50 protein-coding genes and 4 pseudogenes (2 of these 54 running past the window's edge) are annotated in these 56803 nt (G+C 64.6%); 42 read left to right on the plus strand and 12 right to left on the minus strand.

Going from position 1 to position 56803, the window contains the following annotated elements; translation table 11 throughout:
* Positions 1-460 carry the 5' end (the start) of a phosphoserine phosphatase SerB gene (serB, locus tag ACTGJ9_RS15685; RefSeq protein ID WP_456677783.1) on the minus strand. It extends 482 nt beyond the left edge of the window, so only the first 460 of its 942 coding nucleotides appear in the window; the start codon lies at positions 458-460; the stop codon falls past the left edge of the window.
* A gap of 11 nt (positions 461-471) precedes the next feature.
* Between serB and miaA the strand changes: the two genes are divergently transcribed.
* The 13 genes from miaA to ACTGJ9_RS15750 all read left to right on the plus strand — a co-directional run bounded on the left by miaA (position 472) and on the right by ACTGJ9_RS15750 (position 14392).
* Positions 472-1413: a tRNA (adenosine(37)-N6)-dimethylallyltransferase MiaA gene (gene miaA, locus ACTGJ9_RS15690; RefSeq protein WP_456677784.1), complete on the plus strand. Its 942-nt coding sequence runs from the start codon at positions 472-474 to the stop codon at positions 1411-1413.
* Between the two features lie 330 nt (positions 1414-1743).
* A complete protein-coding gene (locus ACTGJ9_RS15695; RefSeq protein ID WP_456677785.1) occupies positions 1744-3519 on the plus strand; it encodes an acetolactate synthase 3 large subunit in 1776 nt (591 codons plus the stop codon).
* 28 nt (positions 3520-3547) lie between these two features.
* Positions 3548-4090, plus strand: coding sequence for an acetolactate synthase small subunit (gene ilvN / locus ACTGJ9_RS15700; protein ID WP_456677786.1), 543 nt, complete (start codon positions 3548-3550; stop codon positions 4088-4090).
* Positions 4091-4093: 3 nt separating this feature from the next.
* Positions 4094-4789 carry a class I SAM-dependent methyltransferase gene (locus ACTGJ9_RS15705; RefSeq protein WP_456677787.1) on the plus strand — a complete coding sequence of 232 codons (696 nt, stop codon included), beginning with the start codon at positions 4094-4096 and terminating at the stop codon, positions 4787-4789.
* A 45-nt stretch (positions 4790-4834) separates the two neighbouring features.
* On the plus strand, positions 4835-5710 hold the full coding sequence (locus ACTGJ9_RS15710; protein WP_456677788.1) for an EamA family transporter: 876 nt from the start codon (positions 4835-4837) through the stop codon (positions 5708-5710).
* A gap of 7 nt (positions 5711-5717) precedes the next feature.
* Positions 5718-6320, plus strand: a complete 603-nt coding sequence (locus ACTGJ9_RS15715; RefSeq protein WP_456677789.1) for a LysE family translocator — start codon at positions 5718-5720, stop codon at positions 6318-6320.
* Between the two features lie 131 nt (positions 6321-6451).
* On the plus strand, positions 6452-7471 hold the full coding sequence (gene ilvC, locus ACTGJ9_RS15720) for a ketol-acid reductoisomerase (RefSeq protein WP_456677790.1): 1020 nt from the start codon (positions 6452-6454) through the stop codon (positions 7469-7471).
* Positions 7472-8058: 587 nt separating this feature from the next.
* Entirely contained in the window at positions 8059-8910 is an 852-nt protein-coding gene (locus ACTGJ9_RS15725) for an SDR family oxidoreductase (RefSeq protein ID WP_456677791.1), read from the plus strand.
* A gap of 412 nt (positions 8911-9322) precedes the next feature.
* Complete coding sequence (locus tag ACTGJ9_RS15730; RefSeq protein ID WP_456677792.1) at positions 9323-11035, plus strand: sulfatase-like hydrolase/transferase; 1713 nt, start codon at positions 9323-9325, stop codon at positions 11033-11035.
* A gap of 256 nt (positions 11036-11291) precedes the next feature.
* Entirely contained in the window at positions 11292-11729 is a 438-nt protein-coding gene (locus tag ACTGJ9_RS15735; RefSeq protein ID WP_456677793.1) for a hypothetical protein, read from the plus strand.
* Positions 11726-12457 carry a COG1470 family protein gene (locus tag ACTGJ9_RS15740; protein ID WP_456677794.1) on the plus strand — a complete coding sequence of 244 codons (732 nt, stop codon included), beginning with the start codon at positions 11726-11728 and terminating at the stop codon, positions 12455-12457. The genes ACTGJ9_RS15735 and ACTGJ9_RS15740 overlap by 4 nt, the downstream gene beginning before the upstream one ends.
* The gene (locus ACTGJ9_RS15745) at positions 12454-13440 is read left to right on the plus strand and encodes an ABC transporter ATP-binding protein (protein ID WP_456677795.1); all 987 of its coding nucleotides are present in this window, start codon (positions 12454-12456) and stop codon (positions 13438-13440) included. Before ACTGJ9_RS15740 ends, ACTGJ9_RS15745 begins: the two co-directional genes overlap by 4 nt.
* Positions 13430-14392, plus strand: coding sequence for an ABC transporter permease (locus tag ACTGJ9_RS15750; protein WP_456677796.1), 963 nt, complete (start codon positions 13430-13432; stop codon positions 14390-14392). The genes ACTGJ9_RS15745 and ACTGJ9_RS15750 overlap by 11 nt, the downstream gene beginning before the upstream one ends.
* 86 nt (positions 14393-14478) lie before the next feature.
* Here ACTGJ9_RS15750 and ACTGJ9_RS15755 read toward each other — a convergent pair whose 3' ends face one another.
* Positions 14479-16038: a glycine betaine ABC transporter substrate-binding protein gene (locus ACTGJ9_RS15755; RefSeq protein ID WP_456677797.1), complete on the minus strand. Its 1560-nt coding sequence runs from the start codon at positions 16036-16038 to the stop codon at positions 14479-14481.
* On the minus strand, positions 16035-16817 hold the full coding sequence (locus ACTGJ9_RS15760) for an ATP-binding cassette domain-containing protein (RefSeq protein WP_456678536.1): 783 nt from the start codon (positions 16815-16817) through the stop codon (positions 16035-16037). The genes ACTGJ9_RS15755 and ACTGJ9_RS15760 overlap by 4 nt, the downstream gene beginning before the upstream one ends.
* A gap of 134 nt (positions 16818-16951) precedes the next feature.
* On the opposite strand from ACTGJ9_RS15760, the gene ACTGJ9_RS15765 reads away from it, so the two are divergent.
* Together ACTGJ9_RS15765 and ACTGJ9_RS15770 are read left to right on the plus strand one after the other, a co-directional pair.
* Positions 16952-17770 (plus strand): ABC transporter ATP-binding protein, encoded by an 819-nt coding sequence (locus ACTGJ9_RS15765; RefSeq protein ID WP_456677798.1) that lies wholly within the window; start codon positions 16952-16954, stop codon positions 17768-17770.
* Positions 17770-18555 (plus strand): ABC transporter permease, encoded by a 786-nt coding sequence (locus ACTGJ9_RS15770; protein WP_456677799.1) that lies wholly within the window; start codon positions 17770-17772, stop codon positions 18553-18555. The genes ACTGJ9_RS15765 and ACTGJ9_RS15770 overlap by 1 nt, the downstream gene beginning before the upstream one ends.
* Before the next feature lie 43 nt (positions 18556-18598).
* Here the strand turns inward: ACTGJ9_RS15770 and ACTGJ9_RS15775 are convergent, their stop codons facing one another.
* Positions 18599-19048, minus strand: a complete 450-nt coding sequence (locus ACTGJ9_RS15775; protein ID WP_456677800.1) for a cupin domain-containing protein — start codon at positions 19046-19048, stop codon at positions 18599-18601.
* A 138-nt stretch (positions 19049-19186) separates the two neighbouring features.
* On the opposite strand from ACTGJ9_RS15775, the gene ACTGJ9_RS15780 reads away from it, so the two are divergent.
* From ACTGJ9_RS15780 to ACTGJ9_RS15845, 14 genes and pseudogenes are all read left to right on the plus strand, one after another.
* A complete protein-coding gene (locus tag ACTGJ9_RS15780; RefSeq protein ID WP_456677801.1) occupies positions 19187-20212 on the plus strand; it encodes an ABC transporter substrate-binding protein in 1026 nt (341 codons plus the stop codon).
* Between the two features lie 29 nt (positions 20213-20241).
* The gene (locus tag ACTGJ9_RS15785) at positions 20242-20946 is read left to right on the plus strand and encodes an NUDIX hydrolase (protein WP_456677802.1); all 705 of its coding nucleotides are present in this window, start codon (positions 20242-20244) and stop codon (positions 20944-20946) included.
* Between the two features lie 133 nt (positions 20947-21079).
* The gene (locus tag ACTGJ9_RS15790) at positions 21080-21850 is read left to right on the plus strand and encodes an ABC transporter ATP-binding protein (protein ID WP_456677803.1); all 771 of its coding nucleotides are present in this window, start codon (positions 21080-21082) and stop codon (positions 21848-21850) included.
* Positions 21850-22554 (plus strand): ABC transporter ATP-binding protein, encoded by a 705-nt coding sequence (locus tag ACTGJ9_RS15795; protein ID WP_456678537.1) that lies wholly within the window; start codon positions 21850-21852, stop codon positions 22552-22554. Before ACTGJ9_RS15790 ends, ACTGJ9_RS15795 begins: the two co-directional genes overlap by 1 nt.
* Positions 22555-22559: 5 nt before the next feature.
* A complete protein-coding gene (locus ACTGJ9_RS15800; RefSeq protein ID WP_456677804.1) occupies positions 22560-23441 on the plus strand; it encodes a branched-chain amino acid ABC transporter permease in 882 nt (293 codons plus the stop codon).
* A complete protein-coding gene (locus ACTGJ9_RS15805) occupies positions 23438-24433 on the plus strand; it encodes a branched-chain amino acid ABC transporter permease (protein WP_456677805.1) in 996 nt (331 codons plus the stop codon). Before ACTGJ9_RS15800 ends, ACTGJ9_RS15805 begins: the two co-directional genes overlap by 4 nt.
* A 657-nt stretch (positions 24434-25090) precedes the next feature.
* Positions 25091-27426, plus strand: a pseudogene (locus ACTGJ9_RS15810) (mechanosensitive ion channel domain-containing protein).
* Positions 27427-27529: 103 nt separating this feature from the next.
* Complete coding sequence (locus tag ACTGJ9_RS15815; protein WP_456677806.1) at positions 27530-28528, plus strand: tripartite tricarboxylate transporter substrate-binding protein; 999 nt, start codon at positions 27530-27532, stop codon at positions 28526-28528.
* Between the two features lie 609 nt (positions 28529-29137).
* Positions 29138-30731 (plus strand): annotated as a pseudogene (locus ACTGJ9_RS15820) (NAD-dependent malic enzyme).
* Positions 30732-31103: 372 nt separating this feature from the next.
* Positions 31104-31496: a BlaI/MecI/CopY family transcriptional regulator gene (locus tag ACTGJ9_RS15825; protein WP_148753097.1), complete on the plus strand. Its 393-nt coding sequence runs from the start codon at positions 31104-31106 to the stop codon at positions 31494-31496.
* Positions 31493-34012 carry a M56 family metallopeptidase gene (locus ACTGJ9_RS15830; protein WP_456677807.1) on the plus strand — a complete coding sequence of 840 codons (2520 nt, stop codon included), beginning with the start codon at positions 31493-31495 and terminating at the stop codon, positions 34010-34012. Before ACTGJ9_RS15825 ends, ACTGJ9_RS15830 begins: the two co-directional genes overlap by 4 nt.
* 140 nt (positions 34013-34152) lie before the next feature.
* Positions 34153-34320, plus strand: a complete 168-nt coding sequence (locus ACTGJ9_RS15835) for a hypothetical protein (protein ID WP_456677808.1) — start codon at positions 34153-34155, stop codon at positions 34318-34320.
* 153 nt (positions 34321-34473) lie between these two features.
* Positions 34474-35010, plus strand: a complete 537-nt coding sequence (locus tag ACTGJ9_RS15840) for a septal ring lytic transglycosylase RlpA family protein (RefSeq protein ID WP_456677809.1) — start codon at positions 34474-34476, stop codon at positions 35008-35010.
* Between the two features lie 102 nt (positions 35011-35112).
* Positions 35113-35265, plus strand: a complete 153-nt coding sequence (locus ACTGJ9_RS15845) for a hypothetical protein (protein ID WP_456677810.1) — start codon at positions 35113-35115, stop codon at positions 35263-35265.
* A 39-nt stretch (positions 35266-35304) separates the two neighbouring features.
* Here ACTGJ9_RS15845 and ACTGJ9_RS15850 read toward each other — a convergent pair whose 3' ends face one another.
* The 3 genes from ACTGJ9_RS15850 to ACTGJ9_RS15860 form a co-directional block, all read right to left on the minus strand.
* Complete coding sequence (locus tag ACTGJ9_RS15850) at positions 35305-35607, minus strand: hypothetical protein (RefSeq protein ID WP_456677811.1); 303 nt, start codon at positions 35605-35607, stop codon at positions 35305-35307.
* Between the two features lie 103 nt (positions 35608-35710).
* Positions 35711-35983 carry a hypothetical protein gene (locus ACTGJ9_RS15855; RefSeq protein ID WP_456678538.1) on the minus strand — a complete coding sequence of 91 codons (273 nt, stop codon included), beginning with the start codon at positions 35981-35983 and terminating at the stop codon, positions 35711-35713.
* 110 nt (positions 35984-36093) lie between these two features.
* On the minus strand, positions 36094-38784 hold the full coding sequence (locus ACTGJ9_RS15860; RefSeq protein ID WP_456677812.1) for a flavin-containing monooxygenase: 2691 nt from the start codon (positions 38782-38784) through the stop codon (positions 36094-36096).
* Between the two features lie 226 nt (positions 38785-39010).
* Here ACTGJ9_RS15860 and ACTGJ9_RS15865 point away from each other — a divergent pair, with 226 nt between their 5' ends.
* The gene (locus ACTGJ9_RS15865) at positions 39011-39220 is read left to right on the plus strand and encodes a hypothetical protein (protein WP_456677813.1); all 210 of its coding nucleotides are present in this window, start codon (positions 39011-39013) and stop codon (positions 39218-39220) included.
* 82 nt (positions 39221-39302) lie between these two features.
* Positions 39303-40772, plus strand: coding sequence for a carboxylesterase/lipase family protein (locus tag ACTGJ9_RS15870; RefSeq protein WP_456677814.1), 1470 nt, complete (start codon positions 39303-39305; stop codon positions 40770-40772).
* A gap of 7 nt (positions 40773-40779) precedes the next feature.
* Here ACTGJ9_RS15870 and ACTGJ9_RS15875 read toward each other — a convergent pair whose 3' ends face one another.
* The gene (locus ACTGJ9_RS15875; protein ID WP_456677815.1) at positions 40780-40959 is read right to left on the minus strand and encodes a hypothetical protein; all 180 of its coding nucleotides are present in this window, start codon (positions 40957-40959) and stop codon (positions 40780-40782) included.
* 151 nt (positions 40960-41110) lie between these two features.
* On the opposite strand from ACTGJ9_RS15875, the gene ACTGJ9_RS15880 reads away from it, so the two are divergent.
* Complete coding sequence (locus tag ACTGJ9_RS15880; protein ID WP_456677816.1) at positions 41111-41905, plus strand: DODA-type extradiol aromatic ring-opening family dioxygenase; 795 nt, start codon at positions 41111-41113, stop codon at positions 41903-41905.
* Between the two features lie 7 nt (positions 41906-41912).
* Here the strand turns inward: ACTGJ9_RS15880 and glgA are convergent.
* The 3 genes and pseudogenes from glgA to ACTGJ9_RS15895 form a co-directional block, all read right to left on the minus strand.
* Positions 41913-43363, minus strand: a pseudogene (glgA, locus tag ACTGJ9_RS15885) (glycogen synthase GlgA).
* Positions 43360-44622, minus strand: coding sequence for a glucose-1-phosphate adenylyltransferase (gene glgC, locus ACTGJ9_RS15890; protein WP_456677817.1), 1263 nt, complete (start codon positions 44620-44622; stop codon positions 43360-43362). The pseudogene glgA and the gene glgC overlap by 4 nt, the downstream one beginning before the upstream one ends.
* 527 nt (positions 44623-45149) lie before the next feature.
* A complete protein-coding gene (locus tag ACTGJ9_RS15895) occupies positions 45150-46130 on the minus strand; it encodes an ABC transporter substrate-binding protein (RefSeq protein WP_456677818.1) in 981 nt (326 codons plus the stop codon).
* Between the two features lie 484 nt (positions 46131-46614).
* Between ACTGJ9_RS15895 and ACTGJ9_RS15900 the strand changes: the two genes are divergently transcribed.
* From ACTGJ9_RS15900 to ACTGJ9_RS15940, 9 genes are all read left to right on the plus strand, one after another.
* Positions 46615-47715: an ABC transporter substrate-binding protein gene (locus ACTGJ9_RS15900; protein ID WP_456677819.1), complete on the plus strand. Its 1101-nt coding sequence runs from the start codon at positions 46615-46617 to the stop codon at positions 47713-47715.
* Positions 47693-48715 carry an ABC transporter permease gene (locus ACTGJ9_RS15905; RefSeq protein WP_456677820.1) on the plus strand — a complete coding sequence of 341 codons (1023 nt, stop codon included), beginning with the start codon at positions 47693-47695 and terminating at the stop codon, positions 48713-48715. Before ACTGJ9_RS15900 ends, ACTGJ9_RS15905 begins: the two co-directional genes overlap by 23 nt.
* Positions 48709-49506: an ABC transporter ATP-binding protein gene (locus ACTGJ9_RS15910; protein WP_456677821.1), complete on the plus strand. Its 798-nt coding sequence runs from the start codon at positions 48709-48711 to the stop codon at positions 49504-49506. Before ACTGJ9_RS15905 ends, ACTGJ9_RS15910 begins: the two co-directional genes overlap by 7 nt.
* On the plus strand, positions 49500-50672 hold the full coding sequence (locus ACTGJ9_RS15915; protein ID WP_456677822.1) for an acyl-CoA dehydrogenase family protein: 1173 nt from the start codon (positions 49500-49502) through the stop codon (positions 50670-50672). The genes ACTGJ9_RS15910 and ACTGJ9_RS15915 overlap by 7 nt, the downstream gene beginning before the upstream one ends.
* A gap of 37 nt (positions 50673-50709) precedes the next feature.
* Positions 50710-51804: an LLM class flavin-dependent oxidoreductase gene (locus tag ACTGJ9_RS15920; protein ID WP_456677823.1), complete on the plus strand. Its 1095-nt coding sequence runs from the start codon at positions 50710-50712 to the stop codon at positions 51802-51804.
* Positions 51801-52070 carry a hypothetical protein gene (locus ACTGJ9_RS15925; protein WP_456677824.1) on the plus strand — a complete coding sequence of 90 codons (270 nt, stop codon included), beginning with the start codon at positions 51801-51803 and terminating at the stop codon, positions 52068-52070. The genes ACTGJ9_RS15920 and ACTGJ9_RS15925 overlap by 4 nt, the downstream gene beginning before the upstream one ends.
* A 93-nt stretch (positions 52071-52163) precedes the next feature.
* Positions 52164-53009, plus strand: coding sequence for a CmcJ/NvfI family oxidoreductase (locus ACTGJ9_RS15930; protein ID WP_456677825.1), 846 nt, complete (start codon positions 52164-52166; stop codon positions 53007-53009).
* A gap of 101 nt (positions 53010-53110) precedes the next feature.
* Positions 53111-53425, plus strand: a complete 315-nt coding sequence (locus ACTGJ9_RS15935) for a septal ring lytic transglycosylase RlpA family protein (RefSeq protein ID WP_456677826.1) — start codon at positions 53111-53113, stop codon at positions 53423-53425.
* 49 nt (positions 53426-53474) lie between these two features.
* Positions 53475-54644, plus strand: a complete 1170-nt coding sequence (locus tag ACTGJ9_RS15940; RefSeq protein WP_456677827.1) for a Gfo/Idh/MocA family protein — start codon at positions 53475-53477, stop codon at positions 54642-54644.
* 196 nt (positions 54645-54840) lie between these two features.
* On the opposite strand, the pseudogene ACTGJ9_RS15945 reads toward ACTGJ9_RS15940, so the two are convergent.
* Positions 54841-56149, minus strand: a pseudogene (locus tag ACTGJ9_RS15945) (ABC transporter substrate-binding protein).
* Positions 56150-56616: 467 nt separating this feature from the next.
* Between ACTGJ9_RS15945 and ACTGJ9_RS15950 the strand changes: the two are divergent.
* A protein-coding gene (locus tag ACTGJ9_RS15950; RefSeq protein WP_456677828.1) for a sugar ABC transporter substrate-binding protein crosses the window boundary here: on the plus strand, positions 56617-56803 show its 5' end (the start). 944 nt of this gene lie beyond the right edge of the window; 187 of the gene's 1131 nt are visible here — the first part of the coding sequence; the start codon lies at positions 56617-56619; its stop codon lies beyond the right edge, outside the window.

Consider the following 56803-nt stretch of genomic DNA (forward strand, 5'->3'; position numbering starts at 1 on the left):
CGGCCAGCACCTTGTCGACGACGCCGGCGGGGAGATCCTTCAGCAGCGCGACGCGCTCGCGCAGTGCCGGCTCGAATTCGATCTCGCCGCGCATCGCGCGTTCGGTGATGGCGGCCACGTGAGCCTTCATCCCGACGAGATCGGCGAGCTCGTCGATGCATTCCTGGCCGATCATGGTGGAATCCATGTCGGCGAGAAAAAGCTTCTTGCGCCGGACGCCGGCAGGCTGCACCACGATGTCGATGGGCAGGTCGCCGCGAAGCTCGCGCAACCGCTCTTCGATGGCGTGACGGTCGCCTTCGAGGTTACTGTCGGCGCCGAAGGGGATGTCGACCGCAACCCCGTCGAACAGCCAGTGCGCGGGTGCCGCTTGCAGCAGCACGGCGCGGGCGCCGTCGACGATGGTCGAGTCGAGGGCGGGATTGTTTGGGTTGCAGATCAGCGTGGCGACGAGGGACATTTGAGGTTTTCGTGAGCGAGAGGCATTCGAGCAAGGCCGTGCTTATCGCAGGCCCGACCGCCAGCGGCAAGTCGGCGCTGGCGCTGGAGCTTGCGCTTGCGACGGGCGGAATCGTCATCAATGCCGATTCCATGCAGGTCTATCGCGACCTCCGCGTCATCACTGCGCGTCCCACGCAGGACGAGGAGGCGCGCGTTCCCCATCATCTCTATGGCCATGTCGATGCAGCCGTGAATTTCTCGACGGGGGCCTGGGTGGCTGATGCCGCGAGGGCGCTGGACGAGGCAAGTGCCGAGGGCCGCCTGCCGATCTTCATCGGCGGTACCGGGCTGTATTTCAAGGCGCTGACGGCAGGTCTCTCGCTGGTGCCGCCGATCCCCGCCGAAGTGCGCGAAAACGTCCGCGCGCGGCTGGAGCGGAACGGCGTCGAGGCGTTGCACGCGGATCTCGCGCGCCGCGATCCGCGCGCCGCCGAGCGACTCAATCTGCGCGACCGGACGCGGATCGCGCGTGCGCTCGAGGTGATCGAGGCGACCGGCCGTTCGCTGCTCGACTGGCATCATGAGGGCCAGCCGCCGCTGCTGCCGAAGGACAGTTTTCGCGCGGTGTTTCTCGCGCCCGAGCGCGATGAGCTCTATGCCCGCATCGACGCCCGGTTCGAGGCCATGCTTGCCGCCGGTGCCCTGACCGAGGTCGAGCGGCTCGCAGCCCGCGGTCTCGACCCGCTGCTGCCAGCCATGAAGGCCCATGGCGTGCCGGCGCTGATCCGGCAACTGCGCGGTGAGCTCAGTCTCGAAGAGGCTGCCACCATCGGTCGGGCCGACACCCGCCACTATGCCAAGCGGCAATTTACCTGGTTCCGGCACCAGCTTCCCGAATTTGAATGGGTGAGGCCAGAGGAGGCGAGGGGATGGCTCGCGGGCGCCGCCAACGCAGCCCTGGCCTCCCGCTAAACGCGCTTTTGTGCTCGAGTTCCCGATTTTACCTCTCGCCGAACTCCGGGAACAAGGCTACATTGCCAAAATCGCGCAGGAATGGCCGCATTGCCTTGACATCCGGGCTTTGGCCGCTATGTTTCGCGCAACCTTTGGGAAGCTGAGCGCCTGCCATGCGTAACATTATTACCAAACTCCTTATCGCCGTCGTACCCAGGCACACCGCCGGGGGTGGCTAGCTGCCATCCACATGACAGGCGGTGTGCAGGGTCCCTCTTCGGGGCCTTTTTTATTTCCCGAACCCGACACGAACGAAGCCGCTGACAACAGCGCATCCGGAGCAAGCCAATGAGCGACAAGAGCCACGATCCGAACCAGATGACCGGCGCCGCGATGATCGTCCGCGCGCTCATCGATCACGGCGTGACCGACATTTTCGGCTATCCCGGCGGCGCGGTGCTCCCGATCTACGACGAGATCTTCCAGCAGAGCGAAGTCCAGCACATCCTGGTCCGCCACGAGCAGGGCGCAGGCCATGCCGCCGAGGGCTATGCGCGCTCGACCGGCAAGCCAGGCGTTGCACTGGTGACCTCCGGCCCCGGCGCCACCAACATGGTGACGCCGCTGACCGACGCGCTGATGGATTCGATCCCGCTGGTCTGCATCTCCGGCCAGGTGCCGACGCACCTGATCGGTAACGACGCGTTCCAGGAATGCGACACCGTCGGCATCACGCGCCCCTGCACCAAGCACAATTGGCTGGTGCGCGACGTCAACGATCTCGCAAAAGTGCTGCACGAGGCGTTCTACGTTGCGACCACGGGCCGTCCGGGCCCGGTGCTCGTCGACGTGCCCAAGGACGTGCAGTTCGCGACCGGCACCTATCATCCGCCGCGCAAGTCCGACGTGCACCGCTCCTATGCGCCGCGCGTGAAGGGCGATGCGACGCAGATACGCAAGGCCGTTTCACTGCTCGCGGGCGCCAAGCGTCCCGTGATCTACACCGGCGGCGGCGTGATCAATTCTGGTCCCGAGGCAACGAAGCTGCTGCGCGAGCTGGTCGAGGTCACGGGCTTCCCGATCACCTCGACGCTGATGGGCCTGGGTGCTTATCCGGCGTCGGGCAAGAACTGGCTCGGCATGCTCGGCATGCACGGCACCTACGAAGCCAACATGACCATGCATGATTGCGACGTCATGCTGTGCGTCGGCGCGCGCTTCGACGACCGCATCACCGGCCGTGTCGATGCGTTCTCGCCGAACTCGAAGAAGATCCACATCGACATCGATCCGTCCTCGATCAACAAGAACATCCGCGTCGACGTGCCGATCATCGGCGATTGCGGCAACATCCTCGGCGACGTCCTGCAGGTGTTCAAGGCCGAGGCGAAGAAGCCCGACATCAAGACCTGGTGGCAGCAGATCGCGCAGTGGCGCGCCCGCAACTCGCTCTATTACAAGAAGAGCAACGACGTCATCCTGCCGCAACACGCGATCCAGAGCCTGTTCGAGGCGACGCGCGGCAAGGACACCTACATCACGACCGAGGTCGGCCAGCACCAGATGTGGGCAGCGCAGTTCTTCGGCTTCGAGGAGCCGCATCGCTGGATGACGTCGGGCGGTCTCGGCACCATGGGCTACGGCCTGCCGGCCGCGGTCGGCGTGCAGGTCGCCCATCCCGACAGCCTCGTCATCGACATCGCGGGCGACGCTTCGGTGCAGATGACCATGCAGGAGATGTCGACGGCGGTTCAGTACGAGCTGCCGATCAAGATCTTCATCCTGAACAACCAGTACATGGGCATGGTGCGGCAGTGGCAGCAGTTGCTCCACGGCAACCGGCTGTCGCATTCCTACTCGGAGGCGTTGCCGGATTTTGTCAAGCTCGCGGAAGCCTATGGCGGCGTCGGTCTCCAGGTCACCAAGCCCGGCGATCTCGATGGCGCGATCCAGGAGATGATCTCGGTCAAGCGTCCGGTGCTGTTCGACTGCCGCGTCGCCGCGCTCGAAAACTGCTTCCCGATGATCCCCTCCGGCAAGGCACACAACGAGATGCTGCTGCCGGAGCAGGCTAACGACGAAGCCACAGCCAAGGCGTTCGCCGGCGGCAAGGCGCTGGTGTGAGCGCGAGAGACATTTGAGGGGAACGACCATGAACCAGCCCGCATCCGCCTACTTCATCGAGGAGCGTCACGATCCCGACGAGACGCACACGCTTGCAGTGCTCGTGCAGAACGAGCCCGGCGTGCTCGCCCGCGTCATCGGGCTGTTCTCGGGCCGCGGCTACAACATCGAGAGCCTCACGGTCTCGGAGACCGAGAGCCAGAAGCATCTGTCGCGCATCACCATCGTCACCACTGGCACGCCGATGGTGATCCAGCAGATCAAGCACCAGCTCGACCGCATGATCCCGGTCTACCAGGTCGTTGACATGACCCAGACCAAGCGCTCGATCGAACGAGAGCTGGCGATGGTGAAGGTGCGCGGGCAGGGCGAGCATCGCGTCGAGGCGCTGCGGCTGGCGGATGCCTTCCGCGCCCGCGTGATCGACGCCACCACCGAGAGCTTCGTGTTCGAGATCACAGGCAATACGGACAAGATCAACCAGTTTATCGACCTGATGCGCCCGCTCGGCCTTGTCGAGGTGTCGCGCACCGGCGTTGCCGCGATCGGCCGCGGGCCCGAGGGGATGTGAACCATGCTGGCGCGCGACTGGTACTACAACGAACGCAACCGGATGGGCATCGGGCCCGCGGTCGCCTCGATCTATGACAGTCACGATGACGCTGATCTGCGGGCGCGCGCCGCGCTGAAAATGCTCGGGGTCCAGCGCGGCTGGCGCATCGCCGATATCGGCTGCGGCAACGGCGTGCTGGCGACCGAAGCCGCGCTGATGGGAGCGGAGGTCGACGCCATCGACATCTCGCCGGCGATGCTGGCACTTGCCGAGATCTACGCGCGCGACCGCAAGGCGCCTGTGCGCACCCAGTCGGCCGGCCTGCTTTCCTTCGCCTACCGGCCGGAATCTTATGATTTGATCGTCAGCGAATTCACGCTGCATCATCTGCCGGATTTCTGGAAAGCGGTGGCGATGTCGCGGATCTTTCGTGCGCTCAAGCCCGGCGCGACCTTTTACCTGCGCGACATCGTTTACGCCTCGATGCCTGATGCCATCGAGCGCGATGTCGAGCAATGGGCCGATTTCCATATCAAGAACCACGATTTTTCGTGTGAGAGCGTGGTGACGCATATGCGCGACGAATATTCGACGTTCGGCTGGGTGATGGAGCGGATGCTGACCGATATCGGCTTCACGCTGGCCTCGGCCGACTACCACGCACCGATGCACGGCACTTATCTCCTGCGCAAACCGAAAGCCGGCGAGCAAAGCTAGAAACAAGAAGCAGGGCTGCACGACAGGGCAGAACCGGAAACAACAATGAAGCCGGCCGACATCCTCATCGCCCTCACGGTGGCGATCATCTGGGGGCTTGCCTTTGTGGCGAGCCGGATCGCGCTCGACGAGTTTTCGCCGGAGCTGATGACGGCGATGCGCTTTTCCATCGCCGCGGTGCCCTGCCTGTTCATACCCAGGCCGAAGGTCGCCTGGTCGCTGCTGATCGCGATCAGTTTTACGCTGTTTCTGGGGCAGTTCCTGAGCCAGGCCTACGGCATCGCCCATGGTGTGCCGGTGGGGCTGACCAGCGTCGTGGTGCAGAGCCAGGCGCTGTTCACGATCGGCTTCGCAGCGGTCGCCTTCGGCGAGCGGCCGACGCCGGTGCAGACGCTGGGAATTGTCATTGCGGCCATCGGACTGCTGATGATCTGCGGCACCGTCGGCTATGATTTCAGCGTCGGCGCCTTCGCGGTGCTGATGATCGCCCCAATCTGCTTTGCTGTCGGCAATCTCCTGCTGCGCGGTGCTCGCGGTGCGCCGATGTTCGATCTGTTCGCGTGGCTGTGCCTCACCGCGGCGGTGCCGCTGTTCGCACTCGCGCTCGTCGTGAACGGACCGGTGCCAACCTTCCAATCGCTGATCCACATGTCGCTGACTGGCCTCATCTGCCTGCTGGTGATCGGCGCTATCTCGACCAGCATTGCTTATTGGCTGTGGGGCCGGCTGCTGCGTGACTATCCGGCCGCGCAAGTGGTGCCGTTCGCGCTGCTGGTGCCGTTCGTCGGTTCGGCTGCATCCAGCATCGTGTTCGGCGAGCGGTTCGGGCCGCTACGCCTCGCCGGCATGCTGACCGTGATCGGCGGCATCGCGGTGATGGTGTTGGTCAAGCGGCCGCAGCCGCTTGCGAAGACCGCGTGAGGTGGATATGGCCAACTCGCTCTTTTACGCTTTCCTCGCCTTTATGGTGGTGATGTACTTCACCCCCGGGCCGAACAACATCATGCTGCTGGCCTCGGGCCTGACCTACGGCTTCCGGCGCACCATCCCCCACATCGCGGGCATCGTCATCGGCTTCGCCTTCATGGTCGGCGCCGTCGGCCTCGGGCTCGGCACCGTATTCCTGGCGTACCCGATCCTCGAGACAATCCTGAAATATGCCGGCGCCGCCTACCTAATTTACCTGGCCGCCGTGATCGCCATGTCCGGCCCGACCACGCCGGGCAGCGAGGACGGCCGCGGCCCGATGACGTTCTGGGGCGCCGCCATGTTCCAGTGGATCAATGCCAAGGGCTGGGTCATCGTGATCGGCACCATCACGGCCTACGCGGCCATCGCCCAGTTCCCGATCAACATCGCGATCCAGACCCTGATCAGCCTGCTGGTCGGCACGGTCTCGACGGTGGTCTGGGCTTTCTTCGGCACTGCACTAAGACCTGTGCTGACCTCGGAGCGGCTGGTCCGCGCCTTCAATATCCTGATGGCGCTCCTGCTGCTCGCCTCGCTCTATCCTGTCTTCATGGATGCATGATGCCGCAGATTTCCATGCAGAAACGGATTTCCCAGGGGCTGAAAATGCTTTAGACAGCCCCCGAAATCCGCAAATCTCACCGTCCGAGACCTGACCCACGGCCGATTCTGGCCATCTCTGAGGAAACGACTATGCGTGTTTATTACGATCGCGACGCCGACCTGAACCTGATCAAGGGCAAGAAGGTCGCCATCGTCGGCTATGGCAGCCAGGGCCACGCCCATGCGCTCAACCTCAAGGACTCCGGCGTCAAGGACGTCGCGATCGCGCTGCGCAAGGACTCGGGCTCGGTCAAGAAGGCGGAAGCCGCGGGCTTCAAGGTGATGGAAGTCGCCGAAGCCGCCAAATGGGCCGACCTTGTCATGATGCTGACCCCGGACGAGCTTCAGGGCGACATCTATCGCGAGCACCTGCACGACAATATGAAGAAGGGCGCTGCCCTCGTGTTCGCGCACGGCCTCAATGTCCACTTCAACCTGCTCGACCCGCGCGCCGACCTCGACGTGCTGATGATCGCGCCGAAGGGCCCCGGCCATACCGTGCGCTCGGAATATCAACGCGGCGGCGGCGTGCCCTGCCTGATCGCGATCGCCAAGGACGTCTCGGGCAACGCCCACGACCTTGGCCTGTCCTACGCCTCCGCTGTCGGCGGTGGCCGCGCCGGCATCATCGAGACCACCTTCAAGGAAGAGTGCGAGACCGATCTGTTCGGCGAGCAGGTCGTGCTCTGCGGCGGCCTGGTCGAGTTGATCAAGGGCGGCTACGAGACCCTCGTCGAAGCCGGCTATGCGCCCGAGATGGCCTATTTCGAGTGCCTGCACGAAGTGAAGCTGATCGTCGACCTGATCTATGAAGGCGGCATCGCCAACATGAACTACTCGATCTCCAACACCGCGGAGTACGGCGAGTACGTCACCGGTCCGCGCATCGTCACCGCGGAGACCAGGGCCGAGATGAAGCGCGTTCTCGCCGACATCCAGGGCGGCAAGTTCGCCCGCGACTGGATGCTCGAGAACAAGGTCAACCAGACCTCGTTCAAGGCCACCCGCGCCAAGCTCGCCCAGCACCCGATCGAGGAAGTCGGCGCCAAGCTGCGCGACATGATGCCCTGGATCAAGAAGGGCGCGCTGGTCGACAAGTCGAAGAACTAAGCTTTGCGTTCCCCGGACGCAGCGCATCTCGTCAGTGGTGCGCTGCAGAGCCAGCGGCTCCTGGGTCCCGGCTTTGCGGCGCGTCGCTTTCGCGTCACGCCTTGTCCGGGACACGTGCGAAAACAACAAGCTTCGTTCGTCAAACTAAATCTTAAATCTTCGCGATTATATCTGAGCGAGATTGCAAACAGCGGTCTCGCTCTTTTCTTCTCTTCTCGCGCGAAGCATTGCTGCTTCATCCAAATTCTTCGCGAGTTGATGTGCTCTCAGAATTCAAGAACTGACGCTTAAACCACATTCTTGAGATCGCGTCGTTCTTCAGAACTTTTCGGAAGTTGCGATCGCACAAAAGCGCTGTGTCCTCAAAGGCTAGGATTCGGCTCTTCATCCGCACTCTCAGCACGCAATCAATCGCAATTTGCGATGTTCGCGCACTGCTTCATCTTAAGAACCGACACCCGCCGCGCCCGCTTGCATCGTGGCGCGGCCTCGAAATAGATCATCGGTGCGCGGCTTGAGAACCTGACGGCATTGCGCTGGCGCAGCCTCCCCTACAATGATCGCGGGGCACTATAGGGGGAAGGACTATGCGATCTGTCGTCGTCACCGGCGCATCCACCGGCATCGGCTGGGCCATTGCGAAGTTTCTCATTGGGCGCGGCTATCGCGTCTTCGGCAGCGTCCGCAAGCAAACCGACGCCGACCGGCTCACGGGTGAGTTTGGCGCCAATTTCACGCCGCTGCTGTTCGACGTCACCGACGAGGCCGCCGTACTGGCGGCCGCGCGCCAGGTGCGCGAGGCGCTGGGCGGCGAGACGCTGGCAGGCCTCGTCAACAATGCCGGTGTTGCCGTCGCTGGCCCGGTGCTCGAATTGTCGGCGGATGATTTCCGCCGCCAGATGGACATCAACGTCCTCGGCCCTGTGATCGCGACGCAGGCGTTCGGGCCGCTGCTCGGCGCAGATCCATCGCTGAACGGGCCGAAAGGGCGGATCGTCATGATCAGCTCGGTCGCGGGCAAGAACGGCAATCCGCTGTCGGCGCCTTACTGCACCTCCAAGCATGCGCTCGAGGGCCTGTCGGAGAGCCTGCGCCGCGAACTGATGCTGTTCGGCATCGACGTCATCATCGTCGCTCCCGGCGCAGTGAAGACGCCGATCTGGAGCAAGGCCGAGCAGTTCGATATGTCGGTCTACCAGAACTCGCCCTATCTCCCCGCGCTCAACAAGGTCATGGCGTTCATGATGAAACTCGGCGAGACCGGGCTGCCGGCCGAACGTATCGCCGAGGTCGTCTTCGAGGCGCTCACGGCCGCGAGGCCCAAGGTTCGCTATCAGATCACACCGGACCGGATGCGGCACTTCATTGCAGCCACTCTGCCCAAGCGGACGGTCGACCGCATCATCGCCAAGCGGCTCGGGCTGCTGCCGCAGGGCTGAAGCGGCCGCTCAACCTGCCGCGGCCGTCCGTCCGCACGGATGGTCGGCCATCACGATGCCAGCAGCGGAATGACGAGCGCGGCATAGAGCGCCGTCGCCGAAAATGTAGGAGGCGGGCGAGGTCGCCTCCGCGAGCCGGTCGGGTCCATTTCCGCGAATGCGACGATCGCGACCGCACTGACGGACGCGCCGATGGCCGACCCGCCCGGGATTGCCAACCCTGGCGTGCTTCGCGTGCGGCCTTTCGCCCCCCGCTAACATTAAGCGAAGGTCGGATCGCCGCTCGCGTTGCTTGTCCGTGACCCTTCCATTACAGTTTTATGACACGGCGCAGGCTTCCGGCTGCGCCGAACCCCGCAGGCCGGCCAAACGGCCTGGCATCACCCGCCGGACCAGAAGTTGCGTGTCGTCGATGGCGTCCGCGCCCAATTCAGGTCCTTCCGCCACCACCTCCGTCCTGGCGGGCGTCGCCGCGCTCGGCATCTGGCGGCTGCTCGCGGTTGCGGCGCCACATCTTGCCGCCCTCGCTCTCATGTACGAGACCGAGACCGATTTCGGCTCGCGGCTTTCGTTCTTGCTCGCCTGGGGCATCCTCAACTTCTTCTGGATCACGCTGTTGCGCCGGCCGGCGCTGTCGGGCGCGCTGTCGCTGACCATGCTCGTGGTGCTGGTGCTGCTGTCGCGGCTCAAGCACGACGTCGTGCAGATGACGGTCAACTTCATCGACCTGATGATGATCGACCGCGACACGGTCGCGTTCCTGTTCACGATCTTCCCGAATTTGCGCTGGTCGGTGATCGGGGCCGGGCTGGTCACGCTGCCGCTGATGTACGCGCTGTGGTGGCTCGATCCGTTCCGCATTCGGCGCCTGCCGGCGTTCGCTGCCATGCTCGCCTGTCTGGCGGGGGTGGTCGGATATTCCGTCTATCATCCGGATGAAGCTTGGCGCGGCTATTACGACGACGGCTATCTCTCAAAGTTCTTCCGCTCCGGCGTGACCGCGGTCTCCGATTTCGTGCAGTACGGCTTTATGGAGTCGGGCGCCTCGACCAACGAGCGGCTGAACATCCCGCTGGTCGATTCCTGCCATCCGGCCGGCCGGCGGCCGAACATCATCATGATCCATGATGAATCGAGTTTTGACATCCGCGCCGCACGGGGCATCAAGGTGCCGCCGGGTTACGGCAGTCACTTCAAGTCCTGGGATGGCAAGGAGCGCACATTCCTGGCCGAGAGCAATGGCGGGCCGAGCTGGTTCACCGAGTACAATGTGCTTGCGGGTCTTTCCTCGCGCTCGTTCGGCCGCTTCGCCTATTTCGTGACCCGTATTGCGTCGGGCCGCGTCGAGCGCGGCCTGCCGCTGGCACTGCGCCGTTGCGGCTACGACACCATGTCGCTCTATCCCGCCTATGGCGGTTTCATGGGTGCGCGCAGCTTTCAGGTGACGACCGGCGTCGAGCGTTTCCTCGACTCCAGGGATCTCGGCGCCAAGGACGTCGAGCCTGACAGCTTCTTCTACGACAAAGCGTTGCAGCTGATGGGCGAGCGGACGCCCAACAAGCCGCTGTTCAGCTTCATCTATCTCGGCGCCAATCATTTCCCCTGGGAAACGCGCTTCCGCCCCGATCTCGTGCCGAACTGGCGCGCGCCGGGCAACGCACCGTCGATCGACGAATATCTGCGCCGGCAGGCGATGAGCGCCGAGCAATACAACGCCTTCATTGCGGGCTTGAAGAAGAATTTCCCGGGCGAGCCTTTCCTGATCGTGCGCTATGGCGATCACCAGCCCGAGTTCGCGCCGAACCTCCTCGAGCCCGGGCTCGACCAAGGCGCGATCGGCAAGAAGCTCGACGCTTATGATCCGCGTCTCTACGCGACCTACTACGCGATCGATGCCGTCAATTTCGAGCCGGTGAAAAGCGACACGGTGATGGACACGGTCGATGGTCCTTATCTGCCGCTGGTGATCCAGGAAGCCGCAGGCATTCCGCTCGACCCGTCCTTCGCCGAGCAGAAGGAGATCATGCTTCGCTGCAAGGGCATCTTCTACGACTGCAAGGACGGCGCCGAGGCGCGGCGGCTGAACCGGCTGCTCATCGACGCCGGGATGATCCGTGGGCTCTAGCGATTTTGAATCCGCTAGTCCGGACGTTTGCCCAGATATATCGTATTACGATATATTAATCTTCAGGCTTTTGGTGCGATTTTCAAACTAAAGTCTGAGCCGAAAACGCCCGAGATCACCAACTTGTAATTGGAGCGGCGTTCCGCTTCCCAAACTTTGTCACGATTACTCCCATCATCCGACACGCCGCCACCATCGTCTCTGAAGCGGCACGATGCCGATCTCTGGTCCACCCTTCCATGCAGGAGTATCGTCCATGCGAGCGCTTGATGTTGCGCGTCTTGCATTTGCCCTCACACTGGTCAGTCCCGTCGTCCATGCCGCTGAACCGTCGCATGAGATCAAGGGTCTCTATCTCATGACCGATTATCCGGCGATCACGGTGCGGCCCGGCACCACGACCAATGTTGGGCTGCGCTTGCAGGATTACGGCCTGTCGCCGGAGCGCTATCAGCTCTCGGTCGCAGGCGTTCCCAGCGGCTGGACGGCGACGCTGCTCGGCGGTGGACAGCCGGTGGGCGCGGCGATGCCGGGGCCCGATAGCAGCGTCGCGTTGCAGCTCAGGCTCGACGTTCCCGCCGGCAACGATCTCAGCGACACACGCTCACGGTCAAGGCCGAAGGGCAGGGCACCAATGCCGAGCTGCCGATCGCGGTATCTCTTGCCAGGGAGCTTCCCGCCAAGCTCAGCGTGAAGTCCAGCCTGCCGTCGCTGCGCGGCAGTCCGAAATCCAACTTCGACTATACGCTCTCGATCAAGAACGATTCGGGCCGCAATCTCGTCGCAAGCTTCGCTGCAGAAGCGCCGGCCAATTTCGAGACCTCGTTCACCGAAGCCTATGGCACGCAGGAGCTGTCCTCCATCCCGATCGACGCCGGCCAGTCCAAGGACGTCAAGCTGAAGGTGCGTCCTCCCAGCACGATCGGTGCCGGTCATTTCCCGGTCAAGGTCACGGTCAAGGCGGAGGACGCTTCGGCGTCCACCGAACTTGCGCTCGACGTGGTCGGCCAGCCGCAGCTCCAGATCTCCGGCCGCGACGGTCTGTTGAGCGCGCGTGCGGTGGCCGGGCAGCAAAGCTCGATCCCGGTCGTCGTGACCAACACCGGCACGGCGCCAGCCGAGAACATCGCACTCGCCGGGACCGCGCCGACTGGTTGGAAGGTGACGTTCGAGCCGGCAACGATCGAGCGCCTCGTGCCCGGCAAGGACGCCGAGGTCCAGGCACTGGTGACGCCGAGCGACAAGTCGCTGGCCGGCGATTACCAGGCCACGCTCCGCGCCACCTCTCGCGGTGAGAGCGCTTCGAGCCAGTTCCGCGTCACCGTCGGCACCTCGACGGTATGGGGCATGGCCGGCGCGGGCGTCATCGGGGTCGCGCTGCTGTTGATGCTGGGCGCAGTTGCGAGGTTTGGACGGCGATGAGCGATCAACAGAACGAAGCCCCAAGGACCGCCCCGGACCCAGTCATCACCGCGCGCGGGCTGACGAGGCGCTACGGCAATATTGAGGTCGTGGATGCCATCGACTTCGACATTGGGCGTGGTGAAGTGTTCGGCCTGCTCGGTCCGAACGGCGCCGGCAAGACCACGACCATCCTGATGATGCTCGGCTTGACCGAGATCTCGTCCGGCGAAGTCAGCGTGCTCGGTTTCAACCCGGCGCGCGAGCCGCTGAAGGTCAAGCGGCGCGTCGGCTATTTGCCGGACGCCGTCGGTTTCTACGATCAGCTCACCGCGATTGAAAACCTGGCCTATACCGCCAAGCTGATGGGTCTGGCGCGCGCCGAGCGCGCGTCGCGAATCGAGGCGGCCTTGGTGCGGGTCGGACTGGCCGACGTCGCCTCGCGCCGCGTCGCCACCTTCTCGCGCGGCATGCGCCAGAGGCTGGGCCTTGCCGAGATCATCGTCAAGCGCGCCGAGATCGCGATCCTCGATGAGCCGACCTCCGGGCTCGATCCGCAGGCGACCCAGGAATTCCTCGCATTGATCGGGGAGCTGAAGGCCGGGGGCGTCACGGTGCTGTTGTCCTCCCATATGCTCGACCAGGTTCAGCGCATCTGCGATCGCGTTGCGCTGTTCCAGGCCGGTCGCATCGTGCTGATGGGGGCGGTGCCGGAGTTGGCGGTCAAGGTGCTTGGCGCGGGCTTCGTCGTGGAAGTCGAGGCCGAGGGGCTCGGCATCGCGCGGCGGCTCGCGATGATCCCGGGCGTGACCCAGGTCGAGACGCTTGCCGCCGATCGCTTCCGCATGACGGCGGAACGCGACGTTCGGCCGGATGCGGCGCGCGCCGTCGTCGCGGTCGATGGATCGCTGCGAAAATTGTCGGTCGACGAGCCGAGCCTGGAGACGATCTATGCGCGGTATTTCCAGGCCCAGCCCACGGGAGACGTTCGTCATGCGGCGTGAGGGGTCACCGTTCCAGGGCCTGTCCACGGTCTTCGTCAAGGAGCTCGCGGATCACATCTCCAGCGTCCGCATGCTGATGCTGGAACTGCTGATCGTGTTCACTGCGCTCGCCGCGCTCTACGAGGCAATCAACAGCTTGCGGCAGAACACCGCCGAGGATCCATTCCTGCTCCTGCGCCTCTTCACCATCGACCAGGCGCCGTTGCCGTCGTTTGTCGCGATACTCGGATTCCTCATTCCGCTGATGGCAATCGGGCTTGGCTTCGACGCCGTCAACAGCGAGCATAATCGGCGGACGCTGTCTCGTATCCTGGCACAGCCGATCTATCGCGATGCGCTGCTGATGGGGAAATTTCTTGCCGCCCTCGCCACCATCGGCATTAGCCTCGCCGCCTTGTGGCTCCTGGTGATCGGCCTCGGCCTGATCTTCCTCGGCGTGCCGCCAGGCGGGGAAGAGATCGCGCGTTCGCTGGTGTTTCTGGTCGTAGCGATCTTCTATGCGGGCGTCTGGCTGTCGCTGGCGATGCTGCTCTCGATCGTGTTCCGCTCGCCTGCGACCGCCGCGCTGGTCTCGCTCGGCATCTGGCTGTTCCTGACCGTGCTCTGGCCGATGCTGGCCCCAGCCATCGCGCAGGCGATCGCGCCGGCCGATCCGCGCTATGCACTGCTCGGACTGAACGATCCCGCGACCGCGGTTTGGGCCCAGCAACTGCTGCGGCTGTCGCCCAATGACCTGTTCGGCGAGGCGATGCTCGCCGTACTGTCGCCGACCACGCGCGCGCTCGGTCCGGTCTTCCTCGACCAGCTCCGCGGCGCCGTCATGGGCGCGCCGCTTCCGTTCCGCGAAAGCGTCATGATCGCATGGCCGCAGACCGTTGGCCTGGTTGCGGGCACCATCGTGCTGTTCGCGTTCGGCTACGTGCTGTTCCAGCGGCAGGAGGTGCGGGCGTGAACTGATTGCGGTTTGCCCTCTCTTCCTCCAGAGACGGGCGAGAGGGGTGGTCGTAGCCTCCATCGCGGCCACCCCTCAATTTTGCTCTACCGTCGCCCGACCTTCGCCCACAGCCATTTCGCCACCGCATCCGGCGATGAATTCGCATCATTGCCGCTGGCGCGCAGATTGGCCTCGCGCATGGTGGCGATGTCGATCTTGCCGAGGAGCGGGCTCAGCGCCGCTGTGAGCCGCTCGTCACCGGCACGCTTCGGGGCCAGCAGCAGGATGGCATCGTAGGGCGGGATGGCGTGCCTGGGATCGTCAAGCGCCACCAGATCGTATTTCGCGATCAGCCCGTCGCTGGTGTAGCCGGCGATCACGTCTATCTCGCCGCTCGCCACCGCCGCATACATGAAATCCGGCTGCATCTGGCGCTGCGCGCTGAACTGAAGGCCGTAGGCCTTCTGCAGCGCCGCCCATTCGGGGCGCGAGAAGAATTCATAATCGCCGGCAATCGACATCGCTGAAGCGTGTGCGGCGAGATCGGCGATGGTGTGGATGCCGAGCGCGTCGGCGCGCTTCTTCGGCATCACCAGCGCATAGGCATTCTCGAAACCGAGTTCGCCGAGCAGCGTGATCTTGTCCTTCGCCAGCGCCATCTTCAAATCTGCCACCAGCTCCGCGCGCGGCTTGATGTCGGTGCGGTGCAGCTGGTTGGCCCAGAGTGTGCCGGAATAGTCGACATAGAGATCGATGTCGCCCGCCTTCAGCGCCCCAAAGATCACGCTCGAGCCGAGACCGGACCGCGCCGTGGCGGAAAGGCCGGCTGCCTGGAGGCGGTCCCTCAGCAGGGCCGAGAGCACATATTGCTCGGCGAAGGTCTTGGCACCGACCACATAGCCGGACGACGAACGTCCCATGGTCGGCACCAGCGTCGCCGCAAGCAGCGCCGCGATGCCGATCGCGCCGAGCCCGGCGCCCAGGCGGCTGCGATGGCGCAGCCCGCTCTCGATGAGGCCAAGCAGCTGATCGACGGCAAGCGCGAGCAGGGCCGAGGCCAAGCAGCCGAACAACACGAACACCCAGTTCTGGGTCTGTAGCCCCGCGAAAATGTAATTGCCGAGGCTGGTCTGACCGATCGGCGTCGACAGGGTCGCGGTGCCGATCACCCACACGGCGGCGGTGCGGATGCCGGCCATCATCACCGGCAACGCCAGCGGTAGCTCGACCATGACGAGCGACTGCCGCGCCGTCATGCCGACGCCTTTGGCGGCTTCGATCAGTGCGGGGTCGATGCCATTGAGCCCGGTGATGCCGTTGCGCAGCACCGGCAGCATCGAATAGAGCGCCAGCGCCAGCATCGCCGGCAGGAATCCGAATGCGGAGAAGGAGACGCCGAACCATTTCAGCGTCACGGACGCCGCGAGCAGCAGCAGCGGATAGAACAGCGCGAGCAGCGCCAGCCCCGGCACGGTCTGCACGATGCTGGCGAGCGCGAGCAGAATAGCGCGTGGCGCCGGGCGGTTACGTGTGAGGATCGCGAGCGGCAGGCTGACGATCAGGCCGAGCGCAAGCGCGGCGAGGCTCACCCGCACATGATTGCCGAGATAATCGGGCAAATGCGACAGTGCCTCGCCCCAGCGCGGATCATTGAGGAAGCTCATGCCGCACCGTCCTGTGGCAGCAGCGCGTTCAGGCGCTCGACCTGGCGCCGCGGCGTGCGCAGCAGCTCCAGCACATAGGCATCGCTGCTCGTCGAGAGCTCCGATGGCGTGCCCTGCGCGAGCAGCTTGCCGCCGCGCATGACCGCGATGCGGTCGGCGAGCAAAATCGCCTCCGTCATGTCGTGCGTGATCATCAGGGTCGTCAGGCCGAGCTTGCGGTGCAGCTCGCGAAAATCCTCGCCGAGCGCATCGCGGGTGAGGGGATCGAGCGCCCCGAACGGCTCGTCCATCAGCAAGATGCGAGGCTTTGCTGCCAGCGCCCGCGCTACGCCGACGCGCTGGCGCTGCCCGCCCGAGAGTGCCTCCGGCAGCCGGTTGCGATGCGCGGCACGGTCGAGCTGGACGAGCTCCAGCAACTCGTCGACGCGCGTCGCGATCGCCGCCGCCGGCTCGCCCAGCAGCTTTGGCGTGATCCCGACATTGTCGGAGACATTTAGATGCGGAAACAGCCCGCCGCTCTGGAAGACGTAACCGATCCGCCGCCGCAGCGCGACCGGATCGACGTTCCGCACATCCTCGCCCTCGACCGTGATCGTGCCGCCATCGGCCTCGATCAGCCGGTTGGCAAGCCGCAGCAACGTCGTTTTGCCCGAGCCCGAGCCGCCGACGATGGCCAGAAACTCACCCTCGGCGATGTCGAGCGACACATCGTCCACGGCCCTGAGGGAGCCGAAGATCTTGGTAACGCGGGCATAGCCAATCATCGGTCTAGACGGCATCGGGCGGGGGCTCACTTCGCTGACCCGCCCGTCGAGGGAGGGGATGACGAGGTCCATGCGTAGCACGCTTGGCGCATTGATTGAACTTGGTCGCACGAGCGGCTAAGGCATCAAGCCAAGTTCGGAGGAAACACATGACAAGGCCCACGGCAGTGGCGCTGGAAGATGCCAAGGTTGCGTTCCAGCTGGGGGATGGGCGGGTCTATACGGCGGTGGAGAAGGCTCATCTCGCGGTCGCGCAGGGCGAGTTCGTCGCCATTGTCGGCCCGACCGGCTGCGGAAAATCCACGCTGCTCAATGTCGCCGCCGGGCTGCTCAAGCCGGCCGCCGGCAGCGTCAGGATTTTTGATCGGCCGCTCGCCGGGCTGAACCGGGATGCCGGCTATCTGTTCCAGGCCGATGCGCTGTTCCCCTGGAAGACGGCGCTCGATAATGTCGCGATCGGGCTCGAGATCAGGGGTACGCCGCGCGCCGAGGCACTGCCGCTGGGGCAGAAATGGCTCACGTCGGTCGGCCTCGGTGCATTCGCCAACCGCTATCCGCACATGCTCTCCGGCGGCCAGCGTAAGCGCGTGGCCTTGGCGCAGGTCCTGATCCGCGCCCCGAAGATCCTGCTGATGGACGAGCCGTTCGGGCCGCTCGATGCGCAGACGCGCCAGGTGATGGGCAATCTTTTGCTCGACCTCTGGAACGCCGACCGCAAGGCCGTGCTGTTCGTAACCCACGATCTCGAAGAGGCGATTGCGCTTGCGGATCGCGTCGTGATCATGTCGGCGGGACCGTCCTCGCGCATTATCGGCGACTGGCGCGTGCAGCTCGCCCGCCCGCGCGACATCTTCGAGGTGCGGATGGACAAGGATTTCCATGCGCTGCATCGAGAAATCTGGAGTGTCCTCAAGGACGAGGTGATGAAGGGCTACGCGCAATCCACCCTTGCGGCGGAGACGGTCTGATGTCGCGCGTCACGCTGCTTGCATTGCAAGTCCTGGTCGCGATCGTCTGCATCGTGCTGTGGCAGTTGCTGTCGACCGTGCCGGTGTTCGGCAAGGTCCTGCTGCCGCCATTCTTCTTCTCCAACCCGGCCGACGTGTTCGAGCAGATCGTCAAATGGTTCGTCTCCGGCGTGATCTGGAAGCATCTCTGGATCACGCTGGTGGAATCAATCCTCGCCTTCGTGATCGGCTCGCTCGGCGGCGTGCTCATCGGCTTCTGGTTTGCGCGCCAGCCGCTGGTCGCCGCGGTGTTCGACCCCTACGTCAAAATGGTCAACGCGCTGCCGCGCGTGGTGCTGGCGCCGATCTTCGCGCTGTGGCTGGGGCTTGGCATCTGGTCCAAGGTCGCGCTCGGCGTGACGCTGGTGTTCTTCATCGTGTTCTTCAATGTCTACCAGGGCGTCAAGGAAGTCAGCCGCACCGTGCTCGACAATGGCCGCATGCTCGGCATGAGCGAGGGGCAGCTGATGCGGCACGTCTACTGGCCGTCGGCGCTGTCGTGGATGTTCTCGTCGCTGCACACCTCGGTCGGCTTCGCTGTGGTCGGCGCCGTCGTCGGCGAATATCTGGGATCGGCGGCAGGCCTCGGTTATCTGATCCAGCAGGCCGAAGGCGTGTTCGACGTCGCCGGCGTGTTCGCCGGCATGTTTGTGCTGTCGGCCTTCGTCATCCTGATCGATTTTGGCGTCACGCTGGTCGAGCGACGGTTACTGGTCTGGCGGCCCACCGTGGACGGTCGCGGCTAGCGGCAAAGGGCCCGCGCACCCGCGCGAGCCCTTTGGCAAATGCTCAATCCAGCAGCTTGACGTCGTCGGGGGCCTGCGGCGGCGTCTTGATCGCGATCGCCTTGACCTGGCCGCTGATCGGTTTGGTGCCGCCATGCGGCGTGCCCTTCGGGATGATGACGAGGTCGCCGGGCTTCACCGTCACTTCCTTGTCGCCGAGCCAGATCGTCCCGGTGCCATCCAGGATGTATTGGATCTCGTTGGTGTTGGGATGCAGGTGCTTTGGCACATTGCCGACCTGGATCGAGACGGTCGACCCATCAGCGGTCATGAATGTCTTCGAACGGTATCCGACTTGGTTGGCGGGGCCGAGTGCGTCGCCTTCCATTTCGCCGGTATGGATGATCTGCGCGGTGATATTTTCGGCGGCGAGCGCCGGCCCGAGCAGGTAGGTCGCGCCGCATCCGGCGACAAAGGCAGCGGAGATCGACAGCCCGGCAGCAAGGCGATTCATGGATGATCCTCCCCTCAAAGATTATTGTTGTGGGCGCATGCTATTGCGCCGAAAGGCCAATGGCCAGTGCCAGTTAAGCGGTGCTTCTCAAGCCAGTCCCGCTGCTCTATGGTGCCGCCAGCCGAACGGAGGAAACCAATGAAGAACACGATTGCCAGGCTCGCCGGCGCGCTACTCGCGCTGATGCTCACCACCGGTCTTGCCGCAGCGCAAAGCAAGGTGACGATCGCGATCGGTGGCGGCGCCTGCCTGTGCTATTTGCCGACGGTGCTGGCCAAGCAGCTCGGCGAATACGAGAAGGCCGGCCTCAATGTCGACCTTGTCGACCTCAAGGGCGGCTCGGACGCACTCAAGGCCGTGCTCGGCGGCAGCGCCGACGTGGTTTCCGGCTATTTCGACCATTGCGTCAACCTGGCGGCCAAAAAGCAGGAGCTGCAGGCGTTCGTGGTCTATGACCGCTATCCCGGCCTCGTGCTGGTCGTCGCACCGTCGCACACGGCTGACATCAAATCGGTCAAGGATCTGGCCGGCAAGAAGGTCGGTGTCAGCGCGCCCGGCTCCTCCACCGACTTCTTCCTGAAATATCTTCTGAAGAAGAACGGACTTGATCCGGCCGGCACCGCCGTGATCGGCGTCGGCCTCGGCGCCACCGCCGTCGCCGCGATGGAGCAGGGGCAGATCGATGCCGCCGTCATGCTCGATCCCTCCGTCACCGTGCTCCAGGGCACCCACAAGGACTTGCGCATTCTCAGCGACACCCGCACGCAAAAGGACACGCTCGAGACCTTCGGCGGCGAATACCCGGGCGGCGCGCTATACTCGACCGTGGCCTGGATCAATGGACACGAGAAGGAGACGCAGGCGCTGACCAACGCAATGCTGGCCACGATCGCCTGGATCCATTCGCATTCGCCCGAAGAGATCATGGCCAAGATGCCGGACGAGATGGTCGGCAAGAACAAGGACCTTTATCTCGCCGCGCTCAAGAACACGATCCCGATGTTCTCCGAGACGGGCAAGATGGATCCGAAGGGCGCCGACGCCGTGCTGGCGGTGTTCAGCGTCGGTTCGCCCGAGGTGGCCAACGCCAAAATCGACGTCAGCAAGACTTTTACCAACAAGTTCGTCGACCAGGCCAAGAAGACCTCGGGGAGCGCCAAATAGCTGACGCGACGGCTTGGCAATCAGGCGGCATGACGTCACTCATCATTCATCGCGTCTCGACGCTTGAGCTTGCCGTGCGCTCCGTCGCCTGGCCGTTCGCCGAGGAGCGGCGCGCGGCGATCGAGACGCATTTCGCCGAGCAGCAACGCGCGCGGCCGAAACTCTGGAACGGCCGGGTGCTGCTCGGGCGCGATGCCGTATTCACCGACGGCCATCTCGCCGCGACCTATTTCGAGACGGATTTCGCCAGCTTCCTGGCTTGGCGCGACTGGGGCTTTCCCGATGCGGCCGTGTTCAACGGGTTTGGCATGGGCGCGCTGCGCACCTCCGATGGCGCCTTCGTGATGGGCGAGATGGCACATCACACCGCCAATGCGGGACGCATCTATTTCGCGTCAGGCACGCCCGATCTCGATGATGTCAGGGACGGCACGCTCGACATTCCCGGCAGCGTCGTCCGCGAGCTCGAGGAGGAGACCGGCCTTTCGCCTGCCGATTATTCCGCCGAGGCGGACTGGCACTGTGTCGTCACCGGCCGCGCCCTTGCAATGATTCAGATTCTCAACCTGGATATGCCGGGTGAGGCCGCTCGGGCGCGGATCGAAGCCAATCTGGCTCGCCAGCACGAACCGGAGCTTTCGGCCATCCATCTCGTGCGCGGGATGGATGATCTCACGCCGACCATGCCGCGATTTGTCACGGCTTTCATGGCGCAGCAGTTCGCGTTGCGCTGATGCGCGAGGCTTGACATCGCCCGCCCCAGCCCGTGTGATGGGCGCAAAAGCAATACAAAAGATTGCGATGCACAATCGTCCAAGGAGGTTTAGATGCGCCTCCTACAGCAACCAGTAGCGGCGGAGCGGGGCGGTGCTGGAGGTCAGCGGGCTGGTGAAGCGGTTTGGCGGCTTCACTGCCGTCAACAGCGTGTCGTTTAGAGTCGAGCGGGGCGAGATCCTCGGTCTGATCGGCCCCAACGGCTCGGGCAAGAGCACGATCTTCAACATGCTCTCCGGCACGTTGGCGCCAAGCTCCGGGTCGATCCTGTTCGATGGTTCGGAGATCGCGGGGCTGGCGCCGCACCGGATCATCAACCGGGGTATCGGCCGCACCTTCCAGATTCCGCGACCGTTTCGCCGCCTCACCATTTTCGAGAACGTCGCGCTTGCCGGCTTCTATGGCCAGGGCCGCCATAGCCGCGCCAAGGCCGAGGAGGCGGCGGAGAGGTCACTCGCGATGGTCGGCTTGCCGACGGATCGCCACGCCAGCGTTGACGGCCTCGGCGCGGCGGGGCTGAAGAAGCTCGAACTCGCGAAAACGCTCGCCACCGCGCCAAAACTGCTGCTCGCGGATGAAAGCCTCGGCGGCCTCGACGAGGCCGAGATGGACCAGGCCGCCGACATGCTGCGCAACATCCGCGACGAGCTCGGCATCACCGTCATCTGGGTCGAGCACATCATGGGCGTCTTGATGCGCGTCGTCGACCGCGTCATGGTGCTCGACCACGGCGAAAAGATCTCGGAGGGCTTGCCGAGCGCGGTTGCCGGTGATCCGCGCGTCGTCGAGGTCTATCTCGGCACCGATGCCGAGACCACGCAGGCTGCGGCCGCAGAAGCGCGCCGCCGCGCGGGAGGCCAATGATGCTGGAGCTCCGCGGCGTCAGTGCCGGCTATGGCACGTTCCAGGCGCTGTTCGACGTCAATCTCGATGTGAAGGCCGGTGAGGCCGTGGGCGTGATCGGCCCGAACGGCGCGGGCAAGACCACGCTGATGCGGGTCATCTCCGGCCTGATCCGTCCCTCGCGCGGGTCGATCGCGATGGAGGGCGTCGATCTCATCGCGACGCCAGCGCACAGGATCGTCAGCCTCGGGATCGCGCATGTGCCGGAGAACCGGCGGCTGTTTCCGCAGCTCTCGGTCGACGATAATCTCAAGATGGGCGCCTTCATTAAGGAGGCGCGCGGTCACTATGCCGAGCGGCTGGACGTCGTGTTCGACCTGTTTCCGCGGCTGAAGGAGCGCCGTCATCAGATGGCCGGCACCATGTCCGGCGGCGAGCAGCAGATGTGCGCGATCGGCCGCGCGCTGATGTCGAACCCAAAGCTCCTGCTGCTCGACGAGCCGTCGGCCGGCCTGGCGCCGGTGGTGGTGCAGCAGGTGTTTGAGCTCGTAAAGCGGATTCGCGCGCGCGGACTGACGGTGCTGATCGTCGAGCAGAACGTGCAGCAGGTGCTGCGCGTGGTCGACCGGGCCTATCTGATCGAGGCCGGGACGATCCGGGCCTCAGGCACCTCGGCGGAGATGCTGGCGAGCGACACGGTCAAGGAAGCTTATCTCGGGGTGTGAGGGGCATGCAGGCGGTCCTGGACATTTTCGACATCTATCTGTTGGAGGCCGTGATCAACGGCATCCTGCTCGGCGGCGTGCTGGCGCTGCTCGCGCTCGGGCTGAACCTGATCTTCGGCGTCATCGACGTGACCTGGATCTGCTACGCCGAACTCGTGATGATCGGCATGTACGCGATGTACTTCATGGTGCAGTATTACGGCATCAGCTATTTCATCGCAGCGCCACTAACCATTCTGCTGATCGCGATCCTCGGCGCCTTGCTGCATTTTCTCGTGATCGCGCCGCTGTTGACGGCGCCGCCGATCAATCAGCTGCTCGCGACCGGCGGCGTGCTATTCGTGTTGCAGAGCTTTGCCACCGTCGCCTTCGGCATCGACTTCCGCAACCTCGGCATCCGCCTGCCGGTGCTCGCCTTCGGCGAAATGAACTTCAGCTACGCACGACTTCTGTCGTTTCTGGCGGCGCTGGTCGGCATGGTTGCGGTCTATCTGTTCATGACCCGCACCTTCACCGGCACGGCGATCCGCGCCATCTCGCAGGACCGCCAAATCATGGCGCTGATGGGTGTCGACACCAAACGCATCTATCTCATCACGTCGGCGATCGGCGGCGGGCTGGCCGGGCTCGCCGCCTGCCTCCTTGTGCTGCAATATGACGTGCATCCCTTCGTCGGCCTCTCGTTCGGGCCGATCACCTTTTTGATCTGCGTGCTCGGGGGCTTGGGCAATTTCATCGGCGGCTTCATTGCGGCGTTCGTGTTCGCCGAGATCATCTCGCTGGGCGGCCTGTTCTCCGATCTCGAATGGGGCTACGTGCTCGCCTTCGCCTTCTTCATCGTCATGATGTTCATCCGGCCCGCGGGCCTGCTTGCGAGGCGCCGATGATGGGGCGGGGCCGGCTTGTCGCATGGGGTGTAGGACTGGCCGCGCTGGTCGCGCTGCCTTTCGTTTATCGCGACCCCTATCACCTGCACATTCTGGTTCTGATCCTGATCTGGTCGTTCGCCTACACGTCGTGGTCGATGATGGGGCGGTTCGGCCTGGTCTCGCTCGGCCATGGCGGCTTCATGGGGATCGGCGCCTATGTCACCGCGCTACTGTGGAATCATCTCGGCCTGTCGCCGTGGATCGGCATTCCCGTCGGCATGGTCGCGGCCGGCGCGCTGGCCTTGATCGTCGGCTATCCCTGCTTCCGCTTCCGCATCACCGGGCATTACTTCGTGCTGGTGACGCTCGCGCTCTCCGGCATCGTGCTCCAGATCATCACGGCCACCCGCGACTATACCGGCGGCTCGCTTGGCTACACGCCGAACCGCGCCTCGGGCAACAAGCTGGTGGCGCTGCAATTCGACGACAAGACCACCTGGTATCTGATCGCGCTCGGGGTGTGGCTCGTCGGCATTGTCGTCTGGCACCTGATTGATCGCAGCATGAGCCGCTACGCGCTCGAGGCGATCTCGGAGGACGAGGACGCGGCTGCGGCGGCCGGTGTCGACGTCACCGCGGAGAAACTGAAGATCACCTTGATCAGCGCTGTGATGACGGCACTGTCGGGCGCGATCTATTGCCAGTACCAGATGTTCATCACGCCCGACACCGTCTCCGGCATCGCGGTGTCGCTCCAGATGGTGTTCGCGGCCATCGTCGGCGGCCTGTTCGTCTCGCTCGGTCCGACTGTCGGCGCCGTCATCACCATCCTGCTCGCGGAAACCCTGCGCATCGGCTTCGGCACCAGGGCGGTCGGCTGGGACAATCTCGTCTACGGCGTGCTGCTGGTGCTCTTCATCATATTCCTTCCGAAGGGTATCCTTGGGAGCCTGCTCGACCGGTTCAAGTCGCAACGCAAGCTCGAATGGGAGGGCAAGAAGCCAGGGTGACAACGGGCGGGAAAAGAGCCGCGCGCTCGCAGTCACCGCAAGAGTTCTCGAAAACAACCCCATGCACAGTAGCCGATGATCGTGAAATCAACGGCTTGGCCTTCGGGCGCAAATGGTATTCGGATTTTGAGAATTTCATTTGACCCGTCGGGCAAAACAGGCGCATGATGTCACCGTTGCGCTGCTGATCCTCAGTGTGCGGAACCCGCGTGCAAATGTGATTTCTCAGGCCATTGATCCTGCTTGACAGTTTTATGTCAGGGGAGGACCATGCCGATGGTCGCAAACAAGCGACGCGTAACGTCCACCTCATGAGCAAGGGGAGGTCTATGACTCCACCTCCGCAAATCCAGCCGCGTTAAGTGCGATGGAGCTCGTTCGGACTATCGCATAGCGGCAGAAACCGCGAACGGCACGCCGGGTAAAGGTTTAGTGGGCTGCAGTCAGTAAGGCATAGCCCCTACCTGCCCGGCGCTGTGCGTTTTGCGCATCAACTGCATCGCAGGAAATGCCAAAGGAAATGCCAAGAGATCGTCGCCTTCTCGGCAAAGTTCCGACACACGCTCGGGGCGAATAGCAGCACTCGACATGACGCATGCGCTGGGTGCGGTGACGATTCGACCGCTGCAAGCGCATTTCATTTTTCAAGGAATCCGCGTGTCGCATAAGCTCGCCTCGGCGCTTGTCGCTGTGTTCTTTCTCGCCCTCTCGTCTTTCTCCCCAGCCCACGCAGAGCCGCCTGCGCCGGCCGCCAACGGCACGGCCGCACTGTCGCCCGACGCGGCGAGGCGCGCGCTGGAGACGCTCCAGGATGACAAGAAGCGCGCGCAAATGATCGATACGCTGCGCGCGATCGCGAATGCGTCCGGTCCGCAGCAGCCGGCAGCCGCGCCCGAGCAGAAGTCACCGATCCCGCTATCGGCTGACGGCCTCGGCGCGCAGCTTTTGCTCACCGTGTCGGAGGAGATCGGCGAGATCTCGCGCGATGTCGCCGACATGGCGCGGACGCTCACGCATTTTCCGGCGTTCTATTACTGGATCGTGCGGACCGCGAATGATCCCGACGCCTATAACCTCCTGATCGAGATCGCCTGGAAGCTGGCGCCGGTGTTCGGCTGCGCGCTTGCCGCCGAATGGGTGATGGTCCGCCTGATCCGGCGTCCGGTCGCCTTTCTCGAAGCTCGCGTGCCGCAGACCGCGCGCCTGTCGGCGCAGGCGCTGCCCCTTGCCGATCCACCGTCATCGGTCGCCGACGTCACTCCCGAGCCGGAATTGCACAAGCGCAGGCACAGCCTCGCGCGGGTCTGGCAACTGCTGCTGCGGCTGCCCTTCGTGCTGGGGCGGCTGTTGCTCGAACTGCTGCCGGTGGTCATTTTCGTTGGCATCGCGACCGCACTGCTCGGAACGGAGATCGGCGAGCCCGCGACCGTCCGCCTCGTGATCCTTGCAGTCGTCAACGCCTATGCGTTCTCGCGCGTGCTCATTTGCGTCGTCCGTGCCTTGGCCGGCCCGTTCGGCCTGTTTCCGGTGCGTGCAGAGACGGCGGCCTATATCGAGATCTGGGCGCGCCGCATCGTCGGCGTTGGCGTAACCGGCATTGCGTTCGCCAACGTGGCGCTGTTGCTCGGCCTGCATCGCGCCGGCTATGCTGCGCTCATTCGCATGGTGATGCTGGTCGTGCATCTCTTCGTCGCCGTCATCATCCTGCAATGCCGCCGCCAGGTTGCCGACGCCATCCGCGCACCCGCGGACCGGCAGGGGATCGCCGCGCGCCTGCGCAACCGCATCGCCGGCGGCTGGCATTATCTGGCCATCGCGCTCGATCTGGCGCTGTGGGCGGTCTGGGCGCTGAACATCCGCAACGGCTATTCGCTGCTGCTGCAATATTTCGTCGGCACCGTCGCGGTGGTGCTGATCACGCGGGTCGCGATCGTGGTGACGCTAAGCCTGATCGATCGCGGCTTCCGCATCCAGCCGGAGATCCTGCAGCGCTTTCCGGGGCTGGAGATCCGCGCCAACCGCTATCTGCCGCTGCTGCGCCGGATCGTCTCCAGCGTGATCGCCTTCATCGGCTTCGTCGCCGTGCTCGAGGTCTGGGGCGTCGATGCCGTCGTCTGGTTCTATGGCGGCCAGATCGGCAGCCGGCTGCTCTCGGCGGTGGCGACGATCGGCATCGCCGTCATCATTGCCGCGGCGATCTGGGAAGCCAGCAATGCGCTGCTGGACCGGCAGATCAATACGCTGTCGCGCGACGGACATTATGCCCGCGCGGCACGGCTGCGCACCTTCCAGCCGATGCTGCGCACGGCGTTGCTGTGCCTGATCGCCACCATCGTCGGCCTCACGGCGCTGAGCGAAATCGGCGTCAACGTCGCGCCGCTGCTCGCGGGTGCCGGCATCGTCGGCATTGCGATCGGCTTCGGTTCGCAAAAGCTGGTGCAGGATCTCATCACCGGCCTGTTCCTGCTGCTGGAGAACACGGTCCAGGTCGGCGACACCGTCAGTGTGTCGGGGCTGTCGGGCGTGGTCGAGAACGTCTCGATCCGCACCATCCGCTTGCGCGCCGGCGACGGGGCCGTGCACATCGTGCCGTTCAGCGCGGTGACGACCATCACCAATGCCAGCCGCGGCGCCGGCAATGCCTCCGTCAGTGTCAATGTCGCCTACAAGGAAGACACCGACCGCGCCGGCCAGATTCTCAAGGACATCGTCGAGGAGATGCGCCGCGAGCAGGAATTCCGCGCGTTGATCCGCGGCGATCTCGAGCTCTGGGGCATCGACAAGGTCGATGGTGCCATGGTTTCAATTGTCGGTCAGATCCGCTGCACCGAGGCCGGCCGCTGGCCGGTCCAGCGCGAATTCAACCGGCGCATGAAACAGCGCTTCCAGCAGAACGGCATCGAGGTGGCATCCGCCACCCAGACGATCTGATGCAGATTGCGCCGCCGGCCGATGTCACCGCCAATCTGACGCCGCGACGGGCGGCCGGATAGCCGCTCGTCAGATTTTCCGGCTTGCCGCCGCTCACGCGGCAGCGTTCACTCGCCCTCCAGTCCGCTGATGACATGCGGGCCACAAGAAGTTTGGGAGAAGGTGATGCGGGGGCTGTGGGCCGGATTGCGCGGTCATGTGATCGTCATTTGTGCGTTGATCGGATATGCGGCGTGGAGCGCACCCGGCCACGCCCAACCGTTTCCGTCTCGTCCGATCACGCTCGTGGTCCCGTTCGCGGCCGGCGGGCCGACCGATACGCTGGCGCGGATCCTGTCGGAACGGATCGCGGCCGAGTTGCATGCGACCATCGTGGTCGAAAATGTCGCCGGCGCCTCGGGCAGCATCGCCGGTGCCCGCGTCGCGCGCGCGGCCGCTGACGGCACGACCATCACCATTGGCCATTGGGGCACGCATGTGCTCAACGGCGCGATCTTCAAGCTGCCTTATGACGTAGTCGCCGATTTCGAGCCGATCGCGCTGGTCGCGATGGGCACGCAGCTGATCGTCGGCCGAAAGTCGCTCGAGGCCAACAATCTCAAAGAGATGATCGCCTGGCTGAAGGCCAATCCCGGCAAGGCCACCGCGGGGACCGCCGGCGCCGGCACCGGCGCGCATGTCGCCGGTGTCTTCTTCAAGGAGAAGACCGGCACCGACTTCCAGTTCGTGCCCTATCGCGGTGCGGGGCCCGCCATGATCGATCTCGTCGCCGGACAGATCGACATCATGTTCGACCAGGCCTCGAACTCGCTGCCGCAATACAGAAACGGTGCGATCAAGGCGTTCGCGGTGACATCACCGACGCGGCTCGCGTCCGCGCCCGACATTCCGAGCGTCGACGAGGCGGGGCTGCCTGGCCTGTACATCTCCTATTGGCACGGCATCTGGGCACCGAAGAACACGCCGAAGGAAATCGTGGCAAAGCTCAACGCCGCCATTGTCGCGGCGCTCGCCGACGCTTCCGTCAAGCAGCGCTTTGCCGAACTGGGCCAGGAGATCCCGCCGGCGGACCAGCAATCACCCGCAGCCCTCGGCACCTTTCAGAAGGCCGAGACCGAGAAATGGTGGCCGATCGTGAAGGCGGCAGACATCAAGGCGGAATAGGCTTGCTGTCTCAGAGGCACTCCTCCTCATCCTGAGGGGCGCATTGGCGCCGTCTCGAAGGATGGCCGCAAGCGAGATCGGGGGCTATCGCGTGTGGGAGCATTCCCTGTGGCCGTCCTTCGAGACGCCCGCCGTTGGCGGGCCCTCAGGACGAGGTCCGAGTGTGCGGCAGCAGTTTCAACGGGCACGGATGCCGCTTAGCTTCATCCTGAGGAGACCGCGAAGCGGCCGTCTCGAAGGACGAGGCGCGCGTTCAGACTGCCGAAACTGCCATGTGCGATTGCCCTGCCCGCGGGGAGAGGGAGCTTAGTGCCGATGTCGCCGCAGGGATGCGCAACATCGTCCGGCGACGCGCGAAGACGTGCTCCTCACCATGAGGCGAGAGACCCTCGGCGCGGCACTGACCGTTGCGCCGCGTGCAACTGCGGTGTCTCGCGAAATTCTCGCTGCGGTGCGAGATCACAATCGCGGCCCGGAGGGTAACGTCCTTGATCTCGGTGGAACGCTGGCCGACAATGTTTGCCCTTCACTAAGAAACTCCCTGGGGGAATCGTGAATAGACCTGCTCGGGTCAGCGCCCATTCGACGTCGTCCGATTCCGCGCACGGCATGACGCTGCTGCGCGACCCCCTGCTCAACAAGGGCACCGCCTTCACGGAAATGGAGCGTGCCGCGCTCGGTCTGCGCGGCCTGCTGCCGCCTTGCGTGCTGACGATCGAGACGCAGATCGAGCGCGTGCTGACCAATCTGCGCGCGCTGCCGACCGATCTCGAGAAATATGTCGCCCTGAATGCGCTGCATGACCGCAACGAGGCGCTGTTCTTCCGCGTCGTGGTCGACAATATCGACGAGATCCAGCCGATCATCTACACGCCGACGGTCGGACTCGCCTGCCAGAAATACGGTCTGATCTTCCAGCGTCCGCGCGGGATGTTCATCTCCTCGCGCGATCGCGGCCAGATCGCCGAGATCCTGAAGAACTGGCCCTATCCGGCCAAGCTGATCGTCGTCACGGACGGCGAACGCATTTTGGGACTTGGCGATCTCGGCGCCAACGGAATGGGGATCCCCGTCGGCAAGCTCTCGCTCTACTCGGCATGTGCCGGCGTGCATCCCGAGCATTGCCTTCCGATCCTGCTCGACGTCGGCACCAACAACGAGGAGCTCCTGAGCGATCCCTATTATCTCGGTCTGCGCGAGCGTCGGCTTACCGGAGAGGCCTATGACAGCTTCGTTGACGAGTTCATGACGGCCGCGCGAAAGACGTTTCCCGATGTGCTGATCCAGTTCGAGGACTTCGCCAACCACTCGGCGTTCAAGCTGCTGCACAAATACCGGGACGAAACCTGCGTATTCAATGACGACATCCAGGGCACCGCTGCGGTCGCGCTCGCCGGCCTGTTCTCGGCGCTGCGGGTGAGCGGCGGCAAGTTGAGGATCAGCGCATTCTGTTCCTGGGCGCCGGCGAGGCGGCGACCGGCATCGCCGATCTCGTGGTCTCCGCGATGATGGCAGAGGGTGCAACGGAAGCCGATGCGCTCCGGCGCAACTGGCTGGTGGATTCCGCGGCCTCGTCGTCAGCGGACGTGACGGGCTGCACGGCCATAAACTGCGCTATGCCCACACCGATCAGGCGCCGATCGCCGACTTCCTCACCGCGATCAAGACGCTGAAGCCGACGGCGATCATCGGCGTCGCCGCAGTGGGTGGCGCCTTCACGCCCGAGGTGCTCAAGGCGATGGCCGAACTCAATGAGCAGCCGATCGTGTTCGCGCTGTCCAACCCGACCTCGAAGGCGGAGTGTTCGGCGGAGGATGCCTATCGCTACACCGCGGGCCGCGCGCTGTTCGCCTGCGGTAGCCCCTATGATCCGGTCAAGCTCAATGGCCGCACCTTCGTGCCGCGCCAGGGCAACAACTCCTACATCTTCCCCGGCGTCGGCCTCGGCGTCATCGCCAGCCGCTCGCGGCTCGTGACCGACGAGATGTTCATGGCGGCGGCCCACACGCTCGCCAATTGCGTCGGCAAGGAGGACCTGGATCAGGGCAGCCTCTATCCCGCGCTGCCCCGCATCCGCGAGGTCTCGGCCCGCATCGCGGTGGCCGTCGCTGATGTGGCCTATCAGCGCGGACTCGCCGACGGACCCGCGCCCAATGACGTCAAGGCCCTGGTCCAGTCGCAGATGTACGAGCCGAAGTATTGACGCTCACGATGCCGGGCGAATCCGCGGAGGCTGCCCCTCACCCCACCCTCTCCCCGTAAGAACGGGGCGAGGGAGTGAGGGAGTGGTGCGCGCCTTACTGGAAGAGCCTAATTGATGTGCTCAACCTCTCCCTGCTCTTTGCGGGGAGAGGTCGGATTGCCTCGGCGATGCGAAGCATCGTCCGGGGCGATCCGGGTGAGGGGCGAGGCACCCTGCCTCTCAGATCAAAAGCTATTCCGACTGGGAAGCACCTCTCCCCGCCGTCAGGTCAGCACGGCGAACCCGGCTCAGCCGGAATCGTCGTTGTCTGCCCGTGCCTTATGTGCGACGCTCCGTAGCGTTACAAGAATCTCAAGCTGTTAGGTAAGCCACATGGACGATCGTTTGCCCGACCTGGGCGATCTCGAGCACGAGGTCATGCAATTGGTATGGGCCCATGGACCGGTCACGGCCGAAATCGTGCGCGAGCGGCTATCGCGACGCCTGAAGGAATCGACGGTGCGGACGGTGCTGCGCCGGTTGGAAGAAAAGGGCTATGCTCGTCACACGGTGGACGGGCGCACCTACGTCTACCACGCCGCCGAAGAGCGAGCCCGCGTCGCGGCCAAGGCGGTGCAGCGCATCGTCGATTGGTTCTGCAACGGCTCGATGGAGGAGGTCCTCGTCGGCATGGTGGACAATGCGATGCTCGACCAGCAGCAATTGCGCGCGCTGGCCGACCAGGTGGCCAAGGCGAAGAAGGCGAGGGGAGTGAAAAAAGAATGATCGCAGTTCTGGCTGAGGCGGCGTTACGCTCCTTCGCGCTGGGAGGCGTCGTCTGGATCGGTCTCATCCTGTTTCGTGTGCGTAATCCGCACATCCACATGACGGCGTGGGTGGTTGTGCTGCTGGCGTCGCTGGCGATGCCGTTCGTGATGGATTGGCCGACGCTCACCATCGACCGGATGCCTTTGTCGGTTTCGGTGCCGGACGAAGCGTGGCCGGCCGACTTCTCGATGCTGGAGCGAGCGCAGCCCTCGCTGCCGATCGCGCCCGCTGCGGCGATCGCGCCGATGGTGACGCGAAGTGTCTCGATCGACTGGTGGATGGTCGCCACCACCGTCTATGCCTGCGTCGCCGGGCTGTTGCTGCTGCGGCTGGCCATCGGCCTCTGCCTGACCTGGCGTCTGGCGCGCGCGGCCAAGCCGGTGAAAAGCCGTGAGATGATCGATGCCGATCTGCGCGTCAGCCGCGACGTCGGCGGCCCCGTCACCTTCGGCTCGACCATCCTGGTGCCGCCGCAGTTTTTCGGCTGGGACGCGAAGAAGCGCCTCGCGGTGCTCGCGCACGAGGGCGCGCATGTCGCCAATGGCGATTTCTACGTCCTCTTGCTCGCCTCGCTCAACGGCGCGGTGTTCTGGTTCAGCCCGTTCTCGTGGTGGCAGCTGGCGCGGCTTGCCGAGCTTGCCGAGATCATCAGCGATGCCCGGGCGATCGAGATGATCGACGACCGGCTGTCCTATGCCCAAATCCTGCTCGACGTCGCGACCTCCGTGAAGCCGCGGCCGGTGGAGCTCGCGATGGCGCGGGCTTCGACCGTGCGCGCGCGGGTCGAACGCATTATCGCAGCCGCTGCCATGCCCGCAGCGGTCGGTTGGCGCAAGCGGCTGTGGATCGCCGGCGCGATCGTGCCTGTCGTGATAGTGTCGGCCGGCATGATCGCGTATCGCACGCCGGATCCGGTGCCCGCCGGCGCGGATCTCGGCGATGTGCCGGCTCAGCATTACCGTCCGTTCGTCAATTTCTACGCCATGGGCCCCGCCTCGGTGTTCGCCATCTTCCGCGAGGGCGACGAAATCTACGGGCAGCTCACCGGGCAACGCAGGCTGCGCCTGACCGTCGCCAACGACGGCTCGGCGTCCTATGCGGCGTCGTTCGGAGAGATCACGTTCCCTGTCGATGCGGAGCGTCGCTCGTCCGAGTTGACGCTGCGCATGAATGGCCGCGACGTGCGCGCCGTTCGCGTTGCCGAGCTGCCGGCGCCGGCTACGAGTCCGGTGCCGCTCGATCAATATGTCGGCTGGTACAGGATCGCGCCGAACCGCGTGCTCACCGTGCGGCGCGATGGCGTTCGTCTGCAAGTGCAGGAGACCGGGCAGAGCCGATCGCCGGTTCTCGCCGAGGGCGCCGATGCCTTCTCCGTCCACGGCGATCATCTACTGATCTTCCTGCGCGATGAGACGGCCGGCGTCTCGCGCGTGCTGGTCCAGAACGCCACCTCCGGCGCCCGTCTCGCGCAGCGGATCGATGCGGCAGTAGCTCAGGCGATCGAGGCCGACTTCGCGCGCCGCCTGGCGGAAGTCCCTGACAGATTCCGGGAGCAGGTTCCGGCTGCGCGCAGCAAGGAGGTGATCCTCACGGGGATCGAGGATTTGCGCCGCGGCACGCCGAACTACGATCGCATGAGCGCGCCGCTCGCCGCCACCATCCATCGTCGGCTCGACGAATTGCGCGCGACCTTCGCGGCGCTCGGTGCGATCGAGACGATCTTCTTTCGCGGCGTCGGGCCCGGCGGCTACGACATCTATGGTGCCAAGTTCGAGAACGGTACGGCGGAATTCCGCGTGCTGCTCGAGCCGGACGGCAAGGCCGGCGACGTGATCTTCCGGCCCGACGGCAATGACGAACTTGGCGGCATCGTCTCCTGCTCGGAAGAGGCGAATTTGCGCGGCAGCGCCGGCACCTCGCCGATCAGGATCATGCTCTACAACGAGACTGACGACGATATTGAAGTCTTCAATCTCGGCGCGGACGGCGAGCGCAAGGCGCAGAGCGTTGTCAGGTCGGACATGACCTGGGCCGCGCTGACCACGGTGAACAGCCCTTGGGTCATTGCCGACAAGTCAGGGAAGTGCATGGAGATCCTGGTGCCGGGCCGGCAGACGCGCTTCCATAATGTCGAGGCCTCGAATGTCGCGGCACGGCCGGGGCGCGCGTCGCGTCGCGCCGTCCCGATCGCCAATGGCGAGGCGATGTTGCGGCAATATATCGAGGGCATCGGCAAGGGGCAGCCCGACTACGACCATATGACGACCGAGGTCGCCAACATCACCCGTCAGCAGCTTCCGTTCGACCAGGCGATCGTGGCGCGGCTCGGGGCGTTGCGCGCAGTCTCGTTCCGCGGCGTCACTGCGCTCGACAGCGACATCTATGTCGCCCAGTTCGCCAACGGCTCGGCGGAATGGCGCATCGGCGTCAGGAACGGAACGATCACCAAGATCGCGCTGGGGCCGAATTTCTAGCTGTCGTCAGGACCGTGTCGCGATTGCGCCATCGTGACTTGCGCGCGCGTGCTGCGAGCGTTACGATTTGTAACACTATGTTAGGTAGCCAGCCGCGGGCCCCGCGAATTCGGCGCGGCCGTCGCAAGCTGACCGGGTTCATGATGTGCATGCTGACGCAACGAGAGCTCGACTTTCTCGCCAGCCTGAAAACGGGGTGGCGGCTGCTCTACCGGCGCGAACTGATGCGACTCATCAGCGGCGACCTTGAGAGCGGTGAAACGCGGCCGGAGACGCGCCCGATCACCTGGCGCCCTATATCGGGGTGAATCTTTCGCGAGCCTGTTTCGATTCAGGACAGCTAGGTGTGGTGGATTCATCACAGCCGGCGCGAAACGCCGGCGGTCGCAAGGCCGCTTTTGTTCAGCCAAGGTTCTGCCCTCATTGCCCACCGAAACTTGGGGTTGTTCGGAGGGCGCATCATGTCTTGCTTTGCACGTGCCGAAACTGCTGCCGAAACGACCCGGATTTCGCTGGCAACCACGAGCCGGTTGCTGCTCGCCATCATCGGCGCCGCCTCGCTCGCCGCGTGCGCGCAATCACCGGTTGGCCGGCAAAAGGCCGATCTTGCACCGACCACAAGGCAGACCGCGATCGAGCGTCCGCACAGGGTTGCAGCGCTGCATCCGCGTCCGATCTACAGGCCGCGTCGGTCCAGCGACATAGCGAACGCCAAGACGACCGCCTCGCATGGCGTCGCCAGCTTCTACTCGGACACGGAAACCGCGAGCGGCGAGAAGTTCGACAAGAACGAATTGACCGCGGCCCATCCGAGCCTGCCGTTCGGCACCAGGCTGCGCGTCACCGACGTCTCCTCCGGCCGCTTCGTGACCGTCAGGGTCAACGATCGCGGGCCCTTCGTTCGCGGCCGCGTGGTCGACATCTCGCCGTCCGCGGCCGAGGCGCTCGGCATGGTCGACAAGGGCGTCGCCAATGTCCGGCTCGACGTCGTGCAATAGAGCGTTGTTGATCGGCGTCGGCGTATCGCGCTTAACCGGCTGTTAGCTGCTCTCCCGCACCATGAGTGCCCGGCAATTCGGGGCTTTGGGGGAGACGGGGCTTTGAACACGATCCAGTATCTCGAAGATCAGGCGGCGCGCGCCGAGCGACTTGCCAACCGGATCACGGATACGCCGACGGTCGAAAAGCTCCTGAGCTTCGCCGGCGAACGCCGCCGCGAGATCGAGGTCATCGCCGCCAGGCGGCGCGGCTGACGCCGTGAGGCCGATAACTCTCCGCAATCCATGCTGCGTTCAGCTATGGCTCTCGACGAAATCGCTGAGATAATCGGGCAACGTCACGCCATCGATATCGCAGCGCGCCTGGATCTCATCGGCAACATCGTTCGAGATGTCCTTCATCCAGTGCTCGAGCGTGTTGAACGAGATCACCTGGATCGGATCATGGAAGCAGCCGGCCACGAGTTCGCCGATCGTGGCGTCGAGGTCGTTTCGCTCGACGCGAATTTCTTTTCCTTCGTCGAGACGATCGATCACGACGAACAGGGTCTGATCTGCGCCATAGGGCACGGTTGGACCGGGTATCGCTTCAAGCATCTCAGGCACTCACGCCTTGGCTTCTTGGCTTTTCGATCCCGGATAACGGGAACGGCCGGACGAAGGTTCCTGGCTTTCTGAGAAGCTCGTCTCTCCGACGCTGTCAGAGATACTCCCGCAGGCGCCACAGCTCCGCGATGTGCTCTGGCGAGAGGATGTCCGTGACCAACGGCGGCTGCGGCGCGGTGCGGATCTCGTAGAGATGCCGGGTCGGCGCGGGCTTTTTCACGAAGGCCGAGATGCACTCGTCGAGCGTGCCTTCGCTCACCTGGTACGACGCGCGGTCCGGCCGGCGCTGGTTTCCGAGTGATGGCCATTTGTGCAGTACGGCGCGCGCGCTGAAATCGACTTTTGAATCAACCGATATGCCACCCATCGTCCCCGCCTCACGCAAGAAGAACCCCAGCACGCGATCTGGCGTGCCGGGGCCCATACCCATCGCTGCACAACGCGGCGGCCGGGAAAAGGTTCCCGGTCGATAGCGGCTCAGCTTGCCGCGGCTGCGATCTTGTGCCCCGGGCTTTCACGGCCGTGGCCGGTCTCGTCGTTGCGGCTGACCTCCGGCGGCAGCCCGGCAAAGCGCCGCAGGGCTTGCGCCATCTGCACCCGGCCCTGGACGCCGGTGATCACCACGTCGACCATCGGAAAGGACGAGTGGAAATGGCCACGGGCTTTTAGCTGTTCGACCGGGACGGCGGCGGCCGCCATTGCCTCCGCATAGGCGATCCCCTCGTCGCGCAAAGGATCGAACTCGCAGGTGACGACAAAGGCCGGCGGCAGGCCGGCGAGCTTGCCGCGCAGCGGCGAGACACGCGGATCGGTGCGGTCGGCCGGTGAGCAGTAGAGGTCCCAGAACCAGTCCATCAGCGATCGCGTCAGGAAGTAGCCGGTCGCATTGTCCTTGTAGGAGGGCCGGTCGAAGCTGCAGTCGGTGACCGGACACACCAGCAGCTGGCCGGCGATATCGGGTCCGCCGCGGTCGCGCGCGAGCTGGCAGGTGACGGCAGCGATGTTGCCGCCGGCGCTCCAGCCGACCACCAGCACCGGGTCCGGCTTGCCGCCCAGCTCTGCCAGATGCCCGGCGATCCAGCGCGTCGCCGCATAGCCGTCCTCGGCCGCCGCTGGGAAACGGTGCTCCGGCGCGTGGCGATAGCCGACGCTGACAAAAGCCATGCCGGTTCGCCGCACCATATCGCGGCAGAACGGTTCGTCCGACTGCTCGTCGCCGAGCACCCAGCCGCCGCCGTGGAAATAGACCACGACCTGATGCGGGCCCGGCGTGGCCGGCTTGTAGACGCGATAAGGCAGCGGGCCATCCGCGCCGGGCAGGGTGCCATCGACGATCTCGCCGATCGGCCGTCCCGCGGGGCGGCCCTTGTTGAACTCGTTGACGAAGGCGCGTGCGCCGATTGCGCCCATCGACTCGATCGGCGGCAGGTTCAGCGACGCCAGCAGGTTCAGCACCAGCCGCACGTCGGGCTGCAGCCGCACCACCTCGCCGTCGTTGCATTGCGCGGCGACGTTGGGGCCGGTGAGCCTGAAGCCGAGCATGCCGCGGCTCGTGACCTCGTCGCAGATGCTGCGATAGGGGCCGACACCGCCGGTGTAGGGCATCAGGCCCTGCACCTTGCCGGGCACGTTGGCGCCCGTGTACCAGGTGTTGGCGAGCCGGTGCAGCGTCACCATCGAGCAGTCGGCCATGTGCCGGCCCCAGCCGGCCTGCGCCGTCTCGGTCGGCTCGATCGTGGTGGAGCCGGCATCGCGCAGCTCGGCGAGGCGGTCGACGACCCAGTCGACATGCTGCTCGATCGACACCGCCATGTTCGACAGCACCGAGGGGCTGCCGGGTCCCGTGATCATGAAGAAGTTCGGGAAGCCCGCGACCGTGAGACCGAGATAGCTCTGCGGTCCCTGCGCCCAGACATCGGTGAGCGACTTGCCGCCCCGTCCCGTGATCGGATGCACGGCGCGGATCGCGCCGGTCATGGCGTCGAAGCCGGTCGCGAACACGATGACGTCGACGTCGACGTTGCGTTTGCCGGTGGTGATGCCGCCTGCGGTGATCGCCTTGATCGGTTCCTGGCGCAGATTGACCAGCGTGACGTTCGGCCGGTTGTAGGTCGCGTAGTAATTGGTATCGAGGCAGGGCCGTTTGGCGCCGAAGGGATGATCGTGCGGCATCAGCGCCGCCGCCGTCTCCGGATCCTTTACGGCCGCCGAGATCTTCTCGCGGATCAGATCCTGGACGATCTTGTTGCCGTCGAGGTCGACGCCCTGATCGGCCCAGAGCTGCGTCAAGATGTGGACGAGGTCGCCGGCTGCCCAAGCACGTTCGAATCGCTCACGACGCTCGGCATCGCTCAATTGCCAGCTCACGACGGTCTGCTGCGGGTAGGGCACGCCGGTCATCGACTGCCGCGCCTGCTCGCGATAGGCGGCACGGTCGCTCTGGAACAGGTCCCTGCGATCGGCCGGCGAGGGGCCGTTATGGGCGGGCAGCGCGAAATTCGGCGTGCGCTGGAACACGGTCAGATGCGCGGCCTGTTCGGCAATCAGCGGGATCGACTGGATGGCGGACGATCCGGTGCCGATCACGGCGACGCGTTTTCCGGCGAGATTGACGTCGTCATGCGGCCAGCGTCCGGTGAAATAGACCTCGCCCTTGAAATCCTTGACGCCGTCGATCTCCGGCGGTTTCGGCGCGGAGAGGCAGCCGGTGGCCATGATGTAATGACGGCAGGAGACCGGTGCGCCATTGTCGGTGGTGAGCTGCCAGCGCTCGGCTGCCTCATCCCATTTCGCTTCGGTGACCTTGGTCTTGAAGCGGATGTCGCGGCGCAGATCGTAGCGGTCCGCGACGAAGCCGAGATAGCGCAGGATCTCGGGCTGGGCGGCGTATTTCTCCGACCAGGTCCAGGCCTTGTCGAGTTCCGGATCGAATGTGTAGCTGTAGTCGATGGTCTGGATATCGCAGCGCGCACCGGGGTAGCGGTTCCAGTACCAGGTGCCGCCGACGTCGCCGGCTTCGTCGAGACCGACGGCCGAGAGGCCGGCCTTGCGCAGGCGATGGAGCAGATAGAGGCCGGCAAATCCGGCGCCGACCACGGCAACATCGACCTGTTGGGCTGTTCCACTTGCCGCCTTGGACTCACGCGCGGCGACCACTGCTTCCGGCATGGCATTCCTCCCGTGTATTTTGTTTTGCCGGCAGGCTAGTCCTGCAGGCCCGGCTTGTCATCAAGACAGGTGCAATCTTCGGTAGTCCCGTTTGCGGCGTCATCGTGGCGGCGCGAAGCTTGCGTCAATGCACGCATCGCGATGCACCATGGCCGTGATTGCCCGGATAATCATGCACGATCCGTCTGTGTATGCTTGCGGTTACAAGCCACGCGTACCGGACGTCATGACAGAGTTGAGTGAGCGAACCAAAGCCAACATGGACGTCGTCCTGGAGGAGACGTGCCGCCAATTGCCGCATGGCGGCGATCACGACAGCCGAAGGTTCATCGCCGAGCGCCTGATCGAGGCGGCGCAATCCGGCCACTCGACGCTCGGCGAACTCGGCATCATCGCGCGACGTGCGCTGGCGGAGATTCTTGCCAAGGGCGACTAGCTTCCGCCACGGCGCTTGCCTCGCAGCGGGGCTCGGACGTAACCTGCCGGGGAACATTTCCGCGCATCGAGATCCCCTGAAGATGCGGTCCCTGCTTGCGTTCATTGCAGCCTTCGCATTGCTCTGCACCGGCGGGGCCGTGGCCCAGCCGGTTGGGCAATTTCCGTTTGCATTGACGCGCGAAGGCCAGATGCTCGGCGCCGTCGAAGGCGAGGTCGCGTCGTTCAAGGGGCTTGCCTATGCAGCGCCGCCGGTCGGCAGTCTGCGCTGGCGTCCACCGCAGGCATTGCCCGAGAGTTCCGAGATGAGCATGGCCTACGCCTACGGCGCGCCCTGTCTCCAGCCATCGATGCCAGCCGCGCGCGAGGATTGCCTCACGCTCAACGTGTTTCGTCCGTTCGGCGTCGACGGGCCGCTGCCGGTGATGGTGTTCATCCATGGTGGTGGTTTCGTGACGGGCACCGCCAATGATCTACTGTTCGACGGCGCGAGGCTCGCGCAGGCCGGGCTCATCGTGGTCACCGTGAATTATCGTCTCGGCGCGCTCGGCTGGCTGACGCATCCCGCGCTGTCGGACGGCGGCTCCGGCAATTTCGGCTTGATGGACCAGATCGCGGCGCTGCACTGGGTGCACGACAACATCGCGGCCTTTGGTGGCGATGCGAACAACGTCACTCTGTTCGGCAACGGCGCCGGCGCAACGTCGGTCGCACTGCTGATGCTCTGCGCGCAATCGCGCGATCTCTTCCAGAAAGCCATTCTGCAATCGGTGCCCGGCCGCATGCGTCTGCCGTCGCCGCAGGAGGCCGAGGCCGCCGGCCGGCGATTTGTCGCCGCGCTCGGGCAGCAGGCGGATCTGCGCGCCGCCGAACCGGCGCGTCTGCTTGCTGCTGAGAAGCGTCTGCTGGAGAAATCGCCAGGCAGCTTTGCACCGGCGATGGATGGGCATCTGGTGACGGAAGACGTCGCCGCGGGATTTGCGGCAGGACGTGAGAGCCATATTCCCCTGATCGTTGGTTCGAACGACGATGAAACGCGTTACGACAGCGAGCTGGAGGTCAAACAGATGCTGTCCGCTTCCGGCGAGAGCACCGATGAGCTGCGCAAGCTCTATTCCGATGCAGCAAGGCCGTCAGACGTTGCGGCGAGCTTCTACACCGACAAGGTCTTCTCCGAGCCGGTGCGAATGCTCGCCCGGTTTCATGCCGCGACCGGCGCGCCGACCTTCCGCTATCGCTTTGCCTATGTGCCGGAAGCACGCCGCGGCAATCCCGACGAAGGCCACGGGCGGGAATTGCAGTTCATCTTCGGCGTGGAGGGCGTGCCCGGTGCGGGCATCTTCTCGCGACGGGACCGCGAAGTCGCAAACCGCATGCGGGCCTACTGGATCAACTTCGCCAGGAGCGGCGACCCCAACGGCGCAGAGCTGCCGCATTGGGATGCGGCCGCGGACCGCGACCATCTGTTGCTGATCGCGAATGATCGCACCGCGAGCGGCGACGACCCTTTGGGAGAGCGTCTGGACCGGCTCGCAGGCGAAAGCAGGAAATGAGTTGGACTTAGGCCGCGAGCTCGACGCGCGGCGCCGGGCTCAGCCGGTGTTCTTCCAGATAGTCCATCGCGCCGTCCTTCTCGACGGCATAGAACTGCTGGCCTTCCCTGGACCGGTAGGCGGCGCGAACGACGCCGCGGCGGCCCTTGTCACTGTTGACGACGTCCCCCAGCGCAAACTTCCTCATCTCACGTCTCGCTTGTCTTCTGGCCGTTCCTTCGGCCACGGCTGGATTGTGGGCGGTAAATCGTTAACGGCTTGCTAACCATACCGGTTTGCCTATGCTCGCCGCCGTTCGCGCGGGCAGGCACGCGCATGTTGCTGATGAGACGAGTCCGATGACGCGATTACCGACCTTCTTTCTGTCCCACGGCGGCGGCCCTTGGCCCTTCATGGAGGACAGGCGGGTGCAGTACGCAAAAACCGCCGCAGAGTTCGGCCGCCTGCCGCAGCTTCTTCCCGAGCGGCCAAAAGCGGTGCTCGTCATCACCGGTCATTGGGAGGCAGACGCCTTCACCGTGTCGACCTCGGCGCATCCGCAGATGGTGTACGACTATTACGGTTTCCCCGAGCACACCTACCACATCACATATCCGGCGCCGGGCCAGCCCGAACTCGCTGCTGAAGTGAGCGCGCTGCTCGCGCGCGCGGGCCTCGATTGCCGGGAAGATCCCAATCAGGGTTTTGACCATGGCACCTTCGTGCCGCTCGGCCTGATGTATCCAAACGCCGACATGCCGATCGTGCTGCTGTCGCTGAAGTCGAGCTACGATGCGGCCGAGCACATCAAGGTCGGGCAGGCGATTGCTTCACTGCGCGACGAGGCAATTCTGATCGTCGGCAGCGGGCTCACCTATCATAACATGCGCGGTTTTGGCCGCGCGGAGTCCAAGCCCGTCTCGTACGATTTCGAAGCCTATCTGAACGAGGCGATCAGCAACCCGAATGCGGCGCGCCGCAATGCGATGCTGGTCGACTGGGAGAGTGCGCCGAGCGCGCGTCTCGCCCATCCGCGCGAGGACCATCTGCTGCCGCTGATGGTCGCGGCAGGCGCCGCTGGCACCGACGTGGGCAAGCGTGTCTTCGTCGACGAGGTCGCAAGCGTCGCGATGGCGTCATACGTGTTCGGATGAATCCGGCCTACGTGCGGCGGGATGCCATCAGGCCGCGATAGAGCGCGGCGTATTCGCCGGCGCGGTTGCGCCAGGAGACGTCGGTCGCAAGGCCGCTCAATTGCAGCCGTCGCCAGCTCGGCTTGTCGTGGAAGGCGGCATTCGCCTTGCGCAGCGTGCCGGCGAGGGCCTCGGCGGTCACGGGGCCGAACTTGAATCCGGTGGCATTTTGTCCGGTCTCGCCGATGTCGACGATGGTGTCCTCGAGGCCGCCGACGCGGGAGACGATGGGGACGGCGCCGTAGCGCAGCGCACAGAGCTGGGTGAGCCCGCACGGCTCGAACCGCGACGGCACGAGCAGCGCGTCCGAGCCGGCCTGGATCAGATGCGCCAGTATCTCGTCGTAGCCGATCATGACTCGATCCGGCCGGGATTGGCTCGCGCGACGGCCTGATAGCGATCCTGGAGATCGCGGTCGCCGCTGCCGAGCAGCGCGAGCTGCATGCCCTGGTCCAGGATCGTCGGGATCGCCTCGAGCAGCAGGTCTAGCCCCTTCTGCCACGACAGCCGGCTGATGACGCCGAGCAGCGGCGCTTCGTCGGAGGAATCGAGATTGAATTGCTGCTGAAGCACCGCCTTGTTCGCGGCCCTGAAGGTGAGATCCTGCGCGCCGAACCGATAGGCGATATGCGGATCGGTTTGCGGATCCCACACTTCGGTGTCGATGCCGTTGAGAATGCCGCTCAGCACGCTGGCGCGCTCGCGAAGCAGACCGCCGAGCCCCATGCCGCCTTCGTCGCTCTGGATTTCCTGCGCGTAGGTCGGCGACACCGTGGTGATGCGATCAGCGAGTTGCAGGCCGGCCTTCAGAAAGCTGATGCCGCCGAAATATTCGAGGCCGTGGACGTCGAACGATGCGTCCCAGGGCAAGCCGATCGCGCCCGCGAGCGTGCGGTCGAACTTGCCTTGATAGGCCATGTTGTGAATGGTCATCACGGTGCCCGGCCGCGCCCCGCCGTCATAGTGCAGATAGGCCGGTACGAGCCCGGCCTGCCAGTCATGAGCGTGCACGATGTCGGGCACGAAGGCCGCGACGAGACCGTGGCCGATATCGGCCGCGACGCGCGACAGCGCAGCGAAGCGTACGCCGTTGTCCGGCCAGTCGGTGCCCTCGGCGGTGACGTAGGGGTTGCCAGGCCGGGCATAGAGATGGGGCACGTCGAGCACGAACAGGTCGAGCCCATCGTGCGAGCCGGCAAGCAGCCGGCCCGGCCCGCCGAAATAATCCGGCCAGCGCCGGATTTCATCCGCGCCCGACAACAGCCGCATCACATCCGGGTAGCCCGGCATCAGCGTACCCATCTCGACGCCGTGCCCCTTCAGCGCAATCGGCAGCGCACCGGCGACATCCGCGAGGCCGCCGGTCTTGACGATGGGGTAGACTTCAGAAGCGACCGCGAGGACGCGAACAGGCGTCATGTATTGAGCCTGTCGATCATCGTCTGGGTGATCAGCGTGATGCCCTGCTCGGTGGTCCGGAAGCGCTTGGCGTCGAGTTCGGGATCCTCGCCGACGACAAGTCCTTCCGGAATCTCGATGCCGCGGTCGATCACGACGTTCTTCAGCCGCGCGCCGCGCCCGACATTGACGTAAGGCATGATCACGGCGTTCTCGACATTTGCATAGGAGTTGATACGCACGCCGGTGAAAAGCAGCGAGCGGCGCAGCGAGGCGCCCGAGATGATGCAGCCGCCAGAGACCAGCGAACTGACGGCGTAGCCGCGCCGGCTCTCCTCGTCGTGGACGAATTTCGCGGGCGGCGTAATCTCCGAATAGGACCAGATCGGCCACGCGCCGTCGAACAGATCGAGCTCCGGCACCACGTCTGTGAGGTCGATATTGGCGGCCCAGTACGCGTCGACCGTTCCGACGTCGCGCCAGTAGGACCGCGGCTCGGTGCCGGTGCGCACGCAGGAGGTCGAGAACTGGTGCGCCATGGCGCGGCCGTTCTTGACGATGTAGGGAATGATGTCCTTGCCGAAATCATGGTTCGAGTTCGGGTCCGCGGCGTCGCGCTTGAGTTCCTCGAACAGGAATTTCGCGTCGAACACGTAGATGCCCATGCTGGCGAGCGAGACGTCCGGCTTGCCAGGCATCGGCGGCGGATCCTTGGGCTTCTCGAGGAATTCCTGGATCCAGCCGTTCTCGTCGATATGCATGATGCCGAAGCCCGAGGATTCCGCGCGCGGCATTTCGAGGCAGCCGACCGTCACGTCGGCGCCGCTCTCGACATGCTGGCGCAGCATCACCTCGTAATCCATCTTGTAGATGTGGTCGCCGGCGAGCACGACGATGAAGCGGCAGGCGTGGGATTCGATGATGTCGATGTTCTGGTAGACCGCATCCGCCGTGCCGACATACCACATGCTCTCCGAGACGCGCTGGCTCGCAGGAAGAATGTCGAAGCTCTCGTTGCGCTCCGGGCGGAAGAAGTTCCAGCCCATCTGAAGATGCCGGATCAGGCTATGCGCCTTGTACTGGGTGGCGACGGCGATACGGCGGATGCCCGAGTTCACCGCGTTCGATAGCGCAAAATCGATGATGCGGGACTTGCCGCCGAAATAGACCGCGGGCTTGGCGCGTCGGTCAGTCAACTCCAGCAGCCGGCTGCCGCGCCCGCCGGCCAGGACGAACGCCAGCGCCTGACGGGCAAGCGGCTCGGGTCTCGCGGCACTCATATCATCCTCCCACTCGTCTGGCGCAAGCTTCGCCTGGCGCAAAGTGCCTTCTGGCCGCGCACCACAGGAACCGATAGTAACGGTACCAATAGTAAATCGGGAAGGCGCTTGTTAGTTGCGAACGCATGGAAAGCTTAACGCTTTGCCGTCGTTCTCAGACTTCCGGCGGCGTTGTCCCGGTGTGATATCGGCGCGCCTGGTGCGCCGGTGTCGTGATCACATTTGAGGCATGTCTCGGCGTCTTGTGCGGTGCACGCGCATTCGAGACTTAGACGGCGATGCGCCTGTCTATGATGGCTACGGACCGGCCTACGCCTATCCGCGATATGATCGGCCCTATCGTCCCTATTACGGCCACTACCGGCCGCGCCCGTATTACGGCGGCCATTGGTGATCTCGCGCGTCGCGCGCCGCTAAAGTGACATCCACACGATCAGGCTCATGCAGGCGAAATGCGCGAGCACGATCGCGGCGAGATGCAACGGGCCGGCCTTGAGGCGAAGCCTGCGCATCTCGCCGCCTCCGCCCTAGTTCGATCCCGCGGCCGCGGCGGTGAAGCTGCGGTCTACGGCTTTGCTGACGTCGAGGGTCTTCGGCAGGATGCCATAGCGCGTCGAGCGGTCGGAGGCTTCCTGCACCTCCTTCACCACGTTCTCGTCGATCAGAACCGGGCTGGTGCGCTGCGCGGTGTAAGCCGAGAGCAGCACGTCCTCGGGCAGCTTGGTCAGCTCGGCCGTGCTCCTGGCATATTCGCCGAGGTGATCCAGCGACCACAGTCGGGCCTTGTTCAGCCGCTCTACGAAATCCTGCACCGCCGCGCGCTTGTTGGCGATGGCGCTGTCGGAGGCGACGATGAAGGTGATGGTCGGCGTCAGGCCTTCGCCGTTAGCGATCACGCGGGCCTTGTCTTTCAAGGTCGCGAACGAGACGTAGGGCTCCCACACCGCCCAGGCGTCGATCGAGCCGGCCACCAGCGCGACCTTGGCATCGACGGGGCCGAGCGGCGCGAAGGTCGCGTCCTCGAGCTTGATCTGTGCTTTCTCCAGCGTCGCGTCGATCAGGAACTGTCCCCAGCCGCCGCGCGTGCCGGCGAGGCGTTTTCCCTTGAGCTCGGCGGCCGACTTGATCGGCGAATCCTGCCGCACCAGGATCGCTTGTGTCCTCGCGTCCGACTTCGTGCCGCCGATCGCCTTGATCGGGGCACCGGCGGCATAGACCGACAGGAACGAGAGATCGCCGGTGTAGCCGACGTCGAGCGCGCCGGCGTTGAGCGCTTCCAGAATCGGCGCGGCGGCGGGGAATTCCGACCATTCGATCTTGTAGGGCAAGTCCTTCGCGTAGCCGGAGATTTCGAGCAGCGAGCGGTTGCCGCCCTTCTGGTCGCCGACGCGGAGCACGACCGTGTCGGCGGCGAGCGACGCCGCCGCCGTCGACAAGGTGACGGCGGCAGCAAACAGCGAGGCTGCCAACCGGCGCGTGATGGAATGATCGTGGGAATTGATGCTCATGTAGCCTGTCTTGTTGCTTGCTTGTTACCTTGGCTCACGACACGTGAGCGAGTGATGCAGCGAGACCATCGAGTCTATGACTACGCCGTGCGCCGTCAATGAAATGGCTATCCGTATTGCGGATGCGTCGGGCAATGACGTTCCAGCGCGGTGTCGCTTTCGAGAATGGGCGGCGTGCGCGGCCCAAGATGCGCAAGAATCCAGCAGGCGGCGGAGCAGCAGCGCATCATTGCGGCATGATGTATCCACGAAAATCGTTTCATCGTTGTGCCGCGCACTGATGGTGAGAATGACCTCGCATCGCGCCACATTCGAAATTCCATTTCATTGACGATGCAGCACGCGCGCCGCATGATTGCGCATCGCATCAAAGCGGCGCCGGAAGCGTCGGCGAAAAATTCTCTCAACGCAGCTCCGTACGGAACATGCGCAACGCGAAGCGCTGCGCGAATGCGGAGCCGTGCCAATGCAGGAGCGGGGACTGATGGGTAACGACAACAAGCGCGGCGGATCGGGCCTCGACCGGCGCCATCTGCTCCAGGCGGGATTGGCGGCAGCCTTCGCGGCGCCGCTCGGCGCGCTGGGCGCGCAGGCGTTTGTGCCGCAAGCGCCCGCAGCCGGCATCGACTTCTCGGAATTCCCGCTGTGCCGCACGGCTGCGGATGGCCCGGTGCTGACAGGCGCGCCGCGCAAGCTCAAGCTGTCGTGGAATGCCGGCGCGGTCTGCCTCGCGCCCTTGCCGGTCGCGATCGAGCACGGCTTCTTCCAGAAGCAGAATCTCGACGTGGAGCTCGTCAACTATTCCGGCTCGACCGATCAGTTGCTCGAGGCGATCGCCACCGGCAAGAGCGACGCCGGTCTCGGCATGGCGCTGCGCTGGCTCAAACCGCTGGAGCAGGGCTTTGACGTCAAGATCGCCGCCGGCACCCACGGCGGCTGCATGCGCGTGCTGAGCCGCGCCGATTCCGGCGTGACCAGGCTCGCCGATCTCAAGGGCAAGGTCGTCGCGGTCGGCGATCTCGCCGGGCCCGACAAGAATTTCTTTTCGATCCAGCTTGCAAAACTCGGCATTGATCCGAACAAGGATGTCGACTGGCGCGCTTATCCCGGCAACCTCCTCAACGTCGCGGTCGAGAAGGGCGAGGTGCAGGCCTTCCTGTCAGGCGATCCGCTCGCCTATCTCTGGCTGAAGGACACCCAGTACAAGGAGGTCGCCTCCAATCTCGACGGCGACTATCGCGACAAGAGCTGCTGCATCGTCGGCTTGCGCGGCAGCCTGGTGCGCGAGGAGCCGCAGGTCGCCCGCGCCATCACCCAGGCGCTGCTCGATGCCGCGATGTTCACCTCACAGAATCCGGCTATCGCGGCCAAGTCGTTCCAGCCCTACGCACCGAAGGCCGCAACGCTCGCCGATATCGAGGGCATGGTGCGCTACCATACGCATCATCATCACCCCACGGGAGAGGTGCTGAAGCGCGAGCTCAAGGCCTATGCCGACGATCTCAAGAACGTACAGGTCTTCAAGCAGAGCACCGACACGACGAAATTCGCGGAGCGCATCTATGTCGACGTATTCGCTGTCTGACGGGCTCGCGCCCGGCGCGCCGCGCCTGTCGCGTGCGCCGCTGCTTGCGACCTGGGTTAGGGAATCCGGTGCAGGCGTGGCTGCCAGCGCCGCCTGGATCGCCTTCGGGCTCTCCTGCCTGTGGTGGGAGGACGTCGGCGACTGGTCGCGCACGCATTCGCTCGGCATTGCCGCGTTCGTCGTCGCCGCCATCGCCCTGTTCGGGACCGTCGGCGCGGACTATCTCGGCTCGGCCGGACGGGCCCTGCGCCAGCGCGCGCCCTGGCTCATCGCGATCGGAGCTTTCCTGACCTTGTGGGAGGTCGCGACCGCCAAATTCGCCTGGCTGCCGCTGCCGTTCTTTCCGCCGCCGCAATCGATCATCGAGGTCTATACCGACGACCTCCCAAAGTTGCTCGACAGTGTATTCGCCTCGGTCAAGCTTCAACTCGGCGGCTATCTCATCGGCGCGACGGTCGGCTTCCTGACCGGCGTTTCGATCGGCTGGTCGCGCGCAGTCGGATACTGGGTGCATCCGGTGCTACGCTTCATCGGCCCGCTGCCGGCGACCGCGTGGCTGCCGATTGCCTTCTTCACCTTTCCGTCGAGCTGGAGTGCTTCGACCTTCCTGATCGCGCTGGCCACCGGCTTTCCGGTCACGGTCCTGACCTGGTCGGGCGTCGCGAGCGTCAGCACCGCCTACTACGATGTCGCGCGCACGCTCGGCGCAAAGCCGTCCTTCCTGGTGCTGAAGGTCGCGATTCCCGCCGCACTCCCGCATGTCTTCGTCGGCCTGTTCATGGGGCTCGGCTCGTCCTTTGCCGTGCTGGTCGTCGCCGAGATGATCGGCGTCAAGGCCGGGCTCGGCTGGTACCTGCAATGGGCGCAGGGCTGGGCCGCCTATGCCAACATGTATGCGGCGCTGATCGTGATGTCGCTGCTCTGCTCGGGGGCGATCACGCTGCTGTTTGCGATCCGCGACCGCCTGCTGGTCTGGCAGAAGGGGACCGTGAAATGGTAGAAGCAGCTCTCGCCGAAGCGATCACCCATCCTGCCGCCGGCGCCGCGCTCGACATCGAGCAGGTCAGCCATGCCTTCGATATCGACGGCGCCGAGCTGCCGGTGCTCACTGAGGTCAGCATCGCCGTGGAGCCGGGCGAGTTTGTCGCGCTGCTCGGCCCGTCGGGCTGCGGCAAGTCGACCTTGCTGCGGCTCGTCGCGGGCCTCGAGAAGCCCAAGGCGGGAAGTCTGCGTGAAGACGAAGTTCGCATCACGCGGCCGCATCCGTCACGGGTCGTCGTGTTCCAGGACCCGACGCTGTTTCCCTGGCGCACGGTCTGGGACAATGTCGCGCTGGGGCTGGAAGCCCAGGGCGTCCTCAAGAGCCAGCGCCACCGCGTCGATGCCGCGCTCGATCTCGTTGGGCTGTCGGACTTCCGCACCGCCTATCCGCACCAGCTTTCCGGCGGCATGGCGCAGCGCGTGGCGCTGGCGCGTGCGCTGGTCAACGATCCCAAAATCCTGATCCTGGACGAGCCGCTGGGAAAACTGGACTCGCTGACCCGCATCACCATGCAGGCCGAGCTGGTGTCGCTGTGGCAGCGCAAGGGTTTTACCACGCTCCTCGTCACGCATGATGCCGAGGAGGCGCTGGTGCTCGCCAATCGCGTCATCGTCTTCAGCGAGCGTCCCGCGCGCGTGAAGGCCGACATCCGCGTCGACCGGCCCTATCCGCGTCATCGCGGCGACCCCTACCTGGCCGACCTGCGCCGTCAGATTCTCAACCTCCTGGGATTGGATGCAACGTGGTGACGTCCGCAGCCAAAGGGCGCGCGGCCTACAGCGAACCCGACTACATCGCGCGTGCGGAAGCCTTGGCCGAAGGCTTTGCTTTGCGTGCGGCCGAACATGACCGCACCGGCAGCTTTCCCTTCGAGAACTTTCGCGAGCTCTCGGAAGCAGGCCTGCTGTCGCTGACCGTGCCTGCGGCGTTCGGCGGTGCCGGCGCGGGCGCACGATATGCCGCGCGCGTCCTCGGTATCGTCGGCAAAGCCTGTTCGTCGACGGCGCTGGTGCTGTCGATGCATTACATCAATCATCTGGTGATGGCGCGAAGCCCGACCTGGCCGATACGGCTGTCGCGCAAGCTCGCACAGGAAACCGTCGAAGGGCTAGCGCTCGTCAATGCGCTCCGGGTCGAGCCCGAGCTCGGCTCACCCGCGCGCGGCGGCTTGCCGGCGACGATCGCGCGACGCACCGAGACCGGCTGGCACCTTTCCGGCCACAAGATCTATTCGACGGGCTTGCCGATCCTGAAATGGTATCTGGTGTGGGCCCGCACAGACGAGGCCGAGCCGCGCGTCGGCCAGTTCCTGGTGCCGGCGGGCCTGCCGGGCACACGTATCGTCGAGACCTGGGATCACCACGGGCTGCGCGCCAGCGGAAGCCATGACGTTATCTTCGACGAAGTCGTCATCCCGCTCGATGCCGAGATCGATGTCCGCAGACCTGCGGACTGGCGTGCGCCCGACATCGCGCAGGCGACCGTCCACACCATCTTCGTCGCCGCTATCTATGACGGCATCACCCGCGCCGCGCGCGACTGGCTGGTGAGCTTCCTGAAGACGCGGGCGCCGGCCAGTCTCGGCGCACCGCTGGCGACCTTGCCGCGCGCCCAGGAGATCCTCGGCGGCATCGAGGCGCGGCTCGCGGTCAACGCACGTTTGATCGGGAGCTTCGCTTCCGATTTCGACGACGGCTTGCAGGTGAGTGCGATCGAGTCCAACATCATCAAGCTGACGGTGACCAACAACGCCGTGGCCGCCGTGGAGGACGCGTTGTCGCTGACCAGCAATCATGGCCTGTCGCGCAAGAATCCGCTGGAGCGGCATTACCGCGACGTGCTCTGTGGCCGCGTCCACACGCCACAGGACGACAGCACGAAAATCGCCGCCGGACGCATCGCGCTCGGCGTCTGATCAATCAACCTGTTCAATCAACCCATGGAGTTCCCTGATGTCGGTCGAGTTCATCGGCTTTATCGCGAACAGCAATGCTTCCGAGACCATCGTGCGCCAGGGGCCGGTGCTCGATCCCAACTATATCGAGACGGTGGCGAAGGCGCATGAGCTTGCCGGATTCGACCGCGCGCTGCTGGCGTTCCATTCGACCACGCCCGACGCGCTCCAGATCGCCCAGCATGTCCTGACCATCACCAGGCAGCTCAAGGTGATGATCGCGCAGCGGCCCGGCTTTACCGCGCCGACGCTCCTGGCACGACAGCTCGCGACGCTCGACCAGCTCTATGGCGGCCGCGTCTCCCTGCACGTCATCACCGGCGGCAACGCCATCGAGCTCAGGCAGGACGGCAACACGCTCGACGACAAGGACGAGCGCTATGCCCGCACCAGCGAATTCCTCGACATCGTGCGGCTGGAATGGACCAGCGAGAAGCCGTTCAACTACAGCGGCAAGTACTACGCCGTCGAGAACGGCTTTTCGCAGGTGAAGCCGCTGCAGAAGGGCGGCATCTACACCTTCGTCGGCGGCGGCTCCGATGCCGCGATCGAGGTCTCGGGCAAGCATGCGGACACTTTTGCGCTGTGGGGTGAATCCTATGCGCAGGTGCGCGACGTCACCGCGCGCGTGCGCGCGGCGGCCGCGAAGCACGGGCGGCCAAGCCCGCGCTTCAGCCTGTCGGTGCGGCCGATCCTGGCCGATACCGAGGAGAAAGCCTGGAAGAAGGCCGAAGGGATCCTCGAGCGCGCCACCGCGCTGCAGGACCAGACCGGCTATCGCCGGCCCAATCATGCCACCGAGGGCGCCAAGCGGTTGCTGGCGGCGGCCGACCAGGGCGCGCGCGTCGACAAGCGGCTATGGACCGAGATCGCAAATCTCACCGGCGCCAACAGCAACACTACCGCGCTGGTCGGCACGCCCGAGCAGGTCGCCGAGGTCTTCGCCGACTACTACGATCTCGGCGTCAGCCACTTCCTGATCCGCGGCTTCGATCCGCTTCCCGATGCCATCGACTATGGCCGCGAGCTGATCCCGCTGACGCGCAAGCTGATCGCCGAACGCGACCAGCAGCGGGGGATCGCGGCGGAATGATCCGGTTCATTGTTGCTGCAGCGCTCGCATTTGCGGGCGCCGATCTCGCAGCTGCGCAGACCACGCTGCGTGTCGGCGACCAGAAGGGCAATTCGCAGGCCGCCGCGACCTGGGGCAAGCTGATGAACATCCCGACCGCCATGCCGCAGAAGCCATTTGGCCTACTCTCGCGTGCCATCACAAGGCTCTCAAGCATCCGTGAACCGGCTAGAAGCCATTCCAACTCGGTCGGCTTCCTCGAAACATCCTTCTGCATTTCGCACTGACGGCAACAGCCCCGTTGCTATTTGCATCCCCTCCCTTGCGCCGCGCTCCACTCCGTCAAAAATCATCCGGACGACCACATCGGGAGACCGGCCATGGGCCTGCAAGAAACAAAAATCGAATCGCTTCCCTTCGTCACTGCTGAACTCAACTACCTCGCGCCGGTGTCCGGCAAGCCGCGCACTTATGCCTTCGATCCGCCGCCGGGCGAGCCGAAAAGCACCTCGCTGCCGGAGCCGCATCAGGTCCCGATCTTCGATGCGCGGTTGATCGCGAACAATATCTCGCTCGATCGCGAAGGTTTCGCGCTGGTGCGCCATCCGAACCAGGTGAAGGACTTCTACAACGACGAGGAAATCCGCAGCGTGTACTACCCCGCCGTCGAGGCCTTCCTCCGCGCGACGCTGAAGGCCGATCGCGTTTTCATCTTCGACCACACCGTGCGCAGGCGCGTCGAGGGCGCCCCCGATATTCGCGACGGCGGCCCGCGCCAGCCCGCGACGCGCGTCCATGTCGACCAGACCGCCGTCTCCGGTGCCAATCGCGTGCGCGAGCATCTGCCCGATGAGGCCGAGGAGCTGCTCAAGGGCCGGGTGCAGGTGATCAACCTCTGGCGGCCGATCCGCGGTCCCTTACGCGATTCACCGCTCGCGATGGCCGATGGCACCACGGTCTCTCCCGACGATCTCGTCGCCTCCGACCTGATCTATCCCAATCGCCGCGGCGAGACCTATTCCGTGAAATACAATCCGAACCACCGCTGGTTCTATTTCCCGGAGATGACAGCGGACGAGGCGCTATTGCTCAAATGCTATGATTCAGCAACGGACGGTCGCACCCGTTTCGGGCCGCACACCGCTTTCGTCGATCCGACCACGCCGGCCGATGCTGCCCCGCGCGAGAGCATCGAGGTGCGCACGCTTGTCTTTCACAAACAGTAACAATGTGTGATGGCATCGCCGGGCCATGCCCGGCGGTGTTCCGGGAACCAAATGGAACCGGACGACGTTGCAGCGCGGGCAGGCCAACCGGGAGCAGTGCCGTGCGAGCGCAGCCGACCCTCTTGTTTTGTCTGATCCCTTTTTCGCTTTCTGCATTTTCCATCGCCCACGCCGAAAGCGGACTTGCTTCATACTATGGATACGGGAAGGCCGCGAAGAACGGCGAGCTGACCTGCGCGCACCGGACGCGTCCGTTCGGCAGCGTGCTCAAAGTGTCCTACAGCGGGCGCACCATCCAATGCCGCGTCAATGATCGCGGCCCCTTCATCCGCGGCCGCATCGTCGATCTCTCGGTGCCTGCCGCCCGCGCCCTCGGCATGATGAGCGCGGGCGTGGTGCGGGTCTCGGTGCAATAGGCTTGTAAGCGCGCTATAGTGCCGTCCAAAGCGAGGGGCTGGGAGCGCTATGGCACGGATAAGGATCGGACTCGTCGGCTGCGGCTTCGTGTCGGAGCTGCATGTGTATGCGTTCCGGCGCGTCTACGGCGTCGACGTCGAGGTTGCGGCGGTCGCTGCGCGCGGCGATCACGTCGTCGAATTTGCCCGTCGTCATGACATCCCGCGGGTCTACCGCAGTTTTGCGGAATTGATCGCAGACCGCGCCCTCGATGTCATCGACATCTGCACGCCACCCAATCTTCATGCCGAGATGATCGTCGCCAGCATGCAAGCCGGCAAGCACGTCATCTGCGAAAAGCCGTTTGCCGGCTATTTCGGCCGTAGCGGTGACAAGCAGCCCATCGGCAAGCACGTGCCGAAGGCGCTGATGTATGAACGCGTGCTGGAGGAGATGGACGCAACGCGTGCCGCGATCGAGCGCACCGGAAAACTCTTCATGTATGCCGAGGACTGGATCTATGCGCCAGCCGTGACCAAGACCGCCGAGATCCTCAAGGCGACAAAGGACAAGATCCTGTTCATGAAGGGCGAGGAGAGCCATTCCGGCTCGCACGCGGCGCATGCCGCGCAATGGGCGATGACCGGCGGCGGCTCGCTGATCCGGATGGGCTGCCATCCGCTCTCGGCCGTGCTCTATCTCAAGCAGGTCGAGGCGAAGGCGCGTGGCGAGACCATCAAGGTTGCCAGCGTCACCGGCGATGTCGGCAACGTCACGGCCGGTCTCAAGCCGGAGGAGCGGACCTACCTTAAGGCCAATCCCGTCGATGTCGAGGATTGGGGCACGCTGACGGCGACCTTCTCCGACGGGACCAAGGCCACCGTGTTCTCCGGCGACATGATCATGGGCGGCGTGCGCAATCTGATCGAAACCTACACCAGCGGCGGTTCGCTGTTCGCCAACATCACTCCGAACACGCATCTGATGAGCTACCAGACGTCCGAGGAGAAACTCGCAAGCGTCTACATTACCGAGAAGGTCGACCGCAAAACCGGCTGGCAATATGTCTGCCTCGAGGAGGAATGGACACGCGGCTATCTCCAGGAGATCCAGGATTTCATGGAATGCGCCGCCACGGGGCGCCAGCCGCTGTCGGATCTCGCGCTGGCCTACGAGACGATCAAGGTGAACTATGCCGGCTATTGGGCGGCGGAAGAGGGACGGCGGGTGGTGTTGTGAAGCCCCTGGCCGCGCCGCATGTCACCTCGCCCCGCTTGCGGGGAGGTCGGAATTCAAGCGCAGCTTGAATTCCGGGTGAGGGGGACTCTCCGCGAATCCGTCTCTCATGGTATGCGCGGAGACAGCCCCTCACTCCAGCCCTCTCCCCGCGACAGCAGGGCGAGGGAGCACAGCCCCGCCGTCGCTCGTGCAAGTCCTACGTGCCGTAGGTCGAGCCCTTCGGCAGCGGAAATACCGGATCCTGGGTGCGGATGTTGGTCGGCCACACCACCGAAATGTGCTCGCCGGCATTCTGCATCACCACCGGCGTCGAGCGTTCGTTCTGGCCGGAGAGCGGCGTGCCCGGTGGGAAGAACTTGACACCATAGCCCTGGATGGTGCCGCCGGGAGGATGTCGACATCGAGCGCGGCTTTGCGAACGGCCTCCGGCTCGAAGCTGCCGTATTTCTCTTTCGCGACCGGCAGCACGTTGTTGAGCAGCACCCAAGTCTGGTTAAAACCCATCGAGCAGTGCGGCGGCACGTCGGTGGCGCCGGTCTTGGCCTGGTAGCGCGTGACCATGGTCTTGATCAGATCGCCCATGCCGGGCGCAAGCTTCGACGGATCGAGCAACTGGGCCGGCACCGGATCGATGTTGCAGAAATTGTCGATGTCGGGGCCGAAGGTCGTGCGCAGCTTGTCGAGCTGGCTGTAACCGGCGCCGGCGCCGAACAGCATCTTGAAGCGCAGGCCGCTCTCGCGCGCCTGGCGCAGGAACAGGGTGATATCGGGATTGTAGCCGGCGTGCGAGATCACATCGACCTTGGCGCGCTTGAGTTTGGTGACGAGTACCGAGAGATCGGGCGCGGAAGCCGAATAGCCCTCGCGCAGCACCACCTGGATGCCGGCGTCCTTGGCATAGGCCTCGTCGGCGGCGGCGACGCCGACGCCGTAGGGGCCGTCCTCGTGGATCAGCGCAACCTTGACCTCCTTCGGGTCCATGCCGAGTTTTGCTTTCGCATGCTCGGCGATGAAGCCGGCGAACGCCTGGCCGTATTGATCCGAGTGGATCTGCGCGCGAAAGACGTATTGCAGGTTCTTGTCCTTGAACACGGCGGTCGACACGGCGGTCGTGATCCAGAGGATCTTCTTCTGCTGCTCGACCTTCGCCGCCATCGGCACGGCATGCGCGCTGGAGAAGACGCCGTCGATGATGTCGACCTTCTCCTGGCTGATCAGCCGCTCGGCCTCGTTGATGGCCACATCGGCCTTGCTCTGGGAGTCGGCGGCGACCGGAGCGACCTTGGTCTTGCCGCCGATGCCACCCTTCTCGTTGACGAGATCGATAGCGATTTGCGTTCCGACGGACGAGGCGACCGAGCCCCCGCGGCGAACGGGCCGGTGAGATCGTAGATCACGCCCATGCGTAACGTCTCGGCTTGCGCCTGGGCCCGGGTCCAATCGAGGCTGAGTGTGGCGGCGGCAGCCGCCGTACCCTTCAGCAGCTGCCTGCGTGAAGTCGGCATCCTATCCCTCCCTCCGAACCGTCGTTTGCGACCGGTTTTATGTTTTTTGCGAGTATTTGGAGGGCGCTTGTGAAAGTCAACATGCACCGCACCAGGCAAATCGCGGCCGTCCGTGATCAGATAAGCATTTTTCCCTGAGTATCATTCTTTTTGTGGAGCGCTCAGCAAGAGACCGGTCAGCGGCCCCTCACCACGGATCGTTCGATTGCTCCGCATCATGCCGGGCACAAACATCCGCTTGTCGTGCGTGTGCTTTCGGCTTCGCCCGGATACGACATCGTCTCCCGCAATCGTGATGGTCTCGCTCTTGCGCGCTGGCCGCAGGCCGGGCTGACGACCGGCATTCGGCTTGTGCGCATCGGAGATTGCGTGCCATCCTAGCGGGGTAAATTGCACGGGAAGCCCAATTCCCGGCCTGGCCATCGCGCCGCGTTAGGGTGGAAAACAAAAGCTTAGGGAGAAGAGACATGGTGTGGACGCTTCGTTTTGCGGGGCTCGCTTGCGTTGGCCTGTTGCTGTCCCCGGTCAGTGCCTTGGCGGGGCCGAAGGTCGTATCCGGTCCGGGCGCCGATCCCGGATGCTTCAAGCCCTGGTCTGCCCAAACCAAGTTCTTCCAATGGGACAAGAAGCCTGGTCCCTACAAGATCGCGCTCG

Origin of the sequence: Bradyrhizobium sp. RDM12, assembly GCF_051917485.1 — a bacterium.
Taxonomy (GTDB): domain Bacteria; phylum Pseudomonadota; class Alphaproteobacteria; order Rhizobiales; family Xanthobacteraceae; genus Bradyrhizobium.

Bases quoted from the DNA above. Each gene is read 5' to 3' on its own strand.
- ACTGJ9_RS15910 (WP_456677821.1), top strand. From the start codon at position 48,709: ATGGTAGAAGCAGCTCTCGCCGAAGCGATCACCCATCCTGCCGCCGGC.
- ACTGJ9_RS15880 (WP_456677816.1), top strand. From the start codon at position 41,111: ATGACGCGATTACCGACCTTCTTTCTGTCCCACGGCGGCGGCCCTTGG.
- ACTGJ9_RS15850 (WP_456677811.1), bottom strand. From the start codon at position 35,607: ATGCTTGAAGCGATACCCGGTCCAACCGTGCCCTATGGCGCAGATCAG.
- ACTGJ9_RS15830 (WP_456677807.1), top strand. From the start codon at position 31,493: ATGATCGCAGTTCTGGCTGAGGCGGCGTTACGCTCCTTCGCGCTGGGA.
- ACTGJ9_RS15745 (WP_456677795.1), top strand. From the start codon at position 12,454: ATGAGCGATCAACAGAACGAAGCCCCAAGGACCGCCCCGGACCCAGTC.
- ACTGJ9_RS15930 (WP_456677825.1), top strand. From the start codon at position 52,164: ATGGGCCTGCAAGAAACAAAAATCGAATCGCTTCCCTTCGTCACTGCT.
- ACTGJ9_RS15775 (WP_456677800.1), bottom strand. From the start codon at position 19,048: ATGAATCGCCTTGCTGCCGGGCTGTCGATCTCCGCTGCCTTTGTCGCC.
- ACTGJ9_RS15855 (WP_456678538.1), bottom strand. From the start codon at position 35,983: ATGGGTGGCATATCGGTTGATTCAAAAGTCGATTTCAGCGCGCGCGCC.
- glgC (WP_456677817.1), bottom strand. From the start codon at position 44,622: ATGAGTGCCGCGAGACCCGAGCCGCTTGCCCGTCAGGCGCTGGCGTTC.
- ACTGJ9_RS15765 (WP_456677798.1), top strand. From the start codon at position 16,952: ATGACAAGGCCCACGGCAGTGGCGCTGGAAGATGCCAAGGTTGCGTTC.
- ACTGJ9_RS15770 (WP_456677799.1), top strand. From the start codon at position 17,770: ATGTCGCGCGTCACGCTGCTTGCATTGCAAGTCCTGGTCGCGATCGTC.
- ACTGJ9_RS15755 (WP_456677797.1), bottom strand. From the start codon at position 16,038: ATGAGCTTCCTCAATGATCCGCGCTGGGGCGAGGCACTGTCGCATTTG.
- ACTGJ9_RS15860 (WP_456677812.1), bottom strand. From the start codon at position 38,784: ATGCCGGAAGCAGTGGTCGCCGCGCGTGAGTCCAAGGCGGCAAGTGGA.
- ACTGJ9_RS15705 (WP_456677787.1), top strand. From the start codon at position 4,094: ATGCTGGCGCGCGACTGGTACTACAACGAACGCAACCGGATGGGCATC.
- ACTGJ9_RS15865 (WP_456677813.1), top strand. From the start codon at position 39,011: ATGACAGAGTTGAGTGAGCGAACCAAAGCCAACATGGACGTCGTCCTG.
- ACTGJ9_RS15835 (WP_456677808.1), top strand. From the start codon at position 34,153: ATGATGTGCATGCTGACGCAACGAGAGCTCGACTTTCTCGCCAGCCTG.
- ACTGJ9_RS15695 (WP_456677785.1), top strand. From the start codon at position 1,744: ATGAGCGACAAGAGCCACGATCCGAACCAGATGACCGGCGCCGCGATG.
- ACTGJ9_RS15730 (WP_456677792.1), top strand. From the start codon at position 9,323: ATGGCGTCCGCGCCCAATTCAGGTCCTTCCGCCACCACCTCCGTCCTG.
- ACTGJ9_RS15900 (WP_456677819.1), top strand. From the start codon at position 46,615: ATGGGTAACGACAACAAGCGCGGCGGATCGGGCCTCGACCGGCGCCAT.
- ACTGJ9_RS15760 (WP_456678536.1), bottom strand. From the start codon at position 16,817: ATGCCGTCTAGACCGATGATTGGCTATGCCCGCGTTACCAAGATCTTC.
- ACTGJ9_RS15940 (WP_456677827.1), top strand. From the start codon at position 53,475: ATGGCACGGATAAGGATCGGACTCGTCGGCTGCGGCTTCGTGTCGGAG.
- ACTGJ9_RS15750 (WP_456677796.1), top strand. From the start codon at position 13,430: ATGCGGCGTGAGGGGTCACCGTTCCAGGGCCTGTCCACGGTCTTCGTC.
- ACTGJ9_RS15800 (WP_456677804.1), top strand. From the start codon at position 22,560: ATGCAGGCGGTCCTGGACATTTTCGACATCTATCTGTTGGAGGCCGTG.
- ACTGJ9_RS15870 (WP_456677814.1), top strand. From the start codon at position 39,303: ATGCGGTCCCTGCTTGCGTTCATTGCAGCCTTCGCATTGCTCTGCACC.
- ACTGJ9_RS15895 (WP_456677818.1), bottom strand. From the start codon at position 46,130: ATGAGCATCAATTCCCACGATCATTCCATCACGCGCCGGTTGGCAGCC.
- ACTGJ9_RS15785 (WP_456677802.1), top strand. From the start codon at position 20,242: ATGACGTCACTCATCATTCATCGCGTCTCGACGCTTGAGCTTGCCGTG.
- ACTGJ9_RS15825 (WP_148753097.1), top strand. From the start codon at position 31,104: ATGGACGATCGTTTGCCCGACCTGGGCGATCTCGAGCACGAGGTCATG.
- ACTGJ9_RS15795 (WP_456678537.1), top strand. From the start codon at position 21,850: ATGCTGGAGCTCCGCGGCGTCAGTGCCGGCTATGGCACGTTCCAGGCG.
- ACTGJ9_RS15815 (WP_456677806.1), top strand. From the start codon at position 27,530: ATGCGGGGGCTGTGGGCCGGATTGCGCGGTCATGTGATCGTCATTTGT.
- ACTGJ9_RS15715 (WP_456677789.1), top strand. From the start codon at position 5,718: ATGGCCAACTCGCTCTTTTACGCTTTCCTCGCCTTTATGGTGGTGATG.
- ACTGJ9_RS15780 (WP_456677801.1), top strand. From the start codon at position 19,187: ATGAAGAACACGATTGCCAGGCTCGCCGGCGCGCTACTCGCGCTGATG.
- ACTGJ9_RS15725 (WP_456677791.1), top strand. From the start codon at position 8,059: ATGCGATCTGTCGTCGTCACCGGCGCATCCACCGGCATCGGCTGGGCC.
- ACTGJ9_RS15710 (WP_456677788.1), top strand. From the start codon at position 4,835: ATGAAGCCGGCCGACATCCTCATCGCCCTCACGGTGGCGATCATCTGG.
- ACTGJ9_RS15875 (WP_456677815.1), bottom strand. From the start codon at position 40,959: ATGAGGAAGTTTGCGCTGGGGGACGTCGTCAACAGTGACAAGGGCCGC.
- ACTGJ9_RS15840 (WP_456677809.1), top strand. From the start codon at position 34,474: ATGTCTTGCTTTGCACGTGCCGAAACTGCTGCCGAAACGACCCGGATT.
- ACTGJ9_RS15805 (WP_456677805.1), top strand. From the start codon at position 23,438: ATGATGGGGCGGGGCCGGCTTGTCGCATGGGGTGTAGGACTGGCCGCG.
- ACTGJ9_RS15735 (WP_456677793.1), top strand. From the start codon at position 11,292: ATGCGAGCGCTTGATGTTGCGCGTCTTGCATTTGCCCTCACACTGGTC.
- ACTGJ9_RS15920 (WP_456677823.1), top strand. From the start codon at position 50,710: ATGTCGGTCGAGTTCATCGGCTTTATCGCGAACAGCAATGCTTCCGAG.
- ilvN (WP_456677786.1), top strand. From the start codon at position 3,548: ATGAACCAGCCCGCATCCGCCTACTTCATCGAGGAGCGTCACGATCCC.
- ACTGJ9_RS15905 (WP_456677820.1), top strand. From the start codon at position 47,693: ATGTCGACGTATTCGCTGTCTGACGGGCTCGCGCCCGGCGCGCCGCGC.
- ilvC (WP_456677790.1), top strand. From the start codon at position 6,452: ATGCGTGTTTATTACGATCGCGACGCCGACCTGAACCTGATCAAGGGC.
- ACTGJ9_RS15925 (WP_456677824.1), top strand. From the start codon at position 51,801: ATGATCCGGTTCATTGTTGCTGCAGCGCTCGCATTTGCGGGCGCCGAT.